This is a genomic window from Modestobacter sp. SYSU DS0875 (genome assembly GCF_054050915.1).
The window spans coordinates 112681-168538 of sequence record NZ_JBJHAH010000005.1 but is presented as its reverse complement, the minus strand read 5'-3'; the positions used below and the strand labels follow the sequence as shown (position 1 = coordinate 168538).

54 protein-coding genes and 1 pseudogene (2 of these 55 running past the window's edge) are annotated in these 55858 nt (G+C 74.4%); 27 read left to right on the top strand and 28 right to left on the bottom strand.

All coding sequences use genetic code 11. The features are described from left to right. From ACI79Y_RS04590 to ACI79Y_RS04580, 3 genes are all read left to right on the top strand, one after another. Positions 1 to 9: the 3' portion of a hypothetical protein gene (locus tag ACI79Y_RS04590; protein ID WP_457157336.1), read on the top strand. Its footprint begins 456 nt before the window's first position; the window shows 9 of its 465 coding nt (coding positions 457-465); its start codon lies beyond the left edge, outside the window; the stop codon is at positions 7 to 9. Positions 10 to 97: 88 nt separating this feature from the next. Next, positions 98 to 805, top strand: coding sequence for a DUF305 domain-containing protein (locus ACI79Y_RS04585; RefSeq protein WP_457157335.1), 708 nt, complete (start codon positions 98 to 100; stop codon positions 803 to 805). 81 nt (positions 806 to 886) lie between these two features. Continuing rightward, positions 887 to 1798, top strand: a complete 912-nt coding sequence (locus tag ACI79Y_RS04580) for a F510_1955 family glycosylhydrolase (RefSeq protein WP_457157334.1) — start codon at positions 887 to 889, stop codon at positions 1796 to 1798. 813 nt (positions 1799 to 2611) lie between these two features. On the opposite strand, the gene ACI79Y_RS04575 is transcribed toward ACI79Y_RS04580, so the two are convergent. Beyond that, entirely contained in the window at positions 2612 to 2842 is a 231-nt protein-coding gene (locus ACI79Y_RS04575; RefSeq protein WP_457157333.1) for a hypothetical protein, read from the bottom strand. A gap of 8 nt (positions 2843 to 2850) precedes the next feature. Beyond that, positions 2851 to 3549: a hypothetical protein gene (locus ACI79Y_RS04570; RefSeq protein ID WP_457157332.1), complete on the bottom strand. Its 699-nt coding sequence runs from the start codon at positions 3547 to 3549 to the stop codon at positions 2851 to 2853. On the opposite strand from ACI79Y_RS04570, the pseudogene ACI79Y_RS04565 reads away from it, so the two are divergent. Continuing rightward, positions 3460 to 3951, top strand: a pseudogene (locus tag ACI79Y_RS04565) (ABC transporter substrate-binding protein); the annotation flags it as partial. The gene ACI79Y_RS04570 and the pseudogene ACI79Y_RS04565 sit on opposite strands and share 90 nt — an antisense overlap. A gap of 21 nt (positions 3952 to 3972) precedes the next feature. On the opposite strand, the gene hrpB reads toward ACI79Y_RS04565, so the two are convergent. Beyond that, entirely contained in the window at positions 3973 to 6480 is a 2508-nt protein-coding gene (hrpB, locus tag ACI79Y_RS04560) for an ATP-dependent helicase HrpB (RefSeq protein ID WP_457157331.1), read from the bottom strand. A 66-nt stretch (positions 6481 to 6546) separates the two neighbouring features. Here hrpB and ACI79Y_RS04555 point away from each other — a divergent pair, with 66 nt between their 5' ends. From ACI79Y_RS04555 to ACI79Y_RS04540, 4 genes are all read left to right on the top strand, one after another. Next, a complete protein-coding gene (locus ACI79Y_RS04555; RefSeq protein ID WP_457157330.1) occupies positions 6547 to 8673 on the top strand; it encodes an elongation factor G-like protein EF-G2 in 2127 nt (708 codons plus the stop codon). Beyond that, entirely contained in the window at positions 8670 to 10319 is a 1650-nt protein-coding gene (locus ACI79Y_RS04550) for an SLC13 family permease (protein ID WP_457157329.1), read from the top strand. The genes ACI79Y_RS04555 and ACI79Y_RS04550 overlap by 4 nt, the downstream gene beginning before the upstream one ends. A gap of 107 nt (positions 10320 to 10426) precedes the next feature. After that, complete coding sequence (locus tag ACI79Y_RS04545; protein WP_457157328.1) at positions 10427 to 11632, top strand: cation:proton antiporter domain-containing protein; 1206 nt, start codon at positions 10427 to 10429, stop codon at positions 11630 to 11632. 256 nt (positions 11633 to 11888) lie between these two features. After that, entirely contained in the window at positions 11889 to 12587 is a 699-nt protein-coding gene (locus ACI79Y_RS04540; protein ID WP_457157327.1) for a hypothetical protein, read from the top strand. A gap of 39 nt (positions 12588 to 12626) precedes the next feature. On the opposite strand, the gene ACI79Y_RS04535 is transcribed toward ACI79Y_RS04540, so the two are convergent. From ACI79Y_RS04535 to ACI79Y_RS04515, 5 genes are all read right to left on the bottom strand, one after another. Then, positions 12627 to 13379 carry an ANTAR domain-containing protein gene (locus tag ACI79Y_RS04535; protein ID WP_457157326.1) on the bottom strand — a complete coding sequence of 251 codons (753 nt, stop codon included), beginning with the start codon at positions 13377 to 13379 and terminating at the stop codon, positions 12627 to 12629. A 76-nt stretch (positions 13380 to 13455) separates the two neighbouring features. Beyond that, on the bottom strand, positions 13456 to 14217 hold the full coding sequence (locus tag ACI79Y_RS04530; RefSeq protein ID WP_457157325.1) for a sulfite exporter TauE/SafE family protein: 762 nt from the start codon (positions 14215 to 14217) through the stop codon (positions 13456 to 13458). Continuing rightward, positions 14214 to 14996, bottom strand: a complete 783-nt coding sequence (locus ACI79Y_RS04525; RefSeq protein ID WP_457157324.1) for a sulfite exporter TauE/SafE family protein — start codon at positions 14994 to 14996, stop codon at positions 14214 to 14216. Before ACI79Y_RS04525 ends, ACI79Y_RS04530 begins: the two co-directional genes overlap by 4 nt. Before the next feature lie 64 nt (positions 14997 to 15060). Next, complete coding sequence (locus tag ACI79Y_RS04520) at positions 15061 to 15753, bottom strand: GGDEF domain-containing protein (protein ID WP_457157323.1); 693 nt, start codon at positions 15751 to 15753, stop codon at positions 15061 to 15063. Continuing rightward, complete coding sequence (locus ACI79Y_RS04515) at positions 15738 to 16562, bottom strand: hypothetical protein (RefSeq protein ID WP_457157322.1); 825 nt, start codon at positions 16560 to 16562, stop codon at positions 15738 to 15740. The genes ACI79Y_RS04520 and ACI79Y_RS04515 overlap by 16 nt, the downstream gene beginning before the upstream one ends. Before the next feature lie 186 nt (positions 16563 to 16748). Here ACI79Y_RS04515 and ACI79Y_RS04510 point away from each other — a divergent pair, with 186 nt between their 5' ends. Then, positions 16749 to 17333: a hypothetical protein gene (locus ACI79Y_RS04510; protein ID WP_457157321.1), complete on the top strand. Its 585-nt coding sequence runs from the start codon at positions 16749 to 16751 to the stop codon at positions 17331 to 17333. 9 nt (positions 17334 to 17342) lie between these two features. Here ACI79Y_RS04510 and ACI79Y_RS04505 read toward each other — a convergent pair whose 3' ends face one another. Further along, positions 17343 to 19949, bottom strand: coding sequence for a DEAD/DEAH box helicase (locus ACI79Y_RS04505; protein WP_457157320.1), 2607 nt, complete (start codon positions 19947 to 19949; stop codon positions 17343 to 17345). A gap of 167 nt (positions 19950 to 20116) precedes the next feature. On the opposite strand from ACI79Y_RS04505, the gene ACI79Y_RS04500 reads away from it, so the two are divergent. The 3 genes from ACI79Y_RS04500 to yidD all read left to right on the top strand — a co-directional run bounded on the left by ACI79Y_RS04500 (position 20117) and on the right by yidD (position 21867). Next, the gene (locus ACI79Y_RS04500; RefSeq protein WP_457084647.1) at positions 20117 to 20239 is read left to right on the top strand and encodes a hypothetical protein; all 123 of its coding nucleotides are present in this window, start codon (positions 20117 to 20119) and stop codon (positions 20237 to 20239) included. 252 nt (positions 20240 to 20491) lie between these two features. After that, a complete protein-coding gene (locus ACI79Y_RS04495; protein ID WP_457157319.1) occupies positions 20492 to 21346 on the top strand; it encodes an SDR family oxidoreductase in 855 nt (284 codons plus the stop codon). Positions 21347 to 21348: 2 nt separating this feature from the next. Continuing rightward, a complete protein-coding gene (gene yidD / locus ACI79Y_RS04490; RefSeq protein WP_457157318.1) occupies positions 21349 to 21867 on the top strand; it encodes a membrane protein insertion efficiency factor YidD in 519 nt (172 codons plus the stop codon). A gap of 4 nt (positions 21868 to 21871) precedes the next feature. Here the strand turns inward: yidD and mmuM are convergent, their stop codons facing one another. From mmuM to ACI79Y_RS04475, 3 genes are all read right to left on the bottom strand, one after another. Further along, positions 21872 to 22777 (bottom strand): homocysteine S-methyltransferase, encoded by a 906-nt coding sequence (gene mmuM, locus ACI79Y_RS04485; RefSeq protein ID WP_457157317.1) that lies wholly within the window; start codon positions 22775 to 22777, stop codon positions 21872 to 21874. Continuing rightward, positions 22774 to 23589, bottom strand: coding sequence for a hypothetical protein (locus ACI79Y_RS04480; protein WP_457157316.1), 816 nt, complete (start codon positions 23587 to 23589; stop codon positions 22774 to 22776). Before ACI79Y_RS04480 ends, mmuM begins: the two co-directional genes overlap by 4 nt. A gap of 104 nt (positions 23590 to 23693) precedes the next feature. After that, positions 23694 to 24311: a hypothetical protein gene (locus ACI79Y_RS04475; protein WP_457157315.1), complete on the bottom strand. Its 618-nt coding sequence runs from the start codon at positions 24309 to 24311 to the stop codon at positions 23694 to 23696. Between the two features lie 69 nt (positions 24312 to 24380). On the opposite strand from ACI79Y_RS04475, the gene arfB reads away from it, so the two are divergent. Together arfB and ACI79Y_RS04465 are read left to right on the top strand one after the other, a co-directional pair. After that, positions 24381 to 24818, top strand: a complete 438-nt coding sequence (arfB, locus tag ACI79Y_RS04470; protein ID WP_457157314.1) for an alternative ribosome rescue aminoacyl-tRNA hydrolase ArfB — start codon at positions 24381 to 24383, stop codon at positions 24816 to 24818. 2 nt (positions 24819 to 24820) lie between these two features. Further along, entirely contained in the window at positions 24821 to 25234 is a 414-nt protein-coding gene (locus ACI79Y_RS04465) for a hypothetical protein (RefSeq protein WP_457157313.1), read from the top strand. On the opposite strand, the gene ACI79Y_RS04460 is transcribed toward ACI79Y_RS04465, so the two are convergent. Further along, positions 25231 to 25380, bottom strand: a complete 150-nt coding sequence (locus ACI79Y_RS04460) for a hypothetical protein (RefSeq protein ID WP_153362550.1) — start codon at positions 25378 to 25380, stop codon at positions 25231 to 25233. The two genes, ACI79Y_RS04465 and ACI79Y_RS04460, sit on opposite strands and share 4 nt — an antisense overlap. 202 nt (positions 25381 to 25582) lie before the next feature. Here ACI79Y_RS04460 and ACI79Y_RS04455 point away from each other — a divergent pair, with 202 nt between their 5' ends. The 3 genes from ACI79Y_RS04455 to ACI79Y_RS04445 are packed head-to-tail and all read left to right on the top strand — an operon-like array spanning position 25583 to position 31160. Continuing rightward, the gene (locus tag ACI79Y_RS04455; protein ID WP_457157312.1) at positions 25583 to 28189 is read left to right on the top strand and encodes a molybdopterin oxidoreductase family protein; all 2607 of its coding nucleotides are present in this window, start codon (positions 25583 to 25585) and stop codon (positions 28187 to 28189) included. Further along, complete coding sequence (gene nirB, locus ACI79Y_RS04450) at positions 28189 to 30750, top strand: nitrite reductase large subunit NirB (protein ID WP_457157311.1); 2562 nt, start codon at positions 28189 to 28191, stop codon at positions 30748 to 30750. Before ACI79Y_RS04455 ends, nirB begins: the two co-directional genes overlap by 1 nt. Further along, positions 30747 to 31160: a Rieske (2Fe-2S) protein gene (locus ACI79Y_RS04445; RefSeq protein ID WP_457157310.1), complete on the top strand. Its 414-nt coding sequence runs from the start codon at positions 30747 to 30749 to the stop codon at positions 31158 to 31160. Before nirB ends, ACI79Y_RS04445 begins: the two co-directional genes overlap by 4 nt. Here ACI79Y_RS04445 and ACI79Y_RS04440 read toward each other — a convergent pair. The 11 genes from ACI79Y_RS04440 to tkt form a co-directional block, all read right to left on the bottom strand. Then, complete coding sequence (locus ACI79Y_RS04440) at positions 31150 to 31365, bottom strand: hypothetical protein (protein ID WP_457157309.1); 216 nt, start codon at positions 31363 to 31365, stop codon at positions 31150 to 31152. The genes ACI79Y_RS04445 and ACI79Y_RS04440 overlap by 11 nt on opposite strands. 110 nt (positions 31366 to 31475) lie before the next feature. Beyond that, complete coding sequence (locus tag ACI79Y_RS04435) at positions 31476 to 31916, bottom strand: hypothetical protein (RefSeq protein WP_457157308.1); 441 nt, start codon at positions 31914 to 31916, stop codon at positions 31476 to 31478. Continuing rightward, on the bottom strand, positions 31913 to 32053 hold the full coding sequence (locus ACI79Y_RS04430) for a hypothetical protein (RefSeq protein WP_457157307.1): 141 nt from the start codon (positions 32051 to 32053) through the stop codon (positions 31913 to 31915). Before ACI79Y_RS04430 ends, ACI79Y_RS04435 begins: the two co-directional genes overlap by 4 nt. 1 nt (position 32054) lies before the next feature. Continuing rightward, positions 32055 to 33491 carry a hypothetical protein gene (locus ACI79Y_RS04425; RefSeq protein ID WP_457157306.1) on the bottom strand — a complete coding sequence of 479 codons (1437 nt, stop codon included), beginning with the start codon at positions 33489 to 33491 and terminating at the stop codon, positions 32055 to 32057. Continuing rightward, a complete protein-coding gene (locus ACI79Y_RS04420; protein WP_457157305.1) occupies positions 33491 to 33988 on the bottom strand; it encodes a SigE family RNA polymerase sigma factor in 498 nt (165 codons plus the stop codon). Before ACI79Y_RS04420 ends, ACI79Y_RS04425 begins: the two co-directional genes overlap by 1 nt. A gap of 205 nt (positions 33989 to 34193) precedes the next feature. Beyond that, positions 34194 to 34988, bottom strand: a complete 795-nt coding sequence (locus ACI79Y_RS04415) for a hypothetical protein (protein ID WP_457157304.1) — start codon at positions 34986 to 34988, stop codon at positions 34194 to 34196. A gap of 272 nt (positions 34989 to 35260) precedes the next feature. Beyond that, positions 35261 to 36073: a 6-phosphogluconolactonase gene (pgl, locus tag ACI79Y_RS04410; RefSeq protein ID WP_457157303.1), complete on the bottom strand. Its 813-nt coding sequence runs from the start codon at positions 36071 to 36073 to the stop codon at positions 35261 to 35263. Further along, positions 36070 to 37290: a glucose-6-phosphate dehydrogenase assembly protein OpcA gene (locus ACI79Y_RS04405; protein WP_457157302.1), complete on the bottom strand. Its 1221-nt coding sequence runs from the start codon at positions 37288 to 37290 to the stop codon at positions 36070 to 36072. The genes pgl and ACI79Y_RS04405 overlap by 4 nt, the downstream gene beginning before the upstream one ends. Before the next feature lie 49 nt (positions 37291 to 37339). After that, complete coding sequence (gene zwf / locus ACI79Y_RS04400; protein ID WP_457157301.1) at positions 37340 to 38863, bottom strand: glucose-6-phosphate dehydrogenase; 1524 nt, start codon at positions 38861 to 38863, stop codon at positions 37340 to 37342. 119 nt (positions 38864 to 38982) lie between these two features. Further along, complete coding sequence (gene tal, locus ACI79Y_RS04395) at positions 38983 to 40089, bottom strand: transaldolase (RefSeq protein ID WP_457157300.1); 1107 nt, start codon at positions 40087 to 40089, stop codon at positions 38983 to 38985. A gap of 90 nt (positions 40090 to 40179) precedes the next feature. Further along, positions 40180 to 42417: a transketolase gene (gene tkt / locus ACI79Y_RS04390; protein ID WP_457157299.1), complete on the bottom strand. Its 2238-nt coding sequence runs from the start codon at positions 42415 to 42417 to the stop codon at positions 40180 to 40182. 322 nt (positions 42418 to 42739) lie between these two features. On the opposite strand from tkt, the gene ACI79Y_RS04385 reads away from it, so the two are divergent. Continuing rightward, positions 42740 to 43663 (top strand): heme o synthase, encoded by a 924-nt coding sequence (locus ACI79Y_RS04385; protein ID WP_457157298.1) that lies wholly within the window; start codon positions 42740 to 42742, stop codon positions 43661 to 43663. 16 nt (positions 43664 to 43679) lie between these two features. Here the strand turns inward: ACI79Y_RS04385 and ACI79Y_RS04380 are convergent, their stop codons facing one another. Continuing rightward, positions 43680 to 44201, bottom strand: coding sequence for a VanZ family protein (locus ACI79Y_RS04380; RefSeq protein WP_457157297.1), 522 nt, complete (start codon positions 44199 to 44201; stop codon positions 43680 to 43682). A 101-nt stretch (positions 44202 to 44302) separates the two neighbouring features. Then, positions 44303 to 45244, bottom strand: coding sequence for a COX15/CtaA family protein (locus ACI79Y_RS04375; protein WP_457157296.1), 942 nt, complete (start codon positions 45242 to 45244; stop codon positions 44303 to 44305). 171 nt (positions 45245 to 45415) lie between these two features. Between ACI79Y_RS04375 and ACI79Y_RS04370 the strand changes: the two genes are divergently transcribed. From ACI79Y_RS04370 to ACI79Y_RS04330, 9 genes are all read left to right on the top strand, one after another. Then, a complete protein-coding gene (locus ACI79Y_RS04370; protein WP_457157295.1) occupies positions 45416 to 47971 on the top strand; it encodes an ATP-dependent Clp protease ATP-binding subunit in 2556 nt (851 codons plus the stop codon). A 175-nt stretch (positions 47972 to 48146) separates the two neighbouring features. Next, positions 48147 to 48914, top strand: coding sequence for a helix-turn-helix transcriptional regulator (locus ACI79Y_RS04365; protein ID WP_457157294.1), 768 nt, complete (start codon positions 48147 to 48149; stop codon positions 48912 to 48914). After that, positions 48911 to 50353 (top strand): Fe-S cluster assembly protein SufB, encoded by a 1443-nt coding sequence (gene sufB, locus ACI79Y_RS04360; protein WP_457157293.1) that lies wholly within the window; start codon positions 48911 to 48913, stop codon positions 50351 to 50353. The genes ACI79Y_RS04365 and sufB overlap by 4 nt, the downstream gene beginning before the upstream one ends. Next, the gene (gene sufD, locus ACI79Y_RS04355) at positions 50353 to 51696 is read left to right on the top strand and encodes a Fe-S cluster assembly protein SufD (RefSeq protein WP_457157292.1); all 1344 of its coding nucleotides are present in this window, start codon (positions 50353 to 50355) and stop codon (positions 51694 to 51696) included. Before sufB ends, sufD begins: the two co-directional genes overlap by 1 nt. Position 51697: 1 nt before the next feature. After that, positions 51698 to 52039, top strand: coding sequence for a non-heme iron oxygenase ferredoxin subunit (locus ACI79Y_RS04350; protein ID WP_457157291.1), 342 nt, complete (start codon positions 51698 to 51700; stop codon positions 52037 to 52039). Between the two features lie 19 nt (positions 52040 to 52058). Further along, positions 52059 to 52907 (top strand): Fe-S cluster assembly ATPase SufC, encoded by an 849-nt coding sequence (gene sufC / locus ACI79Y_RS04345; RefSeq protein ID WP_457157290.1) that lies wholly within the window; start codon positions 52059 to 52061, stop codon positions 52905 to 52907. Then, positions 52904 to 54256, top strand: coding sequence for a cysteine desulfurase (locus ACI79Y_RS04340; protein WP_457157289.1), 1353 nt, complete (start codon positions 52904 to 52906; stop codon positions 54254 to 54256). Before sufC ends, ACI79Y_RS04340 begins: the two co-directional genes overlap by 4 nt. Further along, positions 54256 to 54741, top strand: coding sequence for a Fe-S cluster assembly sulfur transfer protein SufU (gene sufU, locus ACI79Y_RS04335; RefSeq protein ID WP_457157288.1), 486 nt, complete (start codon positions 54256 to 54258; stop codon positions 54739 to 54741). The genes ACI79Y_RS04340 and sufU overlap by 1 nt, the downstream gene beginning before the upstream one ends. Next, a complete protein-coding gene (locus ACI79Y_RS04330) occupies positions 54738 to 55115 on the top strand; it encodes a metal-sulfur cluster assembly factor (protein ID WP_457077168.1) in 378 nt (125 codons plus the stop codon). Before sufU ends, ACI79Y_RS04330 begins: the two co-directional genes overlap by 4 nt. Before the next feature lie 63 nt (positions 55116 to 55178). Here ACI79Y_RS04330 and ACI79Y_RS04325 read toward each other — a convergent pair whose 3' ends face one another. Both ACI79Y_RS04325 and ACI79Y_RS04320 read right to left on the bottom strand, forming a co-directional pair. Next, entirely contained in the window at positions 55179 to 55637 is a 459-nt protein-coding gene (locus ACI79Y_RS04325; RefSeq protein ID WP_457157287.1) for a hypothetical protein, read from the bottom strand. 82 nt (positions 55638 to 55719) lie between these two features. Beyond that, positions 55720 to 55858, bottom strand: partial view of an SCO7613 C-terminal domain-containing membrane protein gene (locus tag ACI79Y_RS04320; RefSeq protein ID WP_457157286.1) — the final stretch only. 1694 nt of this gene lie beyond the right edge of the window; only the last 139 of its 1833 coding nucleotides appear in the window; its start codon lies beyond the right edge, outside the window; the stop codon is at positions 55720 to 55722.

Here is a 55858-nt window from a genome sequence, read left to right as displayed (position 1 = left end):
CGGATCTAGGCCCGACCGGCTCCACCGCCCCACCCCGGCACCTGCTGGCCCGGGGGCGGTTCCGGCACGCCTCGACCCGACTCCAGGAGGAGCACGGATGTCCCACCCCACCGCGCACCCGATCCACCGCACCAGCGTCCTGCTCACCAGCGTCCTGCTCGCCGGTGCCCTGGCCCTCACCGGCTGCAGCGACGACGCCCCGGGAACCGGCCCGGCGGCCGGCTCCCCGCCCGGCGCCACGGCTGGCTCCGCCGTGGACCACAATGCGATCGACGTCTCCTTCGCCGCTGGCATGCGCATCCACCACCAGGGGGCCATCGAGATGGCCCAGCTGGCGCCGGACCGGGCGGCCGACCCGCGCGTGCTGGACCTGGCCGGCCGCATCGAGGCGGCGCAGGCGCCGGAGATCGACACGCTCACCGGCTGGCTGTCGCACTGGGGGGCCGAGGGGGGCGTGGGCTCGATGCCCCACGGCTCGATGACCCACGGCTCGATGACCCACGGCTCGATGGCCCACGGCTCGATGGACGGCGGCTCGATGGCCCACGGCTCGATGGACGGCGGCATGACGGGTGAGATGTCCGCGGCGGAGACGACCGCGCTCACCGACGCCTCGGGGGCGGAGTTCGACCGGCTGTTCCTCAGCTGGATGATCGCCCACCACCGGGGAGCGACCCAGATGGCCGAGCAGGAAGCGGCCGGCGGGCAGGACGCGGACGCCATCGCGCTGGCCGAGCACATCCGTGACACCCAGGCCGCGGAGATCGCGGAGATGCAGGCGCTGCTGGCCGAGCTCGGCGACTGACCGACGCCGGTGCGGCGGCCCACCGCCGCACCGGCCCCCACCCGACGGACGTCCGCCCCCTGGACCGCGCTGGAGACCGACATGCACACCTCGCACACCCCCCGCCAGACCCCCCGCCATGCCCCACCCTCCCGACGTGCCGCAGCACTGCGGGTCGCCGCCGGAGTGCTCGCGGCGCCCCTCCTTGCCGGGTGCACCTCCGCATCGACCGCACCCGTCGCAGCGGACCCGGCACCCCGTACGGGGAAACTGCCGGCCGCGCACGTCCACGGTGTCGCCTTCGCGTCCGACGACGACACCGTCCTGCTGGCCACCCACGACGGGCTCCTGGAAGCCGGGGCCGACGGGCGGGTCACGCCCGTCGGCCCCGCCATCGACCTGATGGGGTTCGCCGTGACCGGGGACCGCTACCTCGCCTCCGGGCACCCCGGCCCCGGCGTCGACCTCCCGCAGCCGGTCGGGCTCATCGAATCGACCGACGGCGGCCGGAGCTGGCAGGTGCTGTCCCGGTCGGGGCAGTCCGACTTCCACGCCCTCACCGCCGGTGACGGGGGCGTCCTCGGCTGGGACGGGACGCTGGTGCGCAGCATGGACGGCCGGGCCTGGGAGCAGTTGGCCATCCCCGAGGAGCCGGCGGCGCTGGCTGCCGCACCGGACGGCAGCACCGTGCTGGCCACCACCCGTCGCGGGCTGCTGCGGTCGGCCGACGGCGGCGTCACGTGGACGGACGTGGCGGGGGCGCCGTTGCTGCAGGTGGTCGACTGGGCCGAGGACAGCACGACCGTCGCCGGCATCGACCCGGCCGGCACGGTCTGGCTCAGCACCGACGCGGGCGGCACCTGGGAGCAGGGAGCGCTCCTCGGGTCGCCGCCCGACGCCGTCACCGTGAGCACGGCCGACGGCAGCCCCTCGCGGGTCGCGGCGGTGACCGCCGAGGGACTGTGGAGCTCCGCCGACGGTGGACGCCGCTTCACGGCCGTCCTGACGCGCTGACGTCTGCCCGGCCGCCCGGGCGCACCTGTCCGGGCGGCCGGGTCCTCGCCGTCGGTGGTGGAGCGGCGGGGGAGTGATCGCCCCGCGCTGGTCAGGCCCGGGAGGGGACGAGGTGGTCACGACCGAGGGAGGCTTGGTTAGGCAAGCAGGGTGCCGCTGCCCACCCCGGCGCGCTTGGCGATCGCATCCAGCGAGGTCGTCCGGCCGGAGGTGATCGTCTCGGTGGCCGTAGCGATCAGGTGGTCGCAGTTGCGTCGGGCGTCGGCGCGCGGTCCGGTAGGCCGGTGAGCAGATGGAGGCCGCGGTCGTGCTGGCCGCCAGCGAAGTCGGCGTGGTCGCCGAACTGGTGGGTGATGGCGGGGTGCGGCGTCCGTCGCTGCTTCGGATGCCGTGGCGGGGGACCGGGTGCCCGTCGACGTGCCCCGGCAGGGGACTAGCCGAGGCGCTGAGCCGGAGGTCGATGTCCGGCAGGCGGAGTTAACCAGGGGACTGGCTGGGGTGGACGACCACGATGCGGTGGAGGCCCGGCTGCTGGCCGACCTCCACCAGGGGCGGCCGGCTCACGAGGCGGTGGCTACGGCGCTGCGGAGAGCATCGAAGGCACACAAGAACGGCAACGTCGGCGCGCCGATGCGGCAGTCACAGCGCGGGATGGACCAGTGGCCGGCGAATCGAATCGAGGCGACCGCGCTAGCGAGCCGAGGAGCCAAACTGCAGAAGATATCCTCTTGGAGGCCCCGCCGCCGCGTGAATAGGTGATAGCGCAACAGCGGGGTTCCACACAGCCTGTGAAACCCCGCTGTCATGTCACGCTCAGGTGGTTCGCGAACCCTTGGATCGACTGATCAAGGCCGAAACCGGCATCACCAGTCCCGCCGCAACAGCGATGATCAGAAAGGTCACCAGGCCATTGCTGATGTCCAGAGCCCATAGCACGGCGATCGCCAGTGCTATTGCTACAACCGATACTGGCAGCCACACCGAGATGGGGAGCGGCTGGTGTCGGTCGGAGGAACTCAGGCCTAGCGCGTCCTTTAGCTTCATGTCTGCTCCTAGCCGCCGATCAGCTTCGCCACGCAGCCACCCACGCCCAGGCCGACGTAGCCCCACGGACCACCGGCGACCTTGATCAGCGTCCGACCTGCCGCGTTCAGGGCCACGTTGGTCGTGACGGTAGCGGCGCCCGTGCCCACCACACCAGCGAGTGCGCCGACGCCACAGTTCTTTAGACCCGTGACCGAGGCCTGTCCAACACCCGACCAGTCCCAGCTGAAGGGGTTATACCAAGGGTCGAGCACGATGGGGAAGGTCGTCGTCTCGTCGAACGCGACGGTCTGAACGAGCGTGTGGCCCTCGAGGCTGTAGCTGGTGGCCAGCGGCGCCCCGTTGGCGTCCTTGGCCCAGGCCGGCGCGATGCTTCCGAGGTTCTCGCCGTGGGGACCCAGGAGCTGCACTGCGCCGCTCTTCTCGAAGACCGGGGACGCCCCCGCAGGGAGCTGCAGTGGGTAGCGGTACTCGTGTGAGGCGGTGGCGTCGGCAACGGTCACCAGGACTCGCACTCCTCCGCCGTCGGTGGCCGAGACCTTCAGCCAGATCGCCCCGCCGTCGTCCAGCCGGCGGAGTACACCGCCTTCGGCACCCCCTGGCAGGAGCAGACCCGGGTCACCGGGCAGGCGCTGGGGCAGCCCGAGCGCGCCGAGGAGCTCATCGCCGACGTCGAGGAGCAGATCGAGCAGGCCCGCGCCGACCACCCCGAGCTCGAGGGGAAGACCGTCACCCTCTCCGGCCCGGCCTACGAGGGGGAGTACCCCTTCCACACCTCCGCGGACACCCGCACCCAGTTCTTCCTCGACCTGGGCATGACCGTCGACCCCGCGCTGGACGCCGCGGCCGACAGCGAGTTCTACGGCACGGTCAGCCGCGAGGAGGCCCGGATGCTGGAGGCGGACCTGATCGTCTTCCAGTCCGGCTCGGACGCCGAGCGGGCCGGCATCGAGGGTGACCCGGTGCTGTCCGGCCTGGAGACCGTCACCGACGGCCGGGTGGTCTTCGCCGAGGGGTCGGACTACGACGCCCTGCAGTTCTCCAGCGCGCTGAGCCTGCCCTACCTGCTGGAGAACTTCGTGCCGGAGCTGTCCGCCGCCCTGGGCTGAGCCCGCGCTCGGCCCGAGCCCTCACGCCGACCCGCCCCGCGGCTTCGTGCGGCGGGTCGGCGTCGCCCTGGCCGGGTCCTCCGGCCACGGGTGGCGCGGGTAGCGGCCGCGCAGCTCGCTGCGGACGGCGGGCCACCCGGTGACCCAGAAGCCCGCCAGGTCGCCGGTGGTGGCGATCACCCGCGAGGCGGGGGAGAGCAGCTGCAGGCGCAGCGGTCGCCCGGCGACCACCGGGGCGTCGGCCCAGCCGAACACCTCCTGCACCCGCACCGACAGGGTGGGCACCGCCGGGTCGGTGTAGTCGACCCGCAGGCGCGACCCGGTGGGCACCTCGACCCGGTCGGGCACCACCTCGTCCAGCCGGCCGGCGAGCTGCCAGGGCACCAGCGCCTGCAGCGCCGCGGCGACGTCGACCCGCCGCAGCGCCGCCCGGTCCCGGGCCGCGGCAACTGCGGGGGTGTCGGCGAGCGCGGCCAGCAACGCGGCGTCGTCCACCGCAGGCCAGGGCTCACCGAGCCCGGCGTGCGCCGCGGCGAGCCGCTCGCGGAGCGCGACGGCGGCCGGCGTCCAGCGCAGCAGCCCCAGCCCCTCCCGGCGCAGCCCCTCGGTGAGGGCCGCGCCCACCGCCGCCGGGTCGGGGTCGGCCAGCGGACGCTCGGTGAGCACCACCGCGCCCAGCCGGTCGGCCTGCACGGCGTGCACGTCGCCGTCGCGCCAGGAGACCTCCGGACCGGTGCGGCGCACCGACGCGCCGGCCTCCAGGGCGGTGGCCTCGTCGACGGCGACCGCCAGCCGGACCCGCGCATCGGCCCGGCCCGGCGCTCGGTCGGCGGCGGCCACCGCCAGCCAGGTGGCGCCGCCGAGCGCGGTGCCCGGCGTCAGCTCCGCGCCGGTCCCGGCCGCCAGCAGGTAGGTGCGCTCCGCGCCCGGCCGCCGGCGGGCCAGCCACTCCGGGTGCGCCAGCCCGACCACCAGCCCGGCCGCCTGGTCGTCGGGGACGTCCGGGACCTCCGCGCCGACCTCCTCTGCCGACACCGCCCGCGCCAGCCGGTCGGCCTCCTCCCGCCACCGGGCGGCGGGGCCGCCCCGGGCGCCCCGCAGCCCGCGCCACTCCGCGACCAGGTCGTCCGACCGGGGTGCGAGGTCGGCCGACAGCAGCGCCACCACCTCCGCGGCGCGCCGCCGGCCGACCAGCGGCGCGCCGTCGAGCAGCGCCCGGGCCAGCCGCGGGTGGGCGCCGACCGCGGTGAGCGCGCGGCCGCGAGCGGTCACCCGCCCGGCGTCGTCCACCGCCCCCAGCTCGCGCAGCGCCGCCCGGGCCACGGCGAACGCGGCCTCGGGCGGTGCGTCGGGGAGCGCCAGGCCCGTGGCGTCGGGTGAGCCCCAGCAGGCCAGCTCGAGGGCGAAGCCGGTCAGGTCGCCGACCGCGATCTCCGGCTCGGCGGTGGCCGGCAGCCGGTCGTGCTCGGCGGCCGACCACAGCCGGTAGACCCGCCCGGGCGCTTCCCGGCCGGCGCGGCCGGCGCGCTGCACCGCCGCGGCCCGCGAGACCCGGACCGTCACCAGCGCACCGAGCCCCCGGGCCACGTCGAAGCGGGGCACCCGGGCGAGTCCGGCGTCGACGACCACCCGCACCCCGGGCACGGTCAGGCTGGTCTCGGCGACGTCGGTGGCCAGCACGACGCGGCGCCGCGGGCCAGGGGTCAGGGCGGCGTCCTGCTCCGCGGCCGGCAGCCGGCCGTGCAGGGGGCGGACGTCGGCGTCGACCCCGGCGAGCCGGCCGGCCACCCCGCTGATCTCCGCCGCGCCGGGCAGGAAGACCAGCACGTCACCGGTGGACTCGGCCAGCGCCCGGCGCACCGTGCCGGCGACCGCGTCCAGCAGCCGGGGGTCGACCCGGGTGCCGTGCGGCGGGGCCACCGCCGGTTCCGGCGGGCACCAGACGGTCTCGACGTCGTGCAGCGCGCCGGTGGCCTCGACCACCGGGGCCGGGACGCCGTCGCCACCCAGCAGGGTGGCCAGCCTCGGTGCCTGCGCCGTCGCCGACATCGCCAGCAGGGCCAGCGACGGGCGCAGCGCGGCCCGCGCGTCGACGCCGAAGGCCAGGGCGAGGTCGGTGTCCAGCTGCCGTTCGTGGCACTCGTCGAGCACCACCGCGGCGACGCCGGGCAGCTCCGGGTCGGCCTGCAGTCGCCGCACCAGCAGGCCGGTGGTGACCACCTCCACCCGGGTGGCGTGGCTGCGCCGGCTGTCGCCGCGCACGCTGTAGCCCACCGACCGCCCGACCGGCTCGCCGACCAGCGCCGCCATTCGCCGGGCGGCTGCCCGGGCAGCGACCCGGCGGGGCTCGGCGACCAGCACCCGGCCCGGCAGGCGGTCGGCGAGCGCGAGCGGGACCAGCGACGTCTTGCCGGTTCCGGGTGGGGCGACGAGCACCGCGCTGCCCGCGGCGGCGAGCGCGTCGGTGAGCCCGGGCAGCACGGCGCGGACCGGCAGGTCGGCGCCCGGTGTTCCCGGCGGTGGCAGCACGCGGACAGTCTTCCCGGCCGGGAGGAAGTCGTCCGACCCTTGTCCTCGGACGTGATCCAGGCCACAGTGACTGCTCAGGACGACGTCGTCTGCGTGGAGGTCCGGGTGGCCGGTCGGGGCAGGGAGAACGGCAGGGATCGACCGGGCGCCCCAGCGCCCCGCCCGCCGGACCGGGTGCGCAACGTCGCGCTGGTCGGGCGGGCGGGGGCGGGGAAGACGACGCTGGCGGAGGCGCTGGCGGCGGCCACCGGCGCGGTGCCCCGCGCCGGGCGGGTCGAGGACGGCACCACCTGCCTGGACACCGACGAGGTGGAGGTGCGGCTGCAGCACTCGGTGACGCTGCACGCGGCCACCGTCGAGCACGACGGCCACCGGATCACCCTCTTCGACACTCCCGGCTCCCCGGACTTCCTCGGGGAGCTGCGGGCCGCGCTGCGGGCCGCGGACGCCGCGCTCTTCGTCGTCTCCGCGGTCGCCGGGGTGGACGCCGGCACCGTGCAGCTGTGGGACGAGTGCGCCGCGGCCGGGCTGCCGCGCGCCGTCGTCGTCACCCAGCTGGACCGGCCGCAGGCCGACGTCGCCGAGGTGGTGCGGGCCTGCGCGGCGCAGCTGGGCGCCGGGGTCCACCCGGCCCAGCTGGTCGAGGGCGGCGCCCTGGTCTCCCTGCTGGAGCCCGGACCGGGGTCGCCGAAAGCCGACCGGCTGCGGGCCGAGCTCATCGAGGCGGTGATCGCCGAGAGCGAGGACGACACGCTCATGGAGCGCTACCTCGACGGCGCCCCCATCGGCCTCGCCGAGCTGGTCGCCGACCTGGAGACCGCCGTGTCCCGGGGCACGTTCCACCCCGTGCTGTGCGCCTCTCCGCTGACCGGGCTGGGCATCGGTGACCTGCTGGACCTGCTGGTCACCGGCTTCCCCTCGCCGCTGGAGCGGCCCTGCCCGCCGGTGCTCCGCCCGGACGGCACCCCGGCCGGCCGGGTGGCCTGCGACCCCGACGGTCCGCTGGTCGCCGAGGTGGTGAAGACGACCACCGATCCGTACCTGGGCCGGGTCAGCCTCGTCCGGGTCTTCTCCGGACGGCTCCGGCCGGACGTGCCGGTGCACGTCTCCGGGCACGGGGAGGGGCACGGGTGGGGTGACCGGCACCCCGACCACGACGCCGAGGAGCGCGTGGGGGCGATCTCCTGCGCGCTCGGCAGCGTGCTCCGCCCGGTGGCCGAGTGCCTGGCCGGTGACGTGTGCGCGGTCGCGCGGCTGGCGACGGCGGAGACCGGCGACACCCTGTCCGCCCCGGACCGGCCGCTGGTCGTACAGCCCTGGGAGCTGCCCGAGCCGCAGTTGCCGGTGGCGGTGGGGGCCGCCTCGCGCACCGACGAGGAACGGCTCGCCGCGGCGCTGACCCGGCTCACCCTGGAGGACCCGACCGTGCGGGTCGAGCGGCGGGCCGACACCGGGCAGCTGCTGCTGTGGTGCCTGGGGGACGCCCACGCCGAGGTGCTGTTGGACCACCTGCGCACCCGGTACGGGGTCTCCGTGGACACCCCGCCGGTGCGCGTCGCCCTCGTGGAGACGCTGGCGGGGGAGGCGACGGTGACCGCCCGCCACGTCAAGCAGTCCGGGGGACACGGCCAGTACGCCGTCGTCGTGGTGGAGGGCCGGCCGGGCGCGCCCGGGTCCGGGACCACCTTCGCCCAGCGGGTGGTCGGCGGGGCGGTGCCGGCGCAGTTCCACGGCAGCGTGGAGAAGGGCATCCGCGCGCAGGCCGCGCGGGGGGTGAGCGCGGAGCGGCCGCTGGTCGACGTCGCGGTCACCCTGGTCGACGGCAAGGCCCACTCGGTCGACTCCTCCGACGCGGCCTTCGCCGCCGCGGGGGCCCTGGCGCTGCGCGAACTCGCCGCCGCGGCGGGCACCCGCGTGCTGGAGCCGTGGTGCCGGGTGGAGGTCACCGTGCCGGTCGACGCGGTGGGCCCGGTGCTCGGGGACCTGGCCGGACGGCGGGCCCGGGTGACCGGCAGCGACGTCGGCCCCGGCCGGGAGGAGACGACGGTGCGGGCCGAGGTGCCCGAGCGCGAGCTGCTCGACTACCCCCGGGCGCTCCGCTCGCTCTCGCACGGCACCGGCCGGTTCCGCCGCGAGCCGCTCGGCCACGAGCCGGCCCCGGCCGCGGTCACCGCCGAGCTGCAGCCCGCGTGAGCGCCGACCGCGGGACGCGGGAGGTCCGGACCGGCTCCTCGGCCTCGCGGGCCGGGACGCCGGTCGACGAGGACCAGCCCAACGTCACCGACACCTCCGTCCCGCCCCGGCGGCAGTGGGCCGGCCGGATCGGCGGGCCGGTGGCTGCGCTCGTCGTCTACGTCCTGCTGGCCCAGGACGATGCGCTGAGCACGGCCGGGCGCACCACCGCGGCGGTCGGGGTGCTGCTCGCGGTCTGGTGGATGACCGAGGCCCTGCCGCTGCCGGCGACGGCGCTGGTGCCGATCGTGGCGTTCCCGCTGCTGGGGGTGCTCCCGGTGGGCGAGGCAACCGCGCCCTACGCCGACCCGAACATCTTCCTGTTCATGGGCGGCTTCATGATCGCCCTGGCGATGCAGAAGTGGGAGCTGCACCGGCGCATCGCGCTGCTGACCGTGCGCGCCGTCGGGACGAAGCCGCCGCGGCTGATCGCCGGCTTCATGATCGCGACCGCGTTCCTCAGCATGTGGGTGAGCAACACCGCCACCACCGTGCTGATGCTGCCGATCGGGCTGAGCGTGCTCCTGCTCGTGCTGGACCGGGTCGCCGCGGGCAGCGGCGACGCCGACGCCGTCGACGCGGCGGCCGGCGCCGACGGGGGGCCGGCCGTCACCGAGCTCATCCGGGACGCCGACACCCGCAACTTCGCCGTCGCGCTGATGCTGGGCATCGCCTACGCCGCCAGCATCGGCTCGCTGGCCACGCTCATCGGCACCCCGCCCAACCTCATCCTGGCGGCGTTCGTCCGGCAGAACTACGACATCGAACTCGGCTTCGGGGAGTGGATGCTGCTCGGCCTGCCGCTGGCCGTGGTCTTCCTGGCGCTGGCCTGGCTGGTGCTCACCAAGGTCGCCTTCCGGTCCTCGCTCCGGGAGATCCCCGGGGGCAGGCAGGTCATCCAGGCCGAGCTGGAGCAGCTCGGGAAGACGTCCCGCGGCGAGTGGACGGTGCTCGCGGTGTTCGTCGCCACCGCGCTGCTCTGGGTGTTCCGGCAGCCGCTCACCGGGTGGGAGGCGCTCACCGACGCGCTGCCGTTCGTCGCCGAGCTCAGCGACCCGGCCATCGCGATCGCGGCCGCGGTCGCCCTGTTCCTCATCCCGGTGAAGGCCCGCGAGGGCGTCTCGGTGCTGGACTGGCACACCGCCCAGCAGCTCCCCTGGGGCGTGCTGCTGCTCTTCGGCGGTGGGCTGAGCCTGGCCGCGGCGGTCCAGGAGAGCGGGCTGGACGAGTACATCGGCTCCCGGGTCGGCGCCGTCGGTGCGCTGCCGGCCGTCCTGCTGGTGCTCGTCACCGCGGGCGTGGTGCTGCTGCTCACCGAGGTCACCAGCAACACCGCCACCGCCGCCGCCTTCCTGCCGGTGCTCGGCGGGGTCGCGCTCGGGCTGGACCTGCTGCCGCTGGTCCTGCTGGTGCCCGCCGCCCTGGCGGCCACCTGCGCGTTCATGCTCCCGGTCGCGACTCCGCCGAACGCCATCGTGTTCGGCTCGGGCTACGTCACGATCGGCCAGATGCTCCGCGCCGGCGTCGTCCTGAACGTGATCGGCATCGTGCTGATCACCGCGGCGGTCTACCTGCTCGGCGGCATCGCCCTGGACATCACCTTCTGAGCGCAGCCACGTCCACGTTTCCCGCCGCCCGGTCGGTGGGCACGGGGCGCCGGGGCACGGGACCGGCACGTCGTCCCACGCACCCGAGCCGGGCGAGGAGGGACGTCGTGGAGGACCTGCACCTGGGGTACGCGCTGGTCGGCAGCCTGGCGGTCGCGCTCGCCGCGCTGTCGAGCAAGATGCGCGAGCTGCCCTTCAGCGAACCGCTGCTGGCGATGGTGCTGGGCGTGGTCGTCGGGCCGCAGGTCCTCGGGCTGGTCGAGGTGGCCGAGCACGTCCGCTCCACCCTGGTCGAGGAGATGGCCCGGGTGCTGCTCGCCGTCTCGCTGATCGGCGTGGCCCTGCGCTACCCGGTGCGCCGGCTGCGCCCGGTCATCACCCCCACCACCGTGCTGGTGACCGTGGGGATGGCCGGGATGGCGCTGCTCTCCGCGGGCCTGGCCTGGTTGGTGCTCGGCATCCCGGTGGTCCTCGCCGCCCTGATCGGCGCCTGCATCACCCCGACCGACCCGGTGCTCGCCTCCAGCGTGGTCACCGGGAAGCCGGCCGAGGAGCACCTGCCGGTCCGCACCCGGCAGCTGCTGTCGGCGGAGTCGGGCAGCAACGACGGGCTGGCGCTGCCCCTCGTGCTGCTCGGGATCGCGCTCGTGCTCGGCGAGTCCCTGGGCCACGCCGCTCTCGACGGCCTCTACCAGGTGGTGGCCGGCGTCGTCGTCGGGGCCGTGGTCGGGCTCATCGCCGGGCGCGCGGTCAGCTTCGCGCTCAGCCGCAACGACGTCTCCGAGGGCGCGTCGCTGGTGTTCACGCTGGTGCTGGCGATCGCGGTGCTCGGGATCGCCCGGCTCGCCAACGCCGACGGCATCCTGTCGGTCTTCGTCGCCGGGCTGGCCTACAACGTCACCGTCGCCCAGGACGAGGTCGGACCGCAGAACACCATCGACGAGGGGATCAACCGGTACCTGGTGCTCCCGCTGTTCCTGCTGCTGGGCATCCTGCTGCCGTGGTCGGCGTGGGTCGATCTCGGCTGGGGGGCGGTGCTCTTCCCGGTGGCCGTGCTCCTGCTGCGCCGGCTCCCCGTGCTGCTCGCACTGGCCCGCCCGCTGGGCCTGCGGTTGCGGGATGCGGTCTTCCTGGGCTGGTTCGGGCCGATCGGGGTGAGCGCGCTGTTCTACCTCTCCTTCAGCGAGGAGGAGGGGGTGTCCGATCCCCGGCTGTGGGCCGCCGGCACGCTCGTGGTCGCGGCCAGCACGGTGGCGCACGGGATCAGCTCCGCGCCCGGTCGCCGGCTCTACCGCCGGGTGGCGGGCACCTGACCGGCGCGCCGGCACGCCGCCATCCGGACCCAGGGCCCGGGGGCGGCTCGGTGGTGATGATCGGCCGGTGGTGGCTGCGGGTGGTCGACGCAAGGAACCGCCGGCTGCAATCGACCAGAACTGACCCTGCGGGCTCGGCTGACCACGGTCGGTGAGTCCTCGCCGGTGCCCCAGCAGCCCAGGCCGCCACACCCGGCCGCCTGAGCGGATGGGTCGCACCCCGCGCCTAGCGTCGCCGCCCGAGGTGATCGAACAGATGAGTGACGAGCGAGAGGTCCAGGCCCAGGGACGGGCGGATCCCGGAGCGGGCGGCCGGGGTGGTGCGACCGCCCTCGCGGCGGACCAGGGGAGGGGCGACCCGCCCGCGGCGCCGGCCGTCGAGCCGGCATCGCCGGAGACCCCACCGGGAGCGACCGGCCCGGTGCCGCTCGGCGCGGCACCGCCTGCTCCGGCGCCCGCGCAGGCCGACCCGCCGGCGGACCAGCCGGGGCCGGACCAGCCCGGACCGGCCACCGCCGGGGAGGCGCCGTCGGCCCCGGACGACGGCACCCCCCACCCGACGACGCCGGTCAACGGCCGACCGCGGCCACGGCCGCGGCTGCGCCGGCCCGACCCGCTGATCCGGATGGGGCCCTGGGCGCCCGTTGCCGGAGCGGGGATCGGGCTCGTGCTGGGCCTGATCGTGGTGCTCTTCCTGGCGCCGGCGGTCGAGACCTTCGCCGAGCGGCTGGCCGTGGTCTTCGTGGTGCTGGGCCTGTCGCTGCTGGGTGCCGGGGGCACGCTGCTCGCCGACGAGGTGCGGCTGATGCGCCGCGGCGCGTGGGCGGCCGAGGCCCGCGCCTCGGGTGCCGGGGTGATCGCCGGGCTGCTCAACGGGCTGACCCCGGCGCGGCTGCTGATCCTGGCCAGCGCCTTCGTGCTGCTGCTCAGCGCCTACGTCACCAGCGGCGGCTGAGCTCGCGCGGCGCCCGGCCGCACCGGCCGGGCGCCGCCGTCAGGTCTGACCGTCGGCGGGCACCCGGAGGGCGTCCAGCGGGAGCCGCCCGGTGACCAGGTCCTCGGCGACGTCGTCGGCCACCCGGCCCTCCGCGAAGGCGTACGCCTTCAGCAGTGCCAGCGCGTCCTCGCTGCCCAGCCCGTGGGCCACGTTGACCATGCCCATCGCCTGCCAGACCCGCGCCCGGCGCAGTGCGTCGGGGCCCTCCCACCAGCCGCGCCCGGGGTCGGGTTCGGTGGCGGCGGTGCCCCGGGCTGCGACGGCCAGTTCCCGGGTGACCGCGACGACGACGTCCGCCACGTCCCCGCGGTCGACGGACGGCAGCGTCGCCGGGTCACGGGCGTAGAGATCGAGCACCACCAGCGGCCCGAGCGGGGGCAGCAGTGGAACCGAGAGCACCGCGCGGAACGGCGTCGACGTGGTGAGCGCCTCGTGCAGCGCGGGCCAGTTGCGGGCGATGTCGGCCTCGTCGAAGGCGATGACGACGCCGTCGTCGTGCGCCCGGATGCACGGACCCAGGCCCTGGGTGAACTGCAGCCGCTCGGCCTGCGCCGCCGTCGGGTCGCTGGCGCCCAGCGGAGTCCGCAGCCCGCCCGTGTCGTGGATGCTGATCCCGGCGCCGTCCACCGGCAGCGAGGCGGCGCAGGCGCGCGCCAGCCGCTCGCCGAGCAGCTCCGGGGACCGCAGCTCCGGTGGCGCCTGGTCCAGTTCTCGGGTGAAGCGGTCGGCAGCGGGGCCGGGCGCGGTCATCGGTCCTCCGTGGTGTCGGGCGCGGGCGGTGCTGCGCCGAGCCACCTGGTGCCCCGGCGGGGCCGCGGTCATGCGCTCAGCCGAAGGCGTCGATGCCCAGGTGCACCGCCAGGGCCAGGCCGGCGACGGCGATGACCCGGCGGAGCAGCCGCTGCGGCACCCGGCGGACCACCCGCGGCCCCAGCCGGCCGCCGATGAAGAAGCCGAGGGCGAGGGGCAGCGCGGCCAGCCAGGCGACGTCGGCGAGGAATGCGTAGCCGACGGCGGCGACCAGGTTGGCCAGGCCCAGCACCAGGTTCTTCAGCGCGTTGCCGCGCGGCACGCCCTCGCCGAGCACGAGCAGGTACATCGCCAGCATCAGCACGCCGGCCGCCGCGCCGAAGTAGCCGCCGTAGACGGCGACGAGGAAGGTGCCCAGCGCCAGACCCCAGTGGTCCCGGCTCGGGCGTTCGGCGCCCTCGGCGGCGAGCTCCCGCGGTGGCCGCTGCACGAGGATGGCCAGCGACGCGGCGGCGATGAGGAAGGGCACCAGCAGCTCGAAGGCGGACGCCGGGGTGAGCAGCAGCAGGACGGCGCCCACCCCGCCGCCGAGCACCGCGGCGGTGCCGAGCCGGACCAGCCGCGGGCGCTGGCCGGCGAGCTCCGGGCGCGAGGCGCTCACCGAGCCGACGCTGTTGAGCACCAGTGCAACGGTGTTGGTGACGTTGGCCGACAGCGGGGACAGGCCGGTCGCCAGCAGCGCGGGGTAGCTCACCAGCGAGGCCAGCCCGGCGATGCTGCCGGTCAGGCCGGCGCCGACGCCGGCGATCACGAGCAGGACGAACTGCAGCGCGCTCATCGGTCGAGCAGCACCCACAGCGCGACGAGGCCGAGCACGACGATGGCACCGCGGAGCACGGAGGCGGGCAGCCGTCGGCCCAGCGTGGACCCGACGTACCCACCGACGAGCGAGCCGGCCGCGACCAGGGCGGCGGCGGTCCAGTCGATGCGCTCGGTGGCGACCACCACGTAGGCCAGCGCCGCCACCGCGTTCACCCCCAGGGTGAGCACGTTCTTGATCGCGTTGAGCCGGTGCAGCGGTTCCCGCAGCAGCAGTCCGAAGATGCCGATCTGCAGCACCCCCTGGCTCGCCGCGAAGTAGCCGCCGTAGGTGCCGGTCGCGTAGGCCCCGGCGAACAGCGCGGCGAGGCGCCCCCGGCCGATCCGCTGCGGCCCGGTCTCGGTGACCGGCCGGCGGCGACGGAGCCACCGCTGGAGCAGCGGCTGGACGGCGACGAGGACGACGGCCAGCGCCACGAGACCCGGGACGATCGCCTCGAACGCCGAGGCCGGCAGGTGCAGCAGCAGGAAGGCGCCGGTGAGCGCGCCCAGCACCGAGGCCGGGAACAGCCGCAGCAGCAGGCCGCGCTGCCCGTGCAGCTCGCGGCGGTAGCCGATGGCGCCGGTCAGGTTGCCCGGCACCAACCCGAGGGAGTTGGTGATCGTGGCCGCCACCGGAGGCAGACCGACGGCCAGCAGCACGGGGAAGGTGACCAGCGTCCCGGAGCCGACGACGGCGTTGATCGAGCCGGCGGCGAGCCCGGCGGCGGCGACCGCGACCATCTCCCACGCCGTCATGCGCTCATCCCCGCGAGGGTGTCACAGCGGTCCCGGTGAGCCGGCGCACGCCCCGGGCGAGGCGTCAGCGGGCCGGTGCGACCCCGGCGGCGACCCGCGAGCGGTTCCGACCACCGCTCTTCGCCGTGTACATCGCCTCGTCGGCGCGCAGCAGGGCGTCGTCCCAGTCGGCTCCGGGCACCACCCGGGCGGCGCCGATGCTGGCACCCACCCGGACCGCGCGTCCCGACAGCGACACCGGCTCGCTGAGCAGGGCGGACAGTCGGTCGCCGAGCGCCGCCACGGCTGCGGCGTCGTCGGCCCGGACCAGCAGGGCGAACTCGTCGCCGCCGAGGCGGGCGCACACGTCGGGGCTGCGGACCGCGCCGGACAGCCGGGCACCGACCGTGCGGAGGACCTCGTCGCCGGCGGCGTGACCGTGCTCGTCGTTGACCTCCTTGAACCCGTCGAGGTCGGCGAAGAGCACCCAGGCGTCGCAGTCGCCGGAGGCGTTCGCGGCCCTCAGCGCCGCGGTGAAGGCGCCCCGGTTGGCCAGTCCGGTCAGGACGTCGGTCTCGGCCTGGGTCCGGAGCTCGCGGTGGACCGCGCAGATCTGCAGGGCCATGGCCATCTGGTTGGTCAGCGCGTGCACGGCGACCAGCGCCTCTCCGGGCAGCGGCCCGGTCGAGCCCACGAGCAGGTACCGGTCCGGCTGGTCGGGGAAGGGGGAGCACAGCCAGGCACTGACGCCGGTGGCGGTCGTCAGCTCGGTCGGCACGGTGACCGGGTGGAACGTCCCGGTGCTCGGCAGCCCGGTGACGAAGGCAGCCGGGAGGGGCGCAGCCGGTCGGCCGCCCCGCCCGCGGCGTCCACCAGGTGCAGGTGGGAGCCCTCGGTCGCCAGGGCCACGATCCGCAGGCCCGGCGTGGCCGCGCAGATGTCCTCGGCCGCGGCCCACCCGTGGGCCGCCACCTCCACCTCGTCGGTCTGGCCGAGCAGCCGGGCGCCCAGCGCCACCAGTGCGGCGTCGCGGGCCTGGGCCCGCTCGCGGGCGAACAGCCCGAGCGCCAGGTGCCGGGCGACGACGGCAAGGAGGAAGGCCAGCGGCAGCGCGCCGAGCACCGGGCCGGCCGGCGCCGCGGTCTCGTGCCCGGGCACCCACTGCCACCAGACCAGCGCCGCGATCAGCGCCAGGCACTGGCCTGCGGCGTAGAACCAGATGTCGCGGGTGCGGCCGTAGACCGCACGGAACCACAGGGCGCTGAACGTGGCGCCGAAGGCGACCGCGGGCACCGGGCAGCCGAGGGCGAAGGCGGTCACCGCCACCACGTCGAGCAGGTCGAGGGCCGGTCGCGCGCGCTGGGTGAGGTAGCGGTGGGACCACGAGGCGGTGAGTGCGACGGTGGCGCCGACCAGCAGCGCCACGCTCGCTGCGGAGGCCCCGGGGAGGGCCCCGGCGAAGGCCAGCGCCAGCGAGATCAGGGCACAGACGCCGAACAGCCAGCGGGTGCCCTCGACCATGTCGTCGGGGCGGCGCAGGCGTGCGGCAGCCCGCCGGATCGGCGACGCAGCCGCCAGTTCGGTCATCGCGTCCTTCCCCGCCCGGCCTCGGCACCCGGCGTCCGGTGAGGTCATCGACCGGACGGCGGCGGTCCTGGATGCCCCGGACGGGGGATCCGGCGGGCGCGTGCCGTGGGGTCGGCCCCGACGACCGGGCCGGTCTGCCGGACGAGCTGCCGGCCTCGCTCGCCGCCCGGGTGGTGCGCGACCACGGTGTGGTCGCCGTCCCGGTGGTCGACGCCGAGGGGGCGGCTGGTCGGCCTCTTCACGGTGCACGACGCGATGCGTGCGCTGGAGGAGAGCGAGGACCTGGCCCGCACCGGCGGCAGCGAGCCGCTGGACCGCCCCTACCTGGCCACCGGCGTCGTCGGGCTGGCGCGGACCCGGGTGGCCTGGCTGCTGGTGCTCGTCGCGGCTGCGGCGCTGACGGTCGACGTGCTCGACCACGTCGAGGACGTGCTGGACCAGGTGGTGGCCCTGGCGTTGCTCGTGCCGCTGATCGGGACCGGGGGGAACACCGGCACGCTGCTCGGCGCGTTGCTGGCCGCGGTGGGCTTCGGGCCCGCCGCCTGGCTGGTGGGCGCCGACATCGCGGTGGTGCTGTGCGCGGCGCTGGTCGTCGTCTGCACGCTGGCCACCACCGCCGGGGCGCTCACCCCGACGCTCGCGAAGCGGCTGGCGGTCGCCCGGCGGTGGTCAGCGCGCCGTTCATCACCCACGTTCGTCGACGCGACCGGGGCGATCGTCTCCTTCCTCGTCGCCCACTTCCTCGTCGCCCCGGCGGTCCTGGGCCCCTGACCCGGCCGCTCAGTCCTTGCGGCCGGCGTCGACCAGGCGGAGCACGACGGCGCCCTCCTCGTCGGAGGCGTCCAGGTCGACCTCGGCGTCGAAGCCCCAGTCGTGGTCGCCGGCGGGGTCGTCGACGATCTGCCGCACCCGCCACAGCCGCGGCTCGTCCTTGTCGATGATGAGCAGCGCGGGGCCGCGGGCGTCGGCGCCGGTGCGGACCTCGTCGTGCTCGGCGAAGTAGGCCTGCACCACCTCGCCCCACCGGTCGGCGTCCCAGCCGGCGGCGCCGTCCAGCTCGCCGAGGTCGTACCAGCGGCGGCGGGCCCACAGCTCGACGCGGCGGAACAGCAGGTTGCGCACCATCGCGGTGAACGCCCGCTCGTTGCCGGTGAGCGGCCGGGGCCGGGCCGGGACGGCGACCGGTGCGTCCAGCGGCTGGTCCGGGCTGGTCAGCTGCTCCCACTCGTCCAGCAGCGAGGAGTCGACCTGGCGGACCAGCTCACCCAGCCACTCGACCAGGTCGGTGACCTCCTCGGTGCGGGCCTCGGTGGGCACGCCCGACCGCAGCGCCTTGAACGCGTCGGAGAGGTAGCGCAGCACCGCGCCCTCGGACCGGGTCAGCCCGTAGTGGTTGACCAGCTCGCGGAAGGTCATCGCCTGCTCCCACATGTCCCGGACCACGGACTTGGGGGACAGCTGCGCGTCGCGGGCCCACGGGTTGCCGGCGGAGTAGATCTCGAAGGCGTGGTCGAGCAGCTCCTTCAGCGGCTGGGGGTGGGTGATCTCCTCGAGCAGCTCCATCCGCTCCTCGTACTCGATCCCCTCGGCCTTCATCTGCGCGACGGCCTCGCCCTTGGCCTTGTTCAGCTGGGCGGCGATGATCTGGCGCGGGTCGTCCAGGGTCGCCTCGATCACCGAGACGATGTCGAGGGCGTAGCTGTCGGACTCCCGGTCGAGCAGGCCGATGGCGGCCAGCGCGAAGGTCGACAGCGGCTGGTTGAGCTGGAAGTCCGGTGGCAGGTCCAGGGTGAGCCGGTGGCGCCGTCCGTCGGGCTCGGGGACGTCGAGCCGCTCGACGACCCCGGCGGTGATCAGCGACCGGGCGATGCCGATCACCTCGCGGACGTGCCGCAGCTGCCGGGAGCGGGGCTCGTGGTTGTCGGTGAGCAGGTGGCGCATCGCCGCGACCGGGTCGCCCGGGCGGGCCAGCACGTTGAGGACCATCCCGGTCGACACCCGGAAGTGGCTGGTCAGCGGCTCGGGCTCGGCGTTGATCAGCCGCTGCTGGGTCGACTCGCTCCACGGCACCATGCCCTCGGGCACCTTGCGGCGCACCAGCTTGCGGCGCTTCTTCGGGTCGTCGGCGACCTTGGCGAACTGCTTGAGGTTCTCCACCTCGTGCTCGGGCGCCTGGACGACGACGGTGCCGGCGGTGTCGTAGCCCGCCCGGCCGGCCCGGCCGGCGATCTGGTGGAACTCCCGGACGGTGAGCATCCGCATCCGGGTGCCGTCGTACTTGCTCAGCGCGGAGAACACCACGGTGCGGATCGGCACGTTGATGCCGACGCCGAGGGTGTCGGTGCCGCAGATGACCTTGAGCAGCCCGGCCTGGGCCAGCTGCTCCACCAGCCGCCGGTACTTGGGCAGCATGCCGGCGTGGTGCACGCCGATGCCGTGCCGCACCAGCCGGGACAGCGTCGTGCCGAAGGCTGAGGAGAAGCGGAAGCCGCCGATCATGTCGGCGATCGCCTGCTTCTCCTCCTTCGTGGAGACGTTGACGCTCATCAGCGCCTGGGCCCGCTCCAGCGCGGAGGCCTGGGTGAAGTGGACGACGTAGACCGGCGCCTGCCGGGTGTCCAGCAGCTCCTGGATCGTCTCGTGCATCGGTGTGGTCGCGTAGTAGTGGTGCAGCGGCACCGGTCGTTCGGCGTGCGCGACCAGGGCGGTGGACCGGCCGGTGCGGCGGGTGAGGTCCTCCCGCAGCGCCGTGACGTCGCCGAGGGTGGCCGACATGAGCAGGAACTGGGCCTTCGGCAGCTCGATCAGCGGCACCTGCCAGGCCCATCCCCGGTCGGGGTCGCCGTAGAAGTGGAACTCGTCCATCACCACGAGCCCGATGTCGGCGTCCGGCCCCTCGCGCAGCGCGATGTTGGCCAGCACCTCGGCGGTGCAGGCGATGATCGGGGCGTCGGCGTTCACCGAGGCGTCGCCGGTCAGCATCCCGACGTTCTGCGCACCGAACACCCCGCACAGGGCGAAGAACTTCTCGCTGACCAGCGCCTTGATCGGGGCGGTGTAGAAGCTGACCTTGTCGTTGGCCAGCGCCGCGTACTGCGCGCCGGTGGCCACGAGTGACTTGCCGGAGCCGGTCGGGGTGGCGAGGACGACGTTGGCGCCGCTGACCAGCTCGATCAGCGCCTCCTCCTGCGCCGGGTAGAGCGTCGTGCCGCCCTCGGCGGCCCACTCGGCGAAGTGGGTGAACAGCGCGTCGGGGTCGCCGGCCAGCGACTGCAGCTCGGTGAGGTCGTCCGGGTCGCCGATCAGCGACCGGACGCCGGCGGAGGGCAGCGCGGCGGCGGGGGAGTCGGCCGGGGTGGCGTCGGTGCCGGCAGGAGTGAGCGTCATCGTGCGTACAGCGTGCCCGACGCCTCACAGCTTCCCGGCGTCACGTCCCTCCGGCCGTGGCTGAGAGATCTCCGGTAACGAAGAGGTCACGACTCCTCCAGTCGCGCATGGAACCGGTCGATGCGGGAGAGATGGTGAACAGCAGGTAAACGAAAGGTGGATGGGACATGCGCGAACGCTTCTGCCCGGAGTGCCGCTGGACGCTGGTGACCGACCGGGACGGCCGTCGCCGGCTCGAGATGCGCTGGGTGCCGCTCGGCGCGGAGACGCCGATGGCGCGCGCCGCCTGAGCGAACACCCGCAGGACGCCCCGGCCCGGGCGGTAGGAGGGGCGCGCACCGACGCGCGCCTCTCCCACCGCCCGGGTCGTGTGCTGTCCGGGCTCGGTCCGTCCGAACGTCCGGTTCAGGTGTGCAACCACCCGGTTCCGCCCGTGCTCGACCGGGTAGGCGGGAACCGACGTGGCACCAGGCCGGTTCTCGTGGGGGCCGGCTGTGTGAGCAGCGCGCACGGTGCCGCCCGATCCAGCAGGAGGAACCACCGTGTCTTCGCCCCGCCCCGAGTCCCTTCCCGAGCAGGAGCAGACCCCGCCGGGCACCCTCGGCGAGATGGACCCCAAGCCCGACCACGGTGAGGAGAGCTACACCGGGTCCGGCCGGCTCACCGGCAAGCGCGCGGTCATCACCGGCGGTGACAGCGGCATCGGCCGCGCCGTCGCGATCGCCTTCGCCCGGGAGGGCGCCGACGTCCTCATCGCCTACCTGAACGAGCACGAGGACGCGCAGGAGACGGCGAAGTACGTCGAGCAGGCCGGCCGGAAGTGCGTGCTGGTCCCCGGCGACCTCGCCGACCGCGCCCACCAGAAGACGATCATCCCCAAGGCCCTCGAGGAGCTCGGCGGGATCGACGTCCTGGTCAACAACGCCGCGTTCCAGATGACCCACCAGACGCTCGACGAGATCAGCGACGAGGAGTGGGACCACACCGTCGCGCTGAACCTGACTGCGATGTTCACCCTGTGCAAGGACGCGATCCCGCACATGCAGGCCGGCGCCTCGATCATCAACTCCTCGTCGGTGAACTCGGACATGCCCCGGCCCACGCTGGCGCCCTACGCGATGACGAAGGCCGGCATCGCGAACTTCACCGCCAGCCTGGCCCAGATGTACGGCGAGAAGGGCATCCGGGCGAACAGCGTGGCGCCCGGGCCGGTGTGGACCCCGTTGATCCCCTCGACGATGCCGGCGGAGCAGATCCCGAGCTTCGGTGGCACCCCGCTGGGGCGGCCCGCGCAGCCGGCCGAGCTGGCCCCCGTCTACGTGATGCTGGCCAGCGACGAGGCGAGCTACGTCTCCGGTGCGCGGATCGCCGTCACCGGCGGCAAGCCGATCCTGTAACGGTGGTCTTCGTCTGGGGCTGGGGCTGGGGCGGCGGCGGTCCGCGGCGGCGACGTGGTCGCTGGGGACCGCGCCGGGGATACGGCGGGTACGGCCCGGGCTACGGGCCGCCACCGGGCTACGGCGGTTACGGGCGCGGCTACGGGCCGGGTCACGGCGGCTACCGCCGGAACGACTCGTGCCTGCGTGACCTGCTGTTCCTCAACACCGGCTGCTGTCTGGCCAACGCCGTCGGCTGCGGGATGGACCTCCTCCTGGTCGCGCCCCGCACGCTGCGGCGCGTCCGGGCGGAGCGAGCCGGTGGGCCGGTGGCCGACCGGCTGGTCGCCGCCATCCGGCTCTACCAGCGTGAGATCAGCCCCCGCCGGCCACCGTGCTGCCACTTCACCCCGACCTGCTCCGCCTACGCCGTCGAGGCCCTGGAGCGACACGGGGCGCTGCACGGCAGCCGGCTGACCCTGCGGCGGCTGGTCCGCTGCCGGCCCGGCGGCGCGCGGGGCGCGGACCCGGTCCCGGCCTGAGGAGCTACCGGACGGCGTCGGCGATGGCGGCGACGTCGTCCGGGCGCACCCGGCAGCAGCCGCCCACCAGCCGGGCGCCGGCGGCGGTCCATGCCGTGACGTCGCCGACCCCGGGCTCCCCGGTCCACCGGCGGGCGCCGGCGTCCCAGCGCTCCCCGCTGTTGGGGTAGGCCACCACCGGCTTCCCGCTGGCCGCGCCCGCGACCCGCACGGCCGGGGCGACGCCGGCCGGGTCGGTGCAGTTGACCCCGACGGCGATCACCTGGGCGACGCCGCGGGTCATCGCCGCCACCTCGGCCACCGGCTCCCCGCGGCGGGTCCGCGGCACGCCGTCCGGGCCGGTCACGCTGGTCAGCGACAGCCAGGCCGGGACGTCGAGGGTCACCAGCTCGGCCAGCAACGCCTCCACCTCGACGGCGCCGGGCAGCGTCTCGACCGCCAGCACATCGGCCCCGGCCTCGGCCAGCAGGGCGAGCCGGGGCCGGTGGAACGCGCGGAGCTCCGCCCCGCGGACATCGTCGAGGTAGGCGCCGCTGTACTCCGACCCGTCGGCCAGGTACGCCCCGTACGGTCCGACCGACCCGGCCACCCAGCCGGTGCGCCCGGCCGCGGCGAGCCCTTCCCGGGCCAGCCCCACCGAGCTGGCGATCACGGCCCGCGCGCTCTCCGGGTCGATCCCGGCCGCGGTGAACCCGGGGAGCGTGGCCTGGTAGCTGGCGGTGGTCAGCACCTGGGCACCGGCGACTGCGAAGGCGGCGTGCGCGGCCACCACCGCGGCCGGGTCGTCGCGCAGCAGCCGGGCCGACCACAGCGCCGAGCCGACGTCGTGCCCGCGGGCCTCCAGCTCGGTGGACAGCCCGCCGTCGAGGACGACCGGGCCGGCGGCGAGCGCGGCGGCGAGGGAGGTCACGCCTCCGATGGTGCCCGGCGGGACCGCAGCAGCAGGCCCGGGGTGCGGCGGTCGGCCGCGACGAAGGCCACGGCCACGGCCAGCGGTGCGGCCCCGGCGATGCCGGTCACGGCGAGCACGTCGGCGAGGGTCGCGGTGGAGACCGGAGCGGAGGAGAGCAGCGCCCAGCCGAGCCCGGCCAGCGGCACGGTGACCAGGCCGGTGCCCAGTGCCAGCCGGACCCGCGCCGCGCGTCCGGCGCCGGCGGCGAGCACGCCGGCGAGCACGGCCGGCACCACCGGGACGAGGCAGCGGACGAGCAGGTCTGCGGGGCGCTCGGTGGAGGTCGAGTAGGACGCCAGCGACAGGACGGCGGTGGCCGACACCGCGGCCGAGCCGGCCAGCAGCCCCCACCACAGCCGCACCGCCCGAGCGTCGGGCAGCACCGATGCCGGGCGCACCAGCCGCGCGGACAGCAGGCAGATCGCGGCGCTGATCAGGAGGAAGGAGACCAGCGACTGCGGGACGTCGGACACCCCACCGCCGTCCCGGCCGGGCAGCTGCCAGGGCTGGCGACCGAGCAGGGCCAGCAGCACGGTCAGTCCGGTGAGCGCCAGCAGCAGTCCGGCCGGGTGCAGGACGCGGGGCGCGGACTCCGCGGCGGCCCGGGCGTCGAGGGCCTCGGCGCGGCGCAGGAGATCCGCCATCACCGGGTTCTCGGGCATCACCGGGTTCTCGGGCGTGGCCGGCCCGGCCGGGCGCTCGTCGTCGACCAGCGGTGCCACGGCGTTGCCGGTCACCAGGTGGAACCGCGGCGAGGCGTCCTGAGTCACCCCGTGAGCGTCACACTCGGTGACCGGGTCCGCGACCGGAACGGCAGGCCGTCACCGGACCGGGCGACACCGTCGTCACCGAACGGGTGCGGGCCCCCGCCGGCTCACCCGACCGGGGTGGCCCGGCCGTTCCTCGGCAGGGTGATCGCCAGCGCGATCAGCAGCGGGACCACACCGAACACCGCGGCCGAGTACAACGACCCGAGCAGCGCCTCCGCGAACTCGCTGTCGGCGTAGAGCGCCCACCCCAGGGCGAGCATCGGCAGGATCAGCACGCCCATCCCGATGGTGGCCCGGAGGTGGGCCCGGCGGCCCAGTGACCGGGCGGCCACGCCCATGAGCAGCACCGGCACGAAGGTGAACAGCCAGTCGAAGACCGGGATGACCGGGCCCTCGCCACCGCCCAGCGCCGCGAGGTAGAGGTCGTTCCAGCTCTGCGCGAGGGCGGCGACCACCGCCAGCCCCCACCAGGTCGTGGCCGCGGCGGAGGAACCGAGCGCCCAGGGGCGGGTGAGGGCGGCGGCGACGGCGAGGCAGACCAGCGCGGCGCCGACGACCAGGGCCAGCAGCGACGTCGGCACGTCGGCCACCTGCCAGCCGGACAGCGTCCGTCGCGGCGCCGGCCAGTCCAGCGACCCGACGACGCCGACGACGGCGGTCAGCAGCACGGCAGCGGCGGCGAGGGGGAGCGGTCCGGGGGCGTCGGTCCTGTCCGCTGTCATGGCAGGCAGCCTGGCAGGTCGGCCGAGAACCCGGTCGTGTGCCACGCGCCGAGCAGGGAGGATGGCCCCGTGCCCGGGGACGACGCCTTCGCTGACCTGCCGGTGACGGCGTCCCTCGTCGTCCCGGCGGGCCTGCTGTCGTGGCGGTTCTCCCGCTCGTCGGGGCCCGGCGGGCAGGGGGTGAACACCGCCGACTCGCGAGTGGAGCTGTCGGTGGCGCCGCTGGAGCTGCCGGGGCTGACCGACGCGCAGCGGGCACGGCTGGCCGACCGCCTCGGCACCCGGCTGGTCGACGGCGTGCTCACCGTCGCCGCGAGCGAGCACCGGCAGCAGCTGCGCAACCGGGAGGCCGCCCGCGAGCGCCTGGCCGCGGTGCTGCGCGCGGCCCTGGCGCCGCCCGCGCCGGCCCGGCGGAAGACCAAGCCCACCCGTGGCTCCAAGGAGCGGCGGATCACGGCCAAGAAGCAGCGGGGGGAGACCAAGCGCCTGCGCGGTCGGTGGGACTGAGGATGCCGGCCTGGTCGGGGGCGCCGAGGGGCGTCCGCGCCGGGGCGGTGGCCGGGGCGGTGTTGCTGGTCTTCGGCACGGTCGTGCACGTCGTCCACCTGATCGCCGCCGGGACGGCGGTCCACGCGGGTCAACCCGGGTGGCTGAGGCTGTACTTCGTCTCGCTGACCGTGCTCGACCCGCTGGCCGCCGTGCTGCTGTGGCGAGCACGGCGCGGCGGGCTGGTGCTGGCGGTGGCGGTGCTCGTCACCGATGCCGCCGCCAACGGCTGGGCCAACTACGCGCTGGACCCGACCGGTGGGGTGACCGTGGGCCGCGTCGGGCAGGCGCTGATCACCGTGATCGCGGTGGCGGCGCTGGCCTGGGCCCCCGTCGCATGGCGGCACACCCGTTCGACGTCCGCCGGGAGCTGCTAGCGCCGGCGGGCGACCCGCGTCCCGACCAGGACGCCCATCAGTGACCAGAAGGCGCCCACCCCCACCCCGGCCAGCACCACCCAGAACGGCACCCGCATCTCGTCGGTCGCCGTCGCCACCAGCCGCTCCTGCACGCTCGGTTCCATGGGCGCAGCCTGGCCGATGACGGGCCCCACGTCACCACCCGGGAGCTCGTGCTCTGCCCACCGGTGGTGAGCAGAGCACGAGCTCCGCCGGACCCCCTCCTGGCCGCCCGCACGGACCGCGTCGGGCGGGTGTGCGGACGACGGAACGCGAGCTTGACCTGAGCGCAGCCACCGGGAAACGGCCTCCGCGCACGCTCGGGATGTGTCCGCCGCCGTCTCGTTGCCCACGCCCGGTGTCGGCACGCGCACCACCGAGACCCACTGCCCCTACTGCTCGCTGCAGTGCGGGATCACCATGACCGCCGGCGACCGGCCCGCGACGCTGGTGCCGGCCGAATTCCCGGTCAACCGCGGCGGCCTGTGCTCCAAGGGCTGGTCGGCCGCCGAGCTGCTCGACCACCCCGAGCGGCTCACCCGCCCGCTGGTGCGCGCTGACCCCGCCGACCGCACGAGCCCGCTGGTCGAGACCAGCTGGGACGAGGCGCTGACCCGGGTGGTCGCCGCGATCCGCCGCACCCAGGCCGAGCACGGCCGCGACGCGGTGGGTTGCTTCGGTGGCGGGGGCCTGACCAACGAGCAGGCCTACCAGTTCGGCAAGTTCGCCCGGGTGGCCCTGCGCACCAGCGCCATCGACTACAACGGCCGGTTCTGCATGTCCTCCGCCGCCGGGGCGGCGACCCGGGCCTTCGGCCTGGACCGGGGCATGCCCTTCCCGGTCACCGACATCGCGGATGCCGACGTCGTCGTCCTGGTCGGCAGCAACCCGGCCGACACCATGCCGCCGGCGATGCAGTACTTCGACGCCGGCCGTGAGCGCGGGGCCGAGCACATCGTCATCGACCCGCGCCGCACCAACACCGCGAGGAACGCCGGCCTGCACGTCCAGCCGCTGCCGGGCACCGACCTGGCGCTGGCCAACGGACTGCTGCACATCGCGATCGCCGAGGGCCTGGTCGACACCGACTACGTCGCCGCCCGCACCACCGGCTTCGCCGAGGTCAAGGCCGGCGTCGCCGGGTACTGGCCGGACCGGGTGGAGCGGCTGACCGGCGTGCCGGTGCAGCAGCAGCGGCGGATCGTCTTCGCCCTGGCCAGGGGCCGACGCTCGATCATCCTCACCGCCCGCGGCGCCGAGCAGCACCGCAGCGGCACCGACACCGCCCAGGCCTGGATCAACCTCGCGCTGGCCCTCGGCCTGCCCGGCCGTCCGGGCAGCGGGTGGGGCACCGTCACCGGGCAGGGCAACGGGCAGGGTGGACGTGAGCACGGTCAGAAGGCCGACCAGCTGCCCGGCTACCGCAAGATCACCGATCCGGAGGCGCGCCGGCACGTCGCAGCCGTGTGGGGCGTCGAGCCCGACTCCATCCCGGAGCCGGGGAAGTCGGCGTTCGAGATGCTCGACTGCCTGGGCACCGAGGGCGGCGTCCGGGCTCTGCTGGTCCTGGCCTCCAACATCGCCGTCTCCGCTCCGGACGCCCGGCGGGTGGTCAGCCGGCTCGGCGACCTCGACTTCCTGGCCGTCAGCGACTTCTTCCTCTCCGAGACCGCCGAGCTCGCCGACGTGGTCCTGCCCAGTGCCATGTGGGCGGAGGAAGACGGCACGATGACGAACTTCGAGGGCCGGGTGATCCGCCGGCGGCGGGCGATGGACCCGCCCGGGGAGGTCCGCGACGACCTGCAGCTCCTGGCCGACCTCGCCGGCCGGCTGGGGGTCGGGCACCTGTTCAGCGGCGACGCCGAGACCGTCTTCGCCGAGCTGGGGCGGGCGAGCGCCGGCGGCGCCGCGGACTACTCCGGGATCAGCTACCGGCGCATCGACGAGGAGCAGGGCGTCTTCTGGCCGTGTCCCGCTCCGGAGCACCCGGGGACGCTCCAAACCGGAACGCCACACCCTGGAACCCCACGGCTGTTCACCGAGCGCTTCGCCACCCCGGACGGGCGGGCGCGGTTCTGGCGCGTGGAGCACGTCGATGCCCACGAGCGCCCCGACGCCGACTACCCCTACGTGCTCACCACCGGCCGGGTGCTGGCCCAGTACCAGTCGGGCACCCAGACCCGTCGTTCACGCACCCTGCGACTCGCCGCCCCCACCCCTCGGGTCGAGCTGCACCCGGATCTCGCCCGCACGCTCGGCATCGCGGCCGACGACGTCGTGGAGCTGTCCACCCGCCGAGGCCGGGCCCGCTTCCACGCGCTGCTCACCGACGCGATCCGGCCCGACGTCGTCTTCGCTCCCTTCCACTGGGGCGGGGGCTCGAACGTCAACGCACTCACCGACCCCGCTCTGGACCCCACCAGCAAGATGCCCGCCTTCAAGGTCTGCGCCGTCGCGGTCAGCCGCGTGGGCGGGCCCGAGGAACAGATCCCGCCACCGGTCGCGGCCAGCCAGCCGCAGCCCCGACCACACGAGCCAGCCCAGTCCCGTCAACCCCGTCAACCGACACGGAAGAGGACGGCCACCGTGAAGAGCACCAACCGCTTCCTGCAAGGCGTCTACCCGATCACCGGCGAGGGGCTGGCCAAGCCCGGCCCGCTCGATCCCGCCCTGCGCTACGAGGTGCCGCTGGGCAAGACCGCCCAAGCGCTGTACTTCCGCGGCGGCAACTCCACCGACGAGCTCGTCTACCTGCTGCTGGTACGCGACGGGCAGCCGATGCGCTGGTTCCCGATCGGGGCCAAGGGCGACGTCCACGTGCCGCTGCGGGTCGTCGAGGACCTCGACGGCGGCACCGTGGTGGAGCTGCACGTCGCCGCCCCCGAGGGCCTCACCGGCGACGTCGTCGTCGACCTCGGGCTGGTGGAGGTCTGATGGGCGGGCTGGGTCGGGAGATGGAGAAGGTCCTGGGCGGTCGCCCCGAGGGCGTGACCTCGCTGCACTTCGCGATGTCCGACGCCGACGGCGTCGACTCCCGGCAGCGGCTGGTCGTCGTCGGCAACGGCATGGCCGGCGCCCGGCTGGTCGAGGAGGTGCTCGAGCGCGGCGGCGGCGAGCAGTTCGCGATCACCGTCTTCGGTGAGGAGCCGCACGGCAACTACAACCGGATCATGCTGTCCCACGTGCTGGCCGGCGAGGAGCACGAGGACGACATCGTCCTCAACAGCCACGACTGGTACACCGACAACGGCATCACGCTGCGCGCCGGTGTCCGGGTCGAGCGCGTCGACACCCACGCCAAGCTCGTCTACGCCACCGACGGGACGGCGACCCCGTACGACCAGCTGGTCATCGCCACCGGCAGCCGCTCGTTCGTGCCGCCGATGGAGGGCATCCGCACCGCCGACGGCGCCCTGCTGCCCGGGGTCCTCGGTTTCCGCACCATCGACGACACCCGGTCGATGCTCGCCGCCGCCGCCGAGCACGAGAAGGCGGTCGTCGTCGGGGGTGGACTGCTCGGGCTGGAGGCCGCCCGGGCGCTGCAGGGTCACGGGCTGGCCGTGGAGGTGGTGCACGCGGGCACCCATCTGATGAACCAGCAGCTGGACCCCGACGGCGGCGCGATCCTCAAGCAGTCGGTGGAGGACCTCGGCATCGTCGTCCACCTGGCCACCCGCACCACCGCGGTCATCGGCACCGACCGGATCCGCGGGGTGGTGCTGGCCGACGGCCGGGCGATCGACGCCGACCTGCTGGTGCTCGCCGCCGGCATCCGCCCGGTCACCGAGGTCGCGCTGATGAGCGGGCTGGAGGTGGAGCGCGGCATCGTCGTCGACGACCAGCTGCGCACCGACGACCCCGACGTCTACGCGGTGGGGGAGTGTGCCCAGCACCGCGGCGAGGTCTACGGCCTGGTCGCCCCGGTGTGGGAGCAGGCCCGCGTGCTCGCCGACGTGCTCACCGGCACCGACCCGGACGCCGAGTACCACGGCTCCCGGACGGCGACGAAGCTCAAGGTCGCCGGGGTCGACGTCGCGACGATGGGGCTGAACCGGCCCGAGCGGGACACCGACGAGTTCCTGGTCATCTCCGAGCCGCGGCGCGGGGTGCACCTGTCGGTGGTTATCCGCGACGACACGCTGATCGGCGCGACCCTGCTCGGTGACACCCGCAAGGTCGCCTTCCTCACCCAGGCCTTCGACCGCGGCACCCCGCTGCCGGAGGAGCGGATCCGGTTGCTGGTCGACCTCTCCGACGGCGTCGCGGAGGCCGGTGTCGCCGAGCTGCCCGCGGAGTCCCAGGTCTGCAACTGCAACGGCGTGACCAAGCAGGCCATCTGCGACACCGTCGCCGGCGGGTGCTCCAGCGTCAGCGGGGTCATGGACGCCACCCGCGCCGGCAAGGGCTGCGGTTCGTGCAAGTCGCTGGTCAAGCAGATCGTGGAGTGGGCCGCCGACGGTGACGTCGTGGAGGACCCGACCGCCAGCTGGTACGTCCCGGGCATCCCGTTGGCCAAGCCGGCGCTGATGGCCGCCATCCGGGAGCAGGACCTGCGCAGTGTGTCGGCCGTCTTCGCCGCCCTCGCCCCCGGCGGCGCGGAGGACGCGAAGTCGAAGATGGGCCTGACCTCGCTGCTGCGGATGATCTGGGGCAGCGACTACGAGCAGGAGAACGACGCCAAGTTCATCAACGACCGGGTGCACGGCAACATCCAGCGGGACGGCACCTTCTCCGTCGTCCCGCAGATGAAGGGCGGGGTGACCACCGCGGCCCAGCTGCGGAAGATCGCCGACGTCGCCGAGAAGTACGAGGTGCCGATGATCAAGGTCACCGGCGGCCAGCGGATCGACCTGCTCGGCGTCCGCAAGGAGGACCTCCCCGACATGTGGGCCGACCTGGGCATGCCCTCGGGCTACGCCTACGGCAAGAGCTTCCGCACCGTGAAGACCTGCGTCGGTTCGGACTTCTGCCGGTTCGGCCTGGGTGACTCCACCCAGCTCGGCATCGACCTGGAGACCCGTTTCCAGGGCATCGAGAGCCCCGCCAAGATCAAGATGGCCGTCGTCGGGTGCCCGCGCAACTGCGCCGAGGCCTACGTGAAGGACGTCGGCGTCGTCGCGGTCGGCGACGGCAGGTGGGAGGTGTACGTCGGCGGGGCGGCCGGGGCGACCATCCGCAAGGGCGACCTGCTGGCCACCGTCGCCTCGCCCGAGGCGGTGATGGAGCTGAGCGGCCGTTTCCTGCAGTACTACCGGGAGAACGCCAACTGGCTCGAGCGCACCTACGACTTCGTGCCCCGCGTGGGGCTGGAGAAGATCAAGGCGGTGCTGCTGGAGGACAGCGAGGGGATCCTCGCCGACCTCGACGAGGGCCTCCAGCGCTCGATCGACGCCTACACCGACCCGTGGGCGCAGGACCGCGCCGAACCGGCCACCCCCGGGCAGTTCCGCACCGCGCTGCCGCTGATCGACCTGCCGAAGGTGCCGGTCCGATGAGCGTCACCCACTCCGACGCCCCGCAGGCACCCACGACCCCGGGCACCGACACCGGGACGCCGGCGACGGGGGTGACCGCGCCGGGCACCGAGGCGGCGCAGCAGGGCCGGGCGTTCGTCGTCGGCCGGGTCGAGGACGTGCCGCCGGGGGAGGGGCGGGCCTTCGTCGCCGGCGACGTCCAGGTGGCGGTGTTCCGGCTGCGCGACGGGTCGCTGCACGCCACCCAGGCCGCCTGCCCGCACGCGGGCGGCCCGCTGGCCGACGGGCAGACCGACGCCCGGGTGCTGGTCTGCCCGCTGCACCTGTACGCCTACCGGTGGAGCGACGGCGCCCCGACCAGCGGCGGCAACGCACCCGTGCGGATCTATCCGGTGCACGAGGCCGAGGGCGCCCTCGTCGTCACCGTGTAGCGCTGTCCCGTTCAGCGGCCTCGGGTGAGCCCGCGGCGCGCCGGCGCTGCGTGGCGATCCGGGTGGCCCAGCCGACGGTGAGCACGACCACGAGGACCCAGAACCGGGACCACGAGGTGAGCCAGACGACGAGCGCGCCCATGAGCACCAGCCCGGCGTTGAAGGCCAGGTCGACGGCCACGTCCCGCGCCCGGTACCGCCCCATCCCGGCATCAAAGGGTGCCCGGAGCTGGGGCGCAAGGCAGCGGCGTCGGCTCAGGGGTGCATCGCGCCCTCGAGCAGCTGGTCGACGGCCACGCCCGCTCGGCCTGACGTTCAGGGCGTCGGCACCTCGACGGTGGCCACCATCGGGCCGCCGCACTCCGCGCTGCCGCCGACCCGCTCGACGTGCAGGTCGGCCTCGACCTCGGCCAGCACCGACCCGTCCGGGGCGAGCACCGTGGCGACCGCCGAGCCGGGCATCGGCCCCCCGGGGACGGTCCAGTTCAGCGGCGTCGCCGTGCTCTCCTCACCGGCAGGCGGGTCGTCCCGCGTGATGCGTTCGCACGGCGTGGAGCAGTCGAGCTGCACCGAGCCCACCGGGTGCCCGGACCAGTCCCCGGTCAGCTCGACCCGGACCGAGGGCAGGTAGCCGATCGCCGGGCAGGCGGTCTGGGCGCCCGGGCCGCACCCGGCGAGCAGCCCGGCGAGCAGCCCGGCGAGCAGCCCGGCGAGCAGCCCGGCGAGCACCCCGAGGGCTGCCGCGCCGGCCTTCACGGCGCCTCCCCGCTGATCGGCAGCGGCGCCGGTGCCGGCCGCGGCCGGAGGGGACGGCGACGCAGGACGTTGCCGCGGGAACGCGCCTCCTCGGCCAACTGCCGGGCGGCGATCACCGACGCGGGCTCGGCGGCCACGTCAGTTGCCGCCCGCCGGGGTCGCGGCGATGGACTCCAGCCCGTCGAACCCCAGTGCTCCGGCGCTCCCGAGCGAGCGCCCCCTGCTGCGGAACTCCACGCTGCCCAGGTCCGCCGGCGGGGGCACGACGGCCACCCCGTCGACGAGTGGGACCTCCGTGACCAGGGCTCCGGAGTCGTCGAGCACCCGGGCGCTGTCGGCGACCGGGGGACCGACCAGGACCAGGCTCTCGACCGGTTCGGTCCCCTGCAGGAAGGGTGCGCTGCAGTGCAGCACGAACAGCTGCTCCGCCAGCGGGGCGCCGGCCTCGCGGAGGTCGCTGGCGCACCAGGTGCTGGCGACGACCCCGTCGTCGGACTCCGCTGCCAGCAACGCCTCCAGGTGGACCGCGCCCGAGGGCAGCGTCGCGCCGAGCAGGTGCACCTCGGCCGTCTCGGCGGTGGAGGCCGGCACCTCTCCGGCCCAGATCACGGTGAACTCGAGGTCCTCGGGCGGCAGCCCGGTGATCTCCAGGACGTGGTCGATCCCGCCGGTCAGCACCGGGTCGCGGTCCCCGGGTTCGCTCCGCAGCCAGGTGAGGGGGACGTCGTCCGCTGCCGAGACACCGACCGAGCGGGAGGCCGCGGGCATGGCGGTGGTCACCGCTGTCCCGTCGCGGGTGACCCGGTAGCGCAGCGCTTCGTCGTAGGTGCCCGCCGCAGGTGGCAGGACGAGCGCGGCCACGCCGTCGGAGACGTCGACCGGCTCGAAGCTGCGGTCGACGGCGCCGTCGGCGGCGACCTCGGGACGCCGGGACAGCGAGATGTCGTCTCCCGGCGCGGCCACCACCACGAGAGCGCCGGTGCCCGCGTCGGACAGCGCGACCGGGGTGCTGGCGTCGATGCCGCTGAGCAGCGACGCGGGCTGGAGCTCGGCGGCGTCGGCGCCGGCGGGGCCGGTGAACCAGGCCGTGGCCAGGCGGCCGTCGTCGTGCTCGGGGTCCTGCCCGGCCACCAGCGCCCAGCGCGCGCCGGCCACGTCATCGACCCAGACCACGTGCCGGGAGTCCAGCGGCGGGTCGACCTGCGCGGTCGGCGCGTTCGGGTCGTCGGCCTCGGTCCAGGTCAGCCGGCGCACACCGTCGACGAAGGCGGTGTCCTGGGCGAGCGCCCCGCGGGTGGGCCCGGAGAGGACGTCGACCCGGGCCGCTGCCGGCGCTCCCGCCGTGGCCGCGGCCGGGCCGGCCGCGGAGACCGGTGCGGCCGGCTGCCCGTCGAACACCAGCGGGGTCGCGACCACCACGGCGGCGACGGCTGCGGCCACCGCGGTCAGTGTGAGCGCCTGCCGTCGCTGGGTGCGGTGCCGGGCCACGACGGTGTCCGCCAGGCCCGGCTGCGCGGGTGGCGCGGTGCGGTCCGCCAGCCGGTGCAGCCGGTCGTGCAGGTCGGTGGGCTCCATCAGGCTCGCTCCTCCCCGAACGCGTACGCCGGCGGGCTCAGCAGTTCACGCAGCCGGGCCAGCCCGCGGGTGGTCTGGGTGTTGACGGTGCTGGCCGAACAGCCCATCGCCTCGGCGGCCTGCTGCTCGGACAGGTCGGCGTAGAAGCGCAGGACGACGGCGGTGCGCATGCGCGGGGGCAGGGCGCGAAGCGCGGCCCGCAGCTCCTCGTCGTCGTCCGGCGTGGGCGGGGCGGCCCGGTCGGGCAGCTGCTCGACCACCTGCTCGGTGGTCGACAGCCGCCGTCGCCAGCTCGTGTGGCTGGTCACCAGCACGCGCCGGACGTAGGCCGTGGGGTCGCCGGCACGGGTGATCCGCCCCCAGTGCCGGTAGCTCTTCAGCAACGCCGTCTGCACCAGGTCCTCCGCATGGCCTCGGTCCCCGGCCAGCAGGACGGCGAGCCGCAGCAGCGCTGCCTGCTCCCGGGACACGAAGTCCTCGAAGCTCAGCCCGTCCACCCGGTCTCCTCCCGCTGGTCGCTCACCCGTCTACACGCGGTGGGCGGCACGGCGGGCCCACAACGGCGGTCACGAAGCGGTCACGAATGTCGGGGACGACGCCGTCCTCCCGCACCAGTGCCTGCCCGCCCGCACCAATGCTGCTGCGGGGGGACAGGCGGTGATCAGGTGACCTGATCACTCCCGGGCATGCGCGGACCCGGCGTCAGGCGGGTGGGAGGTCGAGCTCGGTGAGCGCGGTGGCGACGTCCTCCTCGCGCACGAAGTCCAGCGCCAGCAGCCGGTGCACCAGCACCCCGCGCCGGGTCAGCCGCAGGTCGGCGGGGCGCAGCCGGGGTCGCACCGCCCCGGGCCGGGCGGCGGCGGGCGGCGGGTCGAGCAGGCCGGCGCGCTGCAGGTCGGCGACGTCCTCCCGGGCACCCCACGCCGTCCAGGCGCGCGGCTCGTCCTCCAGCGACCCCATCGGCAGCGGCGCGCGGTCCCGCCGGCCGACCGCGGCGAGGAGCACCAGTTGCCGCCAGCTGCACGAGTCGGCCAGCTGCAGCGCCCGGGTGGCGAGCGCGGGGTCGATGTCGGGGGAGACGGCGGTCTCGGCGAGCAGGTAGCCCAGGTGCCGGACCTGCCGCTCCTCGGGGGTGCGGCGCGCGGACTGCAGCACCGACTCGGCCAGCCGCTCGGCGGCGGACCGGGCGGCGACGGTGGCGGCGAAGAAGCCGTCCCGGCGGACGTGGCGGCCCTGCTGCCCACGGGTCACCGCCAGTTCGGCGGCGAAGGCGAGAGCGGCACCGGCGCGGGCGCGCTCCCACAGCAGCGGCAGGTCGGCCGCGCCGGTGGCGGCGTCCCGCAGGCAGGCGGCCAGCCGGTCGTCGAGACGGACGGCGCCGGGCCCGTCGCCGAACAGCAGCGCCGCGACCGCGTGGCTCATCGAGCCGGCCACCAGCTCCCCGGTCTCCACCAGCGACCGGGCGGGCGGCGTCTCGCCATCCAGGGAGTCCCTCACGCGGTGATCATCGCTGTCGGGCGCCGGTGGCGCACCTGCCGGAGGCGCCCGTCTCCCCACGCCGGGGCAGCGGGGGGGGGGGGGGGGGGGGGGGGCCCCCCCCCCCCCCCCCCCCCCCCCCCCCCCCCGCCCCACCGCGCCGCCCCCCCCCCCCCCCCCCCCCACAACCACCCCCCCCCCCCCCCCCCCCCCCCCCCCCCCCCACCCCCCAGCCCCGCGCCGCCGCCCCGCCCCCCCCCCCCCCCCCCCCCCCGGTGGTTCAGGACGGTCGCCTACCGGCGCGGGAGACGGCTCGCGGCGGCTTCGTCGAGCAGCCAGCGGGTCGCCCGCCTCCCGCGTGCCCCGGCCGCCGGGATCTCCAGCGGGGAGGCGCCGGACAGCGCCCGGGCGACGGCGTCGGCCTTGCCCTCGCCGCTGACCAGCAGCCAGACCTCCTCCGCGGAGCTGATCGCGGAGAAGCCCAGGCTCACCCGGGTCGGCGGCGGCTTCGGGCAGTCCCGGACGGCCACCACCGGCCGGTCGTCCCGGGCGGCGGGGGAGTCCGGGAAGATCGACGCGACGTGACCCTCGGGCCCCATGCCCAGCAGCAGCACGTCGAACCGGGGGAGCGTCGCGCCCTCGCCGGCCGCCTGGGCCAGCTGCTCGGCGTACCAGGCGGCGGCGTCCTCCGGCTCGTCGAACCCGGCATCGGACGACGGGATGGCGTGCACCCGCTCGGGCGGGATGCCGGCGGGCAGGACCAGGGTCCGCCGCGCGCCCAGCTCGTTCCTGTCGTCGGAGTCGGCCGGGACGAAGCGCTCATCGCCCCACCAGACGTCCACCGCGGTCCAGTCGACGACGGCGTGCTCGGGCTCGGCCACGAGGTCCGCCACCCGCTCGAGGACCGCGGTGCCGATCCCGCCGCCGGTCACCACCACCGACGCGGTGCCGTGCACGGCCTGGGCGGCGGCCAGCCGCGCGACGAGGGCGGAGGCCACGGACCGGGCCAGCCGGTCGGCGTCGGGCTCGACGACGACGTCCGGAGCGGGCAGCCCCTCGTCGTCCAGCGCCCGGTCGACCTGGTCCCCGGGGGATGCCTGGCTCATCGCCGTCCTGCCTCCTTCGCCGTCGGTGCACCGGCGGACTGCACGACCTGCTGCTCGTCGGAGTCGTCGCCGGGGGAGTCGTGCTCGCCGCTCTCGGCGATCTCGTCGGTGTCACCCGGGGTGTCCGGCACGGTGGGGGCGCCGGAGGCCGCCGTGTCCGAGGCGCCGGGCACCTCGTCCTCGGCGGAGTTGAGCTCCGCCTCGGCGGCCGCGGACGACTGCTCGGGGCGCATGGGGTCGAACCAGACGTGGTCGCGGCAGGCCGGCCGGTCGGAGAGCCCGGACAGCCCGGAGACCGCCTCCAGCGCTTCGCTGAAGGGCTCGTCGGGGTCGAGGCGACGCAGCTCCTCCCCGATCAGCTCGCCCAGCGAGCGGTCGGCCAGTGCGACGACGGCCTCGGGCCGGAACGGCTGGGTGATGACCGCCCCGCCCTTGCGGTCGTCCTCGATCCGCAGCTCCTCGTCCTGGTCCAGCCGCAGCGCGACCGCGTGCACCCCGGACGGCCCGGGGACCCGGGGGGTGGAGACCACGGGCACCTCGCAGCCGCACCGGGAGGACAGCCACCCGGCGATCAGCTGGGCAGTGGCGCTGGCCGGATCGCCCTCGACCTGGCCGCCGCGGACCCGCACCGCGTCGCCGCGCCGGCCGGCCACGGAGTCCAGCGTGGAGGCGAGCGTGGCCCGCCACGGGGTGCTCCGGGTCCACGCCAGGTCGGTGTCGCCGGGGGCGTAGTCGGCCGCGCGGTTGCGCAGCGCGGCCGCCGGGTCCTCGGCCAGGGCCGAGTCGGTGATCCGGCGGTCGGCGATGACCCCCAGTGCGTCGCGCTCGATGAGCTCCGGCGGCGCCTCGTGCCACCAGGTGACGACGGGCGCATCCGCGGCCAGCAGCGGCAGCACCACCGACTCGGCGTGCAGGCCCAGCCGGCCGTACATGCGCATCACGACCGCCTCACCCGGCCCGAGCCGCCCGCCGATGAGCACCTCGGCGTCCAGCCGGGGCACCGGGGCCTCCACCTGGCGGCGGACGACGATCAGCAGGCGGCAGGGGTGCGCCTCGGCGGCCGAGGCGGCGGCCTGCTCGGCCTCGGCGACCCGGCGTTCGTCGGCGACGACCACCAGGGTCAGCGCGACGCCGCTCATCACGGCGCCGCCGGTGCGGCGCTGGGCCGCCAGTTCCTTGACCACCGCGGATCCGGTGGTGTCCCACAGCGTGGTCACGAGGTCAGCTCCTCAGCTCGCGAGGGTGGGGGAGGGGCAGGGGTGCCGGTCACGGTCGGCGCCACGCCCGGCCTTCGGCCTCCAGCATCGCGTCGGCGGCCCGGGGGCCCCACTCGCCGGCCCGGTAGGAGTGCGGGGTGGTGCCGGCCCAGAAGGCCTCCAGCGGGTCGATGACCGCCCAGGAGGCCTCGACCTCGGCGTTGCGGGGGAAGAGCGTGGCGTCACCGAGGAGCACGTCCAGCAGCAGCCGCTCGTAGGCCTCGGGGCTGGCCTCGGTGAACTGCTCGCCGTAGAGGAAGTCCATCGCGACGTCGCGGACCTCCATCACGCTGCCCGGCACCTTGGACCCGAACTTCAGCGTGACGCCCTCGTCGGGCTGGACACGGATGACCAGCTGGTTGTGGCCCAGCTCCTCGGTGTCGGTAGGCGCGAAGGGCAGGTGTGGAGCGCGCCGGAAGGAGAGCGCGATCTCGGTGACCCGCCGCGGCAGGCGCTTGCCGGTCCGCAGGTAGAACGGAACCCCGGCCCAGCGACGGGTCTCGACGCCCAGGCGGACGGCGGCGTAGGTCTCGGTCGTCGACTCGGGGTCGACGCCCTCCTCCTGCTGGTAGCCCTTCGCGCGCTGGCCGGCGAGCCAGCCCTGCTCGTACTGGCCGCGGATGGCGAACCTCTCCATGTCGCCGTCGGCGGGGATGGAGATGGCGCGCAGCACCTTCAGCTTCTCGGTGCGGATCTCCTCGGCGGAGAACTCGACCGGCTCCTCCATCGCGGTCAGCGCCAGCAGCTGCAGGAGGTGGTTCTGCAGCACGTCGCGGGCGGCGCCGGTCTTCTCGTAGAACCCGGCGCGCCCGCCGATGCCGACGTCCTCGGCCATGGTGATCTGCACCGAGTCGACGTGGTGGCCGTTCCAGATGGGCTCGAACAGCGTGTTGGCGAAACGGAGGGCCAGCAGGTTCTGGACCGTCTCCTTGCCCAGGTAGTGGTCGATCCGGAAGACGTCGTCGGCGGTGAAGACCGAGTCGACCAGCGCGTTCAGCTCACGGCTGGAGGCCAGGTCGGTGCCGAACGGCTTCTCGACCACGACCCGGCGCCACCGCTCCGGCGTGCTCTCGGCCATGCCGGTGCGCTGCATCTGCTTGAGCACGACCGGGAACAGCGCGGGCGGGATCGACAGGTAGAACGCGGCGTTGCCGCCGATGCCGTGGCTGCCCTCCAGCTCGGCCAGGTTCTCGGCGAGCTCGTCGAAGGCGTTGTCGTCGTCGAAGGAGCCCTGGACGAAGCGGACGCTGTTGGCCAGCCGCTCCCAGACCTCCTCTCTCCAGGGGGTGCGGGCGTGCTCGCGGGCGGCCGAGCGGGCCAGCTCGGAGAACTCGACGTCGCCCCAGTCCCGCCGGGCGAAGCCCAGCAGGGCGAAGTTGGTGGGCAGCAGGCCACGGTTGGCCAGGTCGTAGACCGCCGGGAGGAGCTTCTTGCGCGAGAGGTCGCCGGTGATGCCGAAGACGACGAGAGCGCAGGGCTCGGGAACTCGGGGCAGCCGCCGGTCCCGCGGATCGCGCAGCGGGTTGGTGGACATCGTCTCCGTCCTCGGTCGCTGGGTGCCCGCCGTCCGGCCCGGGGGCCGGGCCGGACGGCGGCCGGGTGGTGCCGTGGTTCAGGTGGTGCGGTACGGGTGCGCCGGGGAGCGGCGCACCGTCACTTCTTGTCCTGCAGCTGCTCCTGCACGGAGCCGGTCAGCTCGTCCCACGCGTCGACGAACTTCTGCACGGCCTCGTCCTCGAGGACGCGGAAGACGTCGTCGAGGTCGACGCCGGCGTCGGCGACGGACTGCATGACCTTCGCGGCGTCCGCGTAGGACGACTGCACCGGGGTGCCGGGCTGGCCGTGGTCGGCGTAGGCCTGCATCGTCTTCTCCGGCATCGTGTTGACCGTGTCCGGGGCGATCAGCTCGGACAGGTACAGCGTGTCGGAGTACTCCGGGTTCTTGACCCCGGTCGACGCCCAGAGCGGACGCTGCTTGCTGGCGCCCTTGGCCTCCAGCGCCTTCCAGCGGTCGGAGGAGAACACCTCCTCGTAGGCCTGGTAGGCCAGCTGGGCGTTGGCCACGCCGGCCTTGCCCTTGAGCGAGGGGTCGGCGCCCGAGGCGTCCAGCCGCTTGTCGATCTCGGTGTCCACCCGGGACACGAAGAACGACGCCACGGACTCGATGCCCTCGAACGAGGCGTTCGGGTCGTTGGCGAGCCGCTGCTCGAGGCCGGTGAGGTAGGCGTCCATCACGGCCTTGTAGCGGTCGATGCTGAAGATCAGGGTCACGTTGACGCTGATGCCCCGGGCGATCGAGGTGGTGATCGCCGGGAGGCTCGCCATCGTGGCCGGGATCTTGATGAACAGGTTCGGCCGGTCGACGAGCCACCACAGGTGGGCGGCCTCGGCGGCGGTGGCGTCCTCGTCGTGCGCCAGGCCCGGCGCGACCTCGAGGGAGACCCGGCCGTCGCGGCCGGTCCGGGCCGCGACCGGCGCGAGCAGGTCGCAGGCGTCCCGGACGTCGGCGGCGGTGATGGTGCGCAGCGCCTCCTCGACGCTGACCTTGCGGACGGCCAGCGCGTGCAGCTGGTCGTCGTAGGACGACGAGCCGCTGATGGCCGCGGCGAAGATCGACGGGTTGGTGGTGACCCCGACGACGCTGTGCTCGTCGACCAGCTGCTGGAGGTTGCCGCTGCGGATGCGGTCGCGCGAGAGGTCGTCGAGCCAGACGGCGACCCCCGACTTCGACAGCTGTGCCAGGTTCTCGTTCTGGGCCATGTCATGCCCTCCTGTCGGTGTGGTTGTCGCCCCGCTGCAGGGCCCCGCCGCGAGCGTGCGAGTGGTGGGGCCCTGCAGCGAGGTCCTTCATCAGTGGTCGGCGGTGGCGTCGGAGCCGAAGACCCCGCCGCGGGAGACGCCGGCACCGCTGGGGGGAGTGGCGCCGGAGGCCGCGGCCTCGATGCTCTCCTGGGCAGCCGCGACGACGGCGTCCTCGGTCAGCCCGAACTCCTCGTAGAGCTTCGAGTAGGACGCGCTGGCGCCGTAGTGGTTGAGGCCGACGATCCGGCCGGCGTCGCCGACGAACTCGCGCCACCCCATGGGGACGCCGGCCTCGACGCTGACCCGCGCCTTGACCGACGGGGGGAGCACCTCGAGGCGGTAGGCCTCGTCCTGCTCGGCGAACCACTCCCAGCAGGGCAGCGAGACGACCCGGGTCGGGACGCCGGCGGCCTCGAGCTGCTCGCGGGCGGCGACGGCGATCTGCACCTCGGAGCCGGTGCCCATGAGGATCACCTCAGGGGCGCCGTTGGACGCCTCGGCGAGCACGTAGCCGCCCTTGGCGACGCCCTCGGCCGAGCCGAACTCGGTCCGGTCGAACACCGGCAGGTTCTGCCGGGACAGCGCCAGCCCGGCCGGCCGGTCGTTGTTCTCCAGGATCGTCCGCCAGGCGACGGCGGTCTCGTTGGCGTCGGCGGGCCGGACGAAGTCCAGCCCGGGGATCGCCCGCAGCGCGGCGTAGTGCTCGATCGGCTGGTGCGTCGGGCCGTCCTCGCCCAGGCCGATGGAGTCGTGCGTCCACACGTAGGTGACCGGCAGCTGCATCAGCGCCGCCAGCCGCACGGCGCCGCGCATGTAGTCGGAGAAGGTGAGGAACGTGCCGCCGTAGACGCGGGTGCCGCCGTGCAGCGCGATGCCGTTCATGACCGCGCCCATGGCGTGCTCGCGGACGCCGAAGTGGAGGGTGCGGCCGAAGGGGCCACCGGTCCACATCTTGGTCTGCCGGTTCGCGGGCAGGAACGACGGCTCGCCCTTGACCGCGGTGTTGTTGCTCTCCGCCAGGTCGGCCGAGCCGCCCCACAGCTCGGGGAGCTCGGGGTACAGCGCGGCGAGGACCTCGCCGGAGGCCTTGCGGGTGGCGACGCCCTTGGGGTCGGCGTCCCAGGTCGGCAGGTTCGCGGCCCAGCCCTCGGGGAGGGTGCGGGTGGTCATCCGCTCCAGCAGGGCCCAGCCCTCGGGGTTGGCCTGCTGCCACGCGTCGAACTCCGACTGCCAGGCGCGGTGCGCCTCCTGGCCCCGGGTGACGGCCTTGCGGGTGTGCTCGATGACCTCGGGCGTGACCTCGAAGGTCTGCTCCGGGTCGAAGCCGAGGATCTGCTTGGTGGCCTTGACCTCGTCCTCGCCCAGCGCCGAGCCGTGCACCGCGCCGGTGTTCTGCTTGTTGGGCGAGGGCCAGCCGATGACGGTGCGCAGCACGATCAGCGACGGGCGGGTGGTCTCGGCCTTGGCGGCGGCGAAGGCGGCGTCCATGGCGGCGAGGTCCTCGCCGTCGTCCACGTGCTGGACGTGCCAGCCGTAGGCCTCGTAGCGCTTGCCGACGTCCTCGGTGAAGGCGACGGTGGTGTCGTCCTCGATGGAGATCTTGTTGTCGTCGTAGACGAGGACCAGGTTGCCCAGCTGCTGGGTGCCGGCCAGCGACGACGCCTCGGCGCTGACGCCCTCCTCCAGGTCGCCGTCGGAGGCGAAGGCCCAGATGGTGTGGTCGAACAGGCTCTCGCCCTCGGGGGTCTCCGGGTCGAACATGCCCCGCTCGCGGCGGGCCGCCATCGCCATGCCGACGGCGTTGCCCACGCCCTGGCCCAGCGGGCCGGTGGTGGTCTCGACGCCGGCGGTGTGGCCGACCTCGGGGTGGCCGGGGGTCTTGGAGCCCCAGGTGCGCAGCGCCTTGAGGTCGTCGAGCTCCAGGCCGTAGCCGGCCAGGTAGAGCTGCACGTACAGGGTCAGGCTCGAGTGGCCCATGGAGAGCACGAACCGGTCGCGGGCGACCCAGTTCGGGTCGCTGGGGTCGTGCTTGAGCCACTTCTGGAACAGCAGGTACGCGGTGGGCGCCATGCTCATCGCGGTGCCGGGGTGGCCGTTGCCGACCTTCTGCACCGCGTCCATCGCCAGCACGCGGGCGGTGTCGATGGCCTTGCGGTCCAGCTCGCCGAAGCCCTCGGGCAGCGTCGGCCGGGGCTGACGCGGCGAGCCGGTGGCGGTGTCGGTGGCGGCCTCGGGCGACGCCTCGGGGCGGGTGGCTTCCGTCGAAGAAGAGTTGTCAGTGCTCATGTGGCGCTCGGTGCTCCCTCGGGGTAGGTCGATGTCGGGCCGCCCGGGGGCGCGGGGACCCACCCACCCCGGGCGGACGACGGTGCGCACCACGGCCGCCCCGGTCGGGCGCGGTCGGAAGTCGGGAGCGGTGGGTGCGCCGGCGTCCTCGACGACCGCCCTACCCGCTCTACGCGCAGAGTCAACGTGATCAAACCCTAGTGGTGCCCGGCCATTTCCACCGGGCGGCCCCGGCTACAGTGTTCGAGCAACCCATTCCCCCTGCGGAGAAGGACCTCGTGGTGGCCTGCTGCCCGCGCGACGCCGCGCTCCTGGGCCCCCGGTGACGGCGATCGCCGACCGCGCCGTGAGCCGAACCCGGACGGTGCGTCCGCTCCGGTCGACGGTGGCCGCCTACGTGTCGCTGACCAAGCCGAAGCTCGTCGAGCTGCTGCTGGTCACCACGCTGCCGGCGATGATGCTCGCGGCCGGGGGCTGGCCGGGCACCGGTCTGGTCCTGGCCACCCTGGTCGGCGGCATGTTGGCCGCCGGGGCGGCCAACACGGTCAACTGCTGGTACGACCGCGACATCGACCGGCTGATGTCCCGCACCCGGGACCGGCCGATCCCCAGCGGGGTCATCGCACCCCGCAACGCGCTGTGGTTCGGGGTCCTGCTCGCCTGGGTCTCCCTGGTGCTGCTCGGGCTCTTCACCACGCCGCTGGCCACGGCCCTCGCGGCGGCCGCGGTGCTGGCCTACTCGGTGCTGTACACGATGGTGCTCAAGCGCCGTACCCGGCACAACACGGTGTTCGGCGGCCTGCCGGGCGCGGCGCCGGTGCTGATCGGCTGGGCTGCCGTCACCGGATCGCTGGACTGGCCGGCCTTCGTGTTCTTCGGCATCGTCTTCTGCTGGCAGATGCCGCACTTCTGGGCGCTGGCCAGCCGGTTCCGGTTCGACTACTTCCGGGCCGGGGTGCCCATGCTCTCGGTGGTGGCCGGTCCGGTCACCGTCGGGCGCCAGTCGGTCGCCTGGGCCTGGGGCACGCTGACCACCTCGCTGCTGATGGTGCCGGTGACGCCGCAGCTGGGCTGGATCACCGGCATCGCCACCCTCGGCCTGGGCGCCTGGTACGTCGTGGAGTCGCACGCCTGGCTGCGGCGGATCAAGGCAGGCGTGCCCGACCGCCCGATGCGGCTCTTCTCGGTGTCGATCACCTACATGACGCTGCTGTCGATCGCCCTGGTGGCCGACGTCCTCGTCTAGCGGCCCGGGCGGGAGCTCACCCCCGCGAGGCCGGCTCGCGGTCGGTGCGGCGACGGTCGGCCAGGGCGATGGTCCCGACGGCCAGCAGGACGCCGCAGACGGCACCTGCGGTGTTCATCGTCCAGTCGGTGGTGTCGCAGGCCCGCCCGAGGACCGGCACGACGGCCTGCACCGCCTCGATCAGCGCCGAGGCGACTGTCGCGACGGTGAGCACCAGCAGCGGACGGCGGCTGAGCAGCGTGCCGACGAAGGCCGGCGGGAGGAACAGTGCGAGGTTGGCCAGGAGTTCCACGCTGCCCAGGGTCGGCAGGGAGAACTGGACCGTGCAGCGGACGTCGTCCGCCCGCGAGGCTCCTGCGGGGACCAGTGTCAGCGCCACCACCGGCAGCAGGGACAGCCCGAGCAGCGTGCCGAGAACCCGGGTACCGGCGCGTCGGCTGCGCAGCAGCGCGGAGCCGATGAGCACGCAGCCCAGCGCGACCCCCAGCAACGCGACCGGCACGAGCGCAGCGTGGTCGATCAGCACGTCGGTGATCACCGGAGCATCCGGATCAGGGCGTCAGGTGGCACGCCGGTGACCCTGTCACGGGCGGACCGGACGGGGTGGCTGCCCGGCCGGGTGCGCCGGGACCGGCCTCCTCAGCGGGCAGCGGTGGTGGTGAGCGGGGCCTCGGCGACCGGCAGCTCGGAGGCCGGCCCACGTACCGACCAGACCAGTCGCGCCGTGTAGACGGTGACCAGCACCGCGCCGGCCATGTGCAGCAGCACCAGCACCGCCGGCAGGTGGGTGAAGTACTGGGCGTACCCGACGACGCCCTGGAGCAGCTCGACGATCAGCAGGTCCCGGACGGCGCGGCGCACCCGGGCGGGGGCGTCGGTGGCGTGCAGGCCCACCAGGAGCGCCACGGTCAGCCCGATGAGCAGGAAGACGACGTCGGCGTGCAGCTGGCTCATCAGCTCCGGGTCGAAGCCGGTGCGCCCGGCCTCCGGGTCGCCGCTGTGCGGGCCGCTGCCGGTGACGACCGTGCCGAACACCTGCACCGCGGCGACGGTGACCGCGAGCCCGGTGGTCAGCAGCGCGAACGGGCGGCGGACCAGCAGCTGGCCCACCCCCGGCTCGCGGGAACGCAGCCACAGGATCGTCGCGAGTGCCACCAGGACCATCGACAGCAGGAAGTGGGCGGCTACCGTCCACGGGTTGAGGCCGGTGAGCACGGTGACCCCGCCCAGCAGCGCCTGCGCCGGGATGCCCAGGAAGCTCAGCACCGCCAGCCGCCGCAGGTCGTGGCGGGGCGATCGGAAGACGGCCACCACGGTGGCGATCGCCACCGCGGCCAGCACGAAGGTGAGCAGGCGGTTGCCGAACTCGATCAACCCGTGGCCGGCGAGCTCCGGCGTCGCCACGAAGCTCTCGTCGGTGCACCGCGGCCAGGTGGGGCAGCCCAGCCCCGAGCCGGTCAGGCGGACGGCGCCGCCGGTGACGACGATCAGCCCGTTCGCCACCACGTTGGCCAGTGCGATGCGGGACACGGTCGAGGGGCGCACCGCGGCCGAGCGGACCGAGGCGGGAAGAACGGACACGCCGCCGATGCTATCCACTGCGGTGCCCCCACCGGCCCGGCCGAACGGCCCCCCGGTGCCCGCTCCGGCCCCGCCACCCCGGCCGACCGCTGATCAGGCCGTCGAGGTGCAGAGCGCCCGGAGCGGGTAGGTGAGCACCGCCACATCGACACGAGAGGCGGCCATCGACTGATGAGCAGCGGTTTCCCGGGCGGTCCCTTCGGCGGCAGCCCCTTCGACGACTTCTTCCAGGCGTTCCTCGGTCCCGGGGCGCGTCGTGGGATGCAGCGGGTCGACATCACCCAGCTGCTGAGCTCGCACTCCCGGGAGGTGGTCTCCGCCGCGGCGCACCAGGCCGCGGAGTGGGGCAGCACCGACCTGGACACCGCCCACCTGCTGTGGGCCCTGGCCGGGCACGAGCCGACGCGCACCCTGCTGGCCCGCAGCGGCGCGGACGCCGACGGCCTGCGCGACGCCCTGGCCGCGGAGCTGCGGGGCGGTGAGGCCACCGGGCAGCCGCCGGCGCTGACCCCGGCGGCGAAGCGGGCCCTGCTCGACGCCCACCAGGTGTCGCGCGCCAGTGGTTCCACCTACATCGGCCCCGAGCACCTGCTGTTCGCCCTGGCGCTGAACCCGGAGTCCGGCGCGGGCCGGGTGCTGGGGAGCGCCCGGGTGACCCCGGAGGGGCTGCAGCGGGCGGCGGCGGGCGGTCCCGTGCCGACCGGCGGTGCCGGTGGGGGAGAGCAGCCGCCGTCGAACACCCCCACGCTCGACGAGTACGGCCGCGACCTCACCGCGCTGGCCCGGGACGGCAGGATCGACCCGGTCATCGGCCGCGCGCAGGAGATCGAGCAGACCATCGAGGTGCTCTCCCGGCGGAACAAGAACAACCCGGTGCTCATCGGCGAGGCCGGCGTCGGCAAGACCGCGATCGTGGAGGGCATCGCCCTGCAGATCGTGGACGGCGACGTCCCCGAGTCGCTGCGCGACCGCCGGCTGGTCGAGCTGGACCTGACCGGTCTGGTCGCCGGCACCCGCTACCGCGGTGACTTCGAGGAGCGGCTGAAGAAGGTGATGGACGAGATCCGCGAGCACAGCGACGAGGTGATCGTCTTCATCGACGAGCTGCACACGGTCGTCGCCGCCGGCGGATCCGAGGGCTCGGCGGGCGCGGGCAACATGCTCAAGCCGGCCCTGGCCCGCGGGGAGCTGCACATCGTCGGCGCCACCACACTGGACGAGTACCGCCGCAACATCGAGACCGACCCGGCCTTCGAGCGCCGCTTCCAGCCGATCCTGGTCCCGGAGCCCAGCGTGCTGGACACCGTGGAGATCCTGCGCGGGCTGCGCGACCGGTACGAGGCGCACCACCAGGTGCGGTTCACCGACGAGGCGCTGGTCGCCGCGGCGGAGCTGTCGAGCCGGTACATCACCGACCGGCACCTGCCGGACAAGGCGATCGACCTGATCGACCAGGCCGGCGCGCGCACCCGGCTTCGGGTGCGGCGGCCCACCACCGACCTGCGTGCGCTCGAGCAGCGCGTGCTGGAGCTGCAGCGGGAGAAGGACCAGGCGGTCGCCGCCGAGCAGTACGAGCGGGCCTCCGCGCTGCGCGACGAGTGCCAGGCGGCGCAGGCCGAGCTGGAGCAGGCCCGGTCCGGCGGGGGCGCCGGCATCCCCGAGGTGGGGACGACGGAGATCGCCGAGGTGGTCTCCCGGGCGACGGGGGTGCCCGTGGCCCAGCTGACCGAGGAGGAGCGCGACCGGCTGCTGCGGCTGGAGGACGTGCTGCACGAGCGGGTCGTCGGCCAGGACGAGGCGGTCGGGGTGGTCGCCGAGGCCATCCGGCGCTCGCGTGCCGGGCTCGGTGACCCGGACCGGCCGATCGGCAGCTTCCTGTTCCTCGGCCCGACCGGCGTCGGCAAGACCGAGCTGGCCCGGGCGCTGGCGGAGGCGCTCTTCGGCGACTCCGACCGGATGGTCCGGCTGGACATGAGCGAGTTCCAGGAGCGGCACACGGTCAGCCGGCTGGTCGGCTCGCCCCCCGGCTACGTGGGGTACGAGGACGCCGGTCAGCTCACCGAGGCGGTGCGTCGCCGGCCGTACTCGGTGGTGCTGTTCGACGAGGTCGAGAAGGCCCACCCGGACGTGTTCAACACGCTCCTGCAGCTGCTGGACGACGGCCGGCTCACCGACTCGCAGGGTCGGACGGTCGACTTCACCAACACGGTGGTGATCATGACCAGCAACCTGGGGTCGGAGGCGATCGTCAACGCCGGCCGGGGCCCGCTGGGCTTCACCGCCGGCGGGGACGCGGGCGACGACCTGCGGGACCAGGTGATGCGGCGGCTGCGGGAGGCGTTCCGGCCGGAGTTCCTCAACCGGATCGACGAGATCGTCGTCTTCCGGCAGCTGGAGGCCGAGCAGCTGGCCCGGATCACCGACCTGCTGCTGGACGAGACCCGGCGCCGGCTCAGCGCGCAGGACATCGAGCTCCAGGTGACGCCCGAGGCGGTCTCCTGGCTGGCCGAGCGCGGCTTCGAGCGGCAGTTCGGTGCCCGGCCGCTGCGGCGTGCCATCCAGCGGGAGGTGGACAACCAGCTGTCCCGACTGGTGCTCGGCGGGGAGCTGGGTGCCGGTCAGCGGGTCCGGGTCAGCGTGGTGGACGCCGAGCTGGAGTTCGCCGTCGAGGACGCCGCGCCGAACACCGTGGCCACGGCTGAGAGCGAGGCCACCGCCGGGGTGTGAGCTGCCTCTCGGGAGGCCCGCAGGTAAGGGCGACCTTGCTTGCGGGCCTCCCGATTAAGCACACAATCGTGTTGTGGAAACTGCTGCGACCCGTGCCCCGACCCCGGCTCCGGCCGGTGCCGGGACCGTGTCGTCCCCGGCCCCGACGGGGGAGGACGGGCGCACCCGCAACCGGGTGAGCGCCCTGCTCCTCGAGCACGGCCCGCAGTCCGCCGCCGAGCTCGCCGGCCGGCTGGGGATCTCCCCGGCCGCCGTCCGCCGGCACCTGGACGGTCTGCTCGCCGCCGGGCGGGTCTCCGAGCGCGAGGCAGCCGCGGGGCGTCGCGGCCGGGGGCGCCCCGCCCGCCGGTTCGCGCTCACCGAGGCGGGGCGGGAGTCGTTCCCGCACGCCTACGACGACCTCGCGCTCACCGCGCTGCGCTTCGTCGCCGCCCGCGGCGGCCCCGAGGCGGTGCGCGAGGTCGCGGAGCAGCAGCTCGCCGGGCTGGAGGAGCGCTGCTCCGCCGCCGTCGAGCAGGCGCAGCGGGGCGCCGCAGGGCCGGTGGACCGCGCCGAGGTGGTCGCCGCGGCGCTCACCACCGAGGGCTACGCCGCCATGGCGCTCTCGCTGGGCGGTGGCGCGACCTCCGGCGGCGAGCAGCTGTGCCAGCACCACTGCCCGGTGGCCCACGTGGCCGCCGAGTTCCCCCAGCTGTGCGAGGCTGAGACCGCGGTGATCAGCCGGCTGGTCGGTACCCACGTGCAGCGGCTGGCCACCATCGCCCACGGGGACGGCGTCTGCACGACGCACATCCCTGCCCGCACCCTCCGCGCCGGGAACAAAGCCGCCCCGGCGCGCCCTGTACCTGCTGGTCGCGCTGCTGCCTCCGTCGCTCTGGACGGACCGGCCGGCGCCAGCACTCGATCCACCCCCTCGATCGACCGGGAGAGGACCCCCGCATGACCAGCACCCAGCAGCCGGTGACCAGCGCACCGATGACGCAGGACGAGACGATCGACGCGCTCGGCCGCTACAAGTACGGCTGGGCGGACGCCGACGTCGCCGGCGCCTCGGCCACCCGTGGCCTCAACGAGGACGTCGTCCGCGACATCTCGCGCCGCAAGAACGAGCCCGAGTGGATGCTCGAGCGCCGACTCAAGGCGCTGAAGATCTTCGGCAAGAAGCCGATGCCCGACTGGGGCTCGGACCTCTCCGGGATCGACTTCCAGAACATCAAGTACTTCGTGCGCTCGACCGAGGCCCAGGCCACGACGTGGGACGAGCTGCCCGACGACATCAAGAACACCTACGACAAGCTGGGCATCCCCGAGGCGGAGAAGCAGCGGCTGGTCGCCGGTGTCGCGGCGCAGTACGAGTCCGAGGTCGTCTACCACAAGATCCGCGAGGACCTCGAGGAGCAGGGTGTCCTGTTCCTGGACACCGACACGGCGCTGCGCGAGCACCCGGACCTCTTCCGCGAGTACTTCGGCTCGGTGATCCCCTCCGGGGACAACAAGTTCGCCGCGCTGAACACGGCCGTGTGGTCCGGCGGCTCCTTCATCTACGTGCCGCCGGGCGTGCACGTGGAGATCCCGCTGCAGGCCTACTTCCGGATCAACACCGAGAACATGGGCCAGTTCGAGCGCACCCTGATGATCATCGACGAGGGCGCCTACGTGCACTACGTCGAGGGCTGCACCGCGCCGATCTACAAGACCGACTCGCTGCACTCCGCGGTCGTCGAGATCATCGTGAAGAAGAACGCGCGCTGCCGGTACACGACCATCCAGAACTGGTCGAACAACGTCTACAACCTGGTCACCAAGCGGGCCGTGGCCCACGAGGGCGCGACCATGGAGTGGGTCGACGGCAACATCGGCTCCAAGGTGACGATGAAGTACCCGGCCGTGTGGATGACCGGTGAGCACGCCAAGGGCGAGGTCATGTCCATCGCCTTCGCCGGCGAGGGCCAGCACCAGGACGCCGGCGCCAAGATGGTGCACGCCGCGCCGCACACCTCCTCGACGATCGTGTCGAAGTCGGTGGCCCGGGGCGGTGGCCGCACCTCCTACCGCGGCCTGGTGCAGGTCGACGAGGGCGCCTACGGCTCCAAGTCGACGGTGAAGTGCGACGCGCTGCTGGTCGACACGATCAGCCGCTCGGACACCTACCCCTACGTCGACGTCCGCGAGGACGACGTCGCGATGGGCCACGAGGCGACCGTCTCCCGGGTCAGCGAGGACCAGCTCTTCTACCTGATGAGCCGCGGTCTGTCCGAGGACGAGGCGATGGCGATGGTCGTGCGCGGCTTCGTCGAGCCGATCGCCCGGGAGCTGCCGATGGAGTACGCCCTGGAGCTGAACCGCCTGATCGAGCTGCAGATGGAAGGTGCCGTCGGCTGATGTCGAGCCCCGACACGAACAACACCACCGCCGACGAGCTGGGCCCGGAGGCGCTGGCGGCTGCCGAGACCTCGCAGCTGGCCGGCGAGCTCTTCGCCCCGGGCGTCGGTGCCCAGGCCGGCCCGCCGACCACCCCGGCGGCCGGCACCGGCACCGCCGGCGACGTCCCCGCGGGGTCGCACTCGCACGGCGGTCCGGCCCCGACCGGCTCGCCGGCCGAGCGGTTCACCTCCACCGACCCCGACGCCTTCGGTGTCGTGACCGGCCGGGAGGAGGAGTGGCGCTTCACCCCGATGCGCCGCATCCGGCCGCTGCTGGACGGCGCGCCGTCGCAGGCGCAGCTCACCTGGTCGACCGACCTCCCCGAGGGCGTCGAGCTCACCAGCGTCGAGGCCGACGACCCGCTGCTCAAGGGCCTGCCCGAGCCGGTCGACCGGCTGGCTGCGCTGACCCGTCAGCGCAGCGGTGGCGCGGCCGTCGTCCGGATCGCCAAGGAGGCCGTGCTCGACCGCCCGGTCACCCTGGGGCTGGCCGGCACCGGCGGTGACGAGGTCGTCTGGGGCCAGCTGGTCGTCGAGGTCGGCGCGTTCGCGCAGGCCACGGTCGTGCTGGACCACAGCGGCCTGGCCCGGTACGCCGGCAGCGTCTCCTTCCTGCTCGGCGACGGCGCGCAGGTCACCGTCGTCTCGGTGCAGGACTGGGCGCCCGGCGCCGTGCACGGCGCCCAGTACGACTCCGTCATCGGCCGGGACGCCAGCCTCAAGCAGGTCGCGGTCACCCTCGGCGGCGACCTGGTCCGGCTGGTGAACAACGTGCAGTACGCCGGCCCCGGCGGCTCGGTCGACATGCTCGGCGTGTACTTCGCCGACGAGACCCAGCACCAGGAGCACCGGCTCTGGGTCGACCACGCGACGCCGAACTGCTCCAGCAACGTCGTCTACAAGGGCGGCCTGCAGGGGGAAAAGGCGCACACCGTGTGGGTCGGCGACGTCCGGATCCGCCCGGCGGCCACCGGCACCGACACCTACGAGCTCAACCGCAACCTGGTGCTCACCGACGGCGCCCGCGCCGACTCGGTCCCGAACCTGGAGATCGAGACCGGCGAGATCGTCGGCGCCGGCCACGCCAGCGCCACCGGCCGGTTCGACGACGAGCAGCTGTTCTACCTCTGCTCGCGCGGCATCGACGCCGAGACCGCCCGCCGCCTGGTGGTGCGCGGCTTCTTCGCCGACGTCGTCCAGCAGATCGGCCTGCCCGAGCTGCAGGACCGGCTGATGGGCACCATCGAGCGCCGGCTCGGGGCGCTCCCCGACCTGGACGACCAGCCGGTCGAGGTGGCCTGAGATGGCGTTCGAGCGGGTCTGCGCCCGGTCCGAGGTGCCCGAGGACGGCGCGCTGCGGATCGAGCTCGCGGACGTCGACGTGGCGGTCGTGGACTTCGACGGTGAGCTCTTCGCCGTCGAGGACCGCTGCTCCCACGCCGACATCCCGCTGACCGAGGGCGACATCGAGGAGGTCGACGGCGCGCCCACCATCGAGTGCGCGCTGCACGGCTCCTGCTTCGACCTGCGCACCGGCCAGCCCACCAACCTCCCGGCCACCGAGCCGGTCCCCGTCTACCCGGTCCGGGTGGAGGGCGACGACGTGCTGATCGACGTCGACGCCCCCCTCGCCGCGGCCAACTGACCAAGGAGCGACAACACCCGTGACCAGCCCCACCGCGACCCCGTCCGCCACCGGCCTGCAGGCCGGCAGCGTCCTGGAGATCCGCGACCTGCACGTCACCGTCGGCGAGGGCGACGAGGCCAAGGAGATCCTCCGCGGCGTCGACCTCACCGTCCGCGGCGGCGAGACCCACGCGATCATGGGCCCGAACGGGTCGGGCAAGTCGACCCTGGCCTACTCGATCGCCGGGCACCCCAAGTACACGATCACCGGCGGCACCGTGACCCTCGACGGCGAGGACGTCCTCGCGATGAGCGTCGACGAGCGCGCCCGCGCCGGCCTGTTCCTGGCCATGCAGTACCCGGTCGAGGTCCCCGGCGTCTCGGTGTCGAACTTCCTGCGCACCGCGGCCACCGCCGTCACCGGGCAGGCGCCGAAGCTGCGCACCTGGGTGAAGGACGTGCGCACCGAGATGGAGAACCTCGAGATGGACTCGGCGTTCGCCGAGCGCAACGTCAACGAGGGCTTCTCCGGTGGTGAGAAGAAGCGCCACGAGATCCTGCAGATGCGGCTGCTCAAGCCGAAGGTGGCGATCCTCGACGAGACCGACTCCGGCCTGGACGTCGACGCGCTGCGGATCGTCTCCGAGGGCGTCAACCGGGCCAAGGCCGACAGCCCGGTCGGCGTCCTGCTGATCACGCACTACACGCGGATCCTGCGGTACATCAAGCCCGACTTCGTGCACGTCTTCGTCGCCGGCCGGGTCGTCGAGGAGGGCGGCCCGGAGCTCGCGCAGAAGCTCGAGGACGAGGGCTACGCCGCTTACGTGAAGGACTCGGCCGAGCAGGCCGCCACCGAGAAGGCCAGCGCGGAGGCCCAGCAGTCATGACCGAGACCGTCTCGCGTCCCGCCGGGGCGCAGCAGGCGCCCCTCCCGCTGGACGTCGAGGCGATCCGGGCGGACTTCCCGATCCTGTCCCGCACCGTCCGCGACGGGCGCCGGCTGGTCTACCTCGACTCCGGCGCCACGTCGCAGAAGCCACGCTCGGTGCTCGACGCCGAGCGCGACTTCTACGAGAACCACAACGCCGCCCCGCACCGTGGCGCGCACCAGCTCGCCGAGGAGGCCACCGGCCTCTACGAGGCGGCCCGGGCGAAGGTGGCCGCGTTCATCGGGGCGCCGGAGAACGAGGTCGTCTTCACCCGCAACAGCACCGAGTCGATCAACCTGGTCGCCTACGCGCTGAGCAACGCGGCGACGGCGAAGGAGCCGGAGTTCCGCCGGTACGCCGTCGGGCAGGGCGACGAGATCGTCGTCACCGAGATGGAGCACCACGCCAACCTGCTGCCCTGGCAGCAGCTGTGCGAGCGCACCGGGGCGACCCTGCGCTGGCTCGGGCTCACCGACGACGGCCGGCTGGACCTGTCCGACCTCGCCACCGTGGTCAACGAGCGGACCAAGCTGGTTGCGGTCACCCAGCAGTCGAACATCCTCGGCACGATCAACCCGCTCGAGGAGATCATCGGCCGGGCGCACGAGGTCGGCGCGCTGGTGCTGGTCGACGGCGCGCAGTCGGTGCCGCACCAGCCGGTCGACGTCACTGCGCTCGGCGCGGACCTCCTGGTGTTCTCCGGGCACAAGATGCTCGGCCCCACCGGGGTCGGCGTGCTGTGGGGCCGGTACGAGGTGCTCGACGCCCTCCCGCCCTTCCTCACCGGCGGCTCGATGATCGAGGTCGTCCGGATGGAGGGCAGCACGTTCATGCCCCCGCCGCAGCGGTTCGAGGCCGGCGTCCCGATGACCGCGCAGGTGATCGGCCTGGGCGCGGCCGTCGAGTACCTCGAGCGCCTGGGCATGGACAAGGTGCTGGCGCACGAGGAGGCGCTCACCGAGTACGCGCTGGCGCAGCTGCAGGCGATCCCCGGCGTCACCGTGATCGGCCCGCCGGACACCGTGGCCCGCGGTGGGGCGATCAGCTTCACCGTCGAGGGCATCCACCCGCACGACGTCGGCCAGGTCCTCGACGACCTCGGCGTCGAGGTCCGGGTCGGCCACCACTGCGCGTGGCCGGTGGTCCGCCGCTACGGCGTGCCGGCCACCACCCGCGCCACCTTCTACGTGCACACCGGCTACGACGACGTCGACGCGCTCGTCGATGCGGTGCGGGAAGCCCAGCGCTTCTTCGGTGTTGCACCTGCTGTGGACGGTGCCTCGGGGAGCAGGGGAGCGGCGAGCTGATGCAGCTGGAGTCGATGTACCAGGACATCATCCTGGACCACTACCGGAACCCGCACGGGCGCGGTCTGCGCGACCCGTTCGAGGCCGAGGTGCACCACGTCAACCCGACCTGCGGCGACGAGGTCACCCTGCGGGTGCACCTCGAGACGGACGCCGCCGGCGACCCGGTCCTCTCGGACGTCTCGTACGAGGGGATGGGCTGCTCGATCAGCCAGGCGTCGGTGTCGGCCATGTACGACTTGGTGCTCGGCAAGCCGGTGCCCGAGGCGCTGGCCACCGGCGAGCACTTCATGACGCTGATGCAGAGCAAGGGCGACGCGTCCGTGGCCCAGCAGCTGGAGGACGAGCTGGAGGACGCCATCGCGTTCGCCGGCGTCTCCAAGTACCCGGCCCGGGTCAAGTGCGCGCTGATGAGCTGGATGGCGCTGAAGGACGCGAGCGCCCGCGCGCTGTCCGCAGCCCCGACCGAGGGAGTGAACCGATGAGCGAGACCACCGAACCGGCTCCGGCCGAGGGCATCTACGGCGGCAAGTCCGCCCTGCTGGAGGACGTCGAGGAGGCCATGCGCGACGTCGTCGACCCCGAGCTGGGCGTCAACGTCGTCGACCTGGGCCTCGTCTACGGCCTGGACGTCGACACCGAGTCCAACGTCGCGATCATCGACATGACGCTGACGTCCGCGGCCTGCCCGCTGACCGACGTCATCGAGGACCAGGCCCGCCAGGCGCTGACCGGCGGCCCCGGTCCCGGCCTGGTCGACGACATCCGGATCAACTGGGTCTGGATGCCGCCGTGGGGACCGGACAAGATCACCGACGACGGCCGCGAGCAGCTCCGCGCGCTGGGCTTCCGCGTGTAGCGACGCTGTGTCCCGACGAGGGCCCGCACCCCGCCCGGGGTGCGGGCCCTCGTCGTGTCCGGGTCAGTCGCACCCCACCCCGCGGTCGGCCCGCGGCCACGCTTCCACCGCGCCGGAGTCGCCCACCAGGTAGGCCGCACGCGGGTCAGCGCCGGCCGGCAGCCACAGCCGCGCGCCGTTCTCATTGTGGAAGCCGGTGGCGACCGCGTCACCGGGCAGGAGCGTCTCACCGTCGAACGCCGCGGCGAGGGCGGGGGAGACGACCCCCTCGGGGTCCCGGACGAACTGGAGCCGCTCGCCTGCGCCCGGCGGCCAGGCCATGCGCAGGAACAGGGCCTGCTCCCAGTCGCAGTGGTCCTCGCCACGGTAAAGGTGCAGTTCCTCCTGGCTCAGCGGACCGGCATCGTCCGACCATGTGCCGAGGAACGGTGAGTCCGTGCCGCCGCATGCGCCGACGCCCAGCGCCACCAGGGCGGTCAGTGCCCCGGCGCAGGCCCGGTCCCGCCACCCTCGCCGCCTCATCGGCCCAGCATGGCCCAGTGGGCGCCCGGATGGTCGATCAGTGGCCCGGACCGATGCGTGCAGTGGCTGTAACGACCCCGCGTCAGCGCAGGTCGGCGACGCGGGTGAGGGCCGCGCGCGCCCGTGAGCGTCGCTCCTCGTAGGCCGCGCCCGCCGCCAGCAGGACGGCGCCTGCGGACCCGACGGCCAGCAGGCCGGTGAACGGCAGGTGCGCGACCAGC

Bases quoted from the DNA above. Each gene is read 5' to 3' on its own strand.
- ACI79Y_RS04440 (WP_457157309.1), bottom strand. From the start codon at position 31,365: ATGGGGCGGTACCGGGCGCGGGACGTGGCCGTCGACCTGGCCTTCAAC.
- ACI79Y_RS04515 (WP_457157322.1), bottom strand. From the start codon at position 16,562: ATGACCGAACTGGCGGCTGCGTCGCCGATCCGGCGGGCTGCCGCACGC.
- ACI79Y_RS04460 (WP_153362550.1), bottom strand. From the start codon at position 25,380: ATGGAACCGAGCGTGCAGGAGCGGCTGGTGGCGACGGCGACCGACGAG.
- ACI79Y_RS04530 (WP_457157325.1), bottom strand. From the start codon at position 14,217: ATGAGCGCGCTGCAGTTCGTCCTGCTCGTGATCGCCGGCGTCGGCGCC.
- ACI79Y_RS04535 (WP_457157326.1), bottom strand. From the start codon at position 13,379: ATGACCGCGCCCGGCCCCGCTGCCGACCGCTTCACCCGAGAACTGGAC.
- ACI79Y_RS04580 (WP_457157334.1), top strand. From the start codon at position 887: ATGCACACCTCGCACACCCCCCGCCAGACCCCCCGCCATGCCCCACCC.
- ACI79Y_RS04445 (WP_457157310.1), top strand. From the start codon at position 30,747: ATGAGCGTCACCCACTCCGACGCCCCGCAGGCACCCACGACCCCGGGC.
- ACI79Y_RS04465 (WP_457157313.1), top strand. From the start codon at position 24,821: ATGCCGGCCTGGTCGGGGGCGCCGAGGGGCGTCCGCGCCGGGGCGGTG.
- ACI79Y_RS04475 (WP_457157315.1), bottom strand. From the start codon at position 24,311: ATGACAGCGGACAGGACCGACGCCCCCGGACCGCTCCCCCTCGCCGCC.
- ACI79Y_RS04500 (WP_457084647.1), top strand. From the start codon at position 20,117: ATGCGCGAACGCTTCTGCCCGGAGTGCCGCTGGACGCTGGTGACCGAC.
- ACI79Y_RS04540 (WP_457157327.1), top strand. From the start codon at position 11,889: ATGAGTGACGAGCGAGAGGTCCAGGCCCAGGGACGGGCGGATCCCGGA.
- ACI79Y_RS04370 (WP_457157295.1), top strand. From the start codon at position 45,416: ATGAGCAGCGGTTTCCCGGGCGGTCCCTTCGGCGGCAGCCCCTTCGAC.
- tal (WP_457157300.1), bottom strand. From the start codon at position 40,089: ATGGCCCAGAACGAGAACCTGGCACAGCTGTCGAAGTCGGGGGTCGCC.
- sufD (WP_457157292.1), top strand. From the start codon at position 50,353: ATGTCGAGCCCCGACACGAACAACACCACCGCCGACGAGCTGGGCCCG.
- ACI79Y_RS04425 (WP_457157306.1), bottom strand. From the start codon at position 33,491: ATGGAGCCCACCGACCTGCACGACCGGCTGCACCGGCTGGCGGACCGC.
- ACI79Y_RS04575 (WP_457157333.1), bottom strand. From the start codon at position 2,842: ATGAAGCTAAAGGACGCGCTAGGCCTGAGTTCCTCCGACCGACACCAG.
- ACI79Y_RS04325 (WP_457157287.1), bottom strand. From the start codon at position 55,637: ATGAGGCGGCGAGGGTGGCGGGACCGGGCCTGCGCCGGGGCACTGACC.
- ACI79Y_RS04525 (WP_457157324.1), bottom strand. From the start codon at position 14,996: ATGACGGCGTGGGAGATGGTCGCGGTCGCCGCCGCCGGGCTCGCCGCC.
- ACI79Y_RS04585 (WP_457157335.1), top strand. From the start codon at position 98: ATGTCCCACCCCACCGCGCACCCGATCCACCGCACCAGCGTCCTGCTC.
- pgl (WP_457157303.1), bottom strand. From the start codon at position 36,073: ATGAGCCAGGCATCCCCCGGGGACCAGGTCGACCGGGCGCTGGACGAC.
- ACI79Y_RS04350 (WP_457157291.1), top strand. From the start codon at position 51,698: ATGGCGTTCGAGCGGGTCTGCGCCCGGTCCGAGGTGCCCGAGGACGGC.
- zwf (WP_457157301.1), bottom strand. From the start codon at position 38,863: ATGTCCACCAACCCGCTGCGCGATCCGCGGGACCGGCGGCTGCCCCGA.
- ACI79Y_RS04330 (WP_457077168.1), top strand. From the start codon at position 54,738: ATGAGCGAGACCACCGAACCGGCTCCGGCCGAGGGCATCTACGGCGGC.
- ACI79Y_RS04340 (WP_457157289.1), top strand. From the start codon at position 52,904: ATGACCGAGACCGTCTCGCGTCCCGCCGGGGCGCAGCAGGCGCCCCTC.
- tkt (WP_457157299.1), bottom strand. From the start codon at position 42,417: ATGAGCACTGACAACTCTTCTTCGACGGAAGCCACCCGCCCCGAGGCG.
- sufB (WP_457157293.1), top strand. From the start codon at position 48,911: ATGACCAGCACCCAGCAGCCGGTGACCAGCGCACCGATGACGCAGGAC.
- nirB (WP_457157311.1), top strand. From the start codon at position 28,189: ATGGGCGGGCTGGGTCGGGAGATGGAGAAGGTCCTGGGCGGTCGCCCC.
- ACI79Y_RS04505 (WP_457157320.1), bottom strand. From the start codon at position 19,949: ATGACGCTCACTCCTGCCGGCACCGACGCCACCCCGGCCGACTCCCCC.
- sufU (WP_457157288.1), top strand. From the start codon at position 54,256: ATGCAGCTGGAGTCGATGTACCAGGACATCATCCTGGACCACTACCGG.